The 57,480-nt window shown below is 74.2% G+C and carries 49 protein-coding genes, 1 tRNA gene and 1 pseudogene (2 of these 51 only partly in view); 29 read left to right on the forward strand and 22 right to left on the reverse strand.

The features are described 5' to 3' along the window. On the reverse strand, positions 1–197 hold the 5' portion of the coding sequence (locus ACLFMI_RS13020; protein WP_410948081.1) for a TetR/AcrR family transcriptional regulator. 400 nt of this gene lie to the left of the window's left edge; only the first 197 of its 597 coding nucleotides appear in the window; its start codon is at positions 195–197; its stop codon lies off the left edge, out of view. A 132-nt stretch (positions 198–329) separates the two neighbouring features. On the opposite strand from ACLFMI_RS13020, the gene ACLFMI_RS13025 reads away from it, so the two are divergent. Further along, positions 330–1,307 carry an LLM class flavin-dependent oxidoreductase gene (locus ACLFMI_RS13025; protein ID WP_410948082.1) on the forward strand — a complete coding sequence of 326 codons (978 nt, stop codon included), beginning with the start codon at positions 330–332 and terminating at the stop codon, positions 1,305–1,307. Positions 1,308–1,348: 41 nt separating this feature from the next. On the opposite strand, the gene ACLFMI_RS13030 is transcribed toward ACLFMI_RS13025, so the two are convergent. After that, positions 1,349–1,828: a MarR family winged helix-turn-helix transcriptional regulator gene (locus tag ACLFMI_RS13030; protein WP_410948083.1), complete on the reverse strand. Its 480-nt coding sequence runs from the start codon at positions 1,826–1,828 to the stop codon at positions 1,349–1,351. 54 nt (positions 1,829–1,882) lie between these two features. Here ACLFMI_RS13030 and ACLFMI_RS13035 point away from each other — a divergent pair, with 54 nt between their 5' ends. From ACLFMI_RS13035 to ACLFMI_RS13055, 5 genes are all read left to right on the forward strand, one after another. Next, the gene (locus ACLFMI_RS13035; protein WP_410948084.1) at positions 1,883–2,944 is read left to right on the forward strand and encodes a substrate-binding domain-containing protein; all 1,062 of its coding nucleotides are present in this window, start codon (positions 1,883–1,885) and stop codon (positions 2,942–2,944) included. A 53-nt stretch (positions 2,945–2,997) separates the two neighbouring features. Next, positions 2,998–3,282 carry an FmdB family zinc ribbon protein gene (locus ACLFMI_RS13040; protein WP_410948085.1) on the forward strand — a complete coding sequence of 95 codons (285 nt, stop codon included), beginning with the start codon at positions 2,998–3,000 and terminating at the stop codon, positions 3,280–3,282. A gap of 69 nt (positions 3,283–3,351) precedes the next feature. Continuing rightward, positions 3,352–4,599 (forward strand): formamidase, encoded by a 1,248-nt coding sequence (gene fmdA / locus ACLFMI_RS13045; RefSeq protein ID WP_410948086.1) that lies wholly within the window; start codon positions 3,352–3,354, stop codon positions 4,597–4,599. Continuing rightward, positions 4,596–5,660 (forward strand): alpha/beta fold hydrolase, encoded by a 1,065-nt coding sequence (locus ACLFMI_RS13050; RefSeq protein WP_410948087.1) that lies wholly within the window; start codon positions 4,596–4,598, stop codon positions 5,658–5,660. Before fmdA ends, ACLFMI_RS13050 begins: the two co-directional genes overlap by 4 nt. 5 nt (positions 5,661–5,665) lie before the next feature. Beyond that, on the forward strand, positions 5,666–6,433 hold the full coding sequence (locus ACLFMI_RS13055) for an SIR2 family NAD-dependent protein deacylase (protein WP_410948088.1): 768 nt from the start codon (positions 5,666–5,668) through the stop codon (positions 6,431–6,433). A gap of 57 nt (positions 6,434–6,490) precedes the next feature. On the opposite strand, the gene ACLFMI_RS13060 is transcribed toward ACLFMI_RS13055, so the two are convergent. Together ACLFMI_RS13060 and ACLFMI_RS13065 are read right to left on the reverse strand one after the other, a co-directional pair. Further along, positions 6,491–6,664: a hypothetical protein gene (locus ACLFMI_RS13060; protein WP_410948089.1), complete on the reverse strand. Its 174-nt coding sequence runs from the start codon at positions 6,662–6,664 to the stop codon at positions 6,491–6,493. A 146-nt stretch (positions 6,665–6,810) separates the two neighbouring features. Then, positions 6,811–8,172, reverse strand: a complete 1,362-nt coding sequence (locus ACLFMI_RS13065; RefSeq protein WP_410948090.1) for an MFS transporter — start codon at positions 8,170–8,172, stop codon at positions 6,811–6,813. 116 nt (positions 8,173–8,288) lie between these two features. Here ACLFMI_RS13065 and ACLFMI_RS13070 point away from each other — a divergent pair, with 116 nt between their 5' ends. Next, the gene (locus tag ACLFMI_RS13070) at positions 8,289–9,152 is read left to right on the forward strand and encodes a hypothetical protein (protein ID WP_410948091.1); all 864 of its coding nucleotides are present in this window, start codon (positions 8,289–8,291) and stop codon (positions 9,150–9,152) included. Further along, positions 9,149–10,180: a hypothetical protein gene (locus ACLFMI_RS13075; RefSeq protein WP_410948092.1), complete on the forward strand. Its 1,032-nt coding sequence runs from the start codon at positions 9,149–9,151 to the stop codon at positions 10,178–10,180. Before ACLFMI_RS13070 ends, ACLFMI_RS13075 begins: the two co-directional genes overlap by 4 nt. Before the next feature lie 58 nt (positions 10,181–10,238). Here the strand turns inward: ACLFMI_RS13075 and ACLFMI_RS13080 are convergent, their stop codons facing one another. Then, entirely contained in the window at positions 10,239–11,795 is a 1,557-nt protein-coding gene (locus tag ACLFMI_RS13080) for an acetolactate synthase large subunit (protein WP_410948093.1), read from the reverse strand. Beyond that, entirely contained in the window at positions 11,792–12,889 is a 1,098-nt protein-coding gene (locus ACLFMI_RS13085; protein ID WP_410948094.1) for a tartrate dehydrogenase, read from the reverse strand. Before ACLFMI_RS13085 ends, ACLFMI_RS13080 begins: the two co-directional genes overlap by 4 nt. An 18-nt stretch (positions 12,890–12,907) precedes the next feature. Here ACLFMI_RS13085 and ACLFMI_RS13090 point away from each other — a divergent pair, with 18 nt between their 5' ends. Next, positions 12,908–14,449 carry an MFS transporter gene (locus ACLFMI_RS13090; RefSeq protein ID WP_410948095.1) on the forward strand — a complete coding sequence of 514 codons (1,542 nt, stop codon included), beginning with the start codon at positions 12,908–12,910 and terminating at the stop codon, positions 14,447–14,449. Positions 14,450–14,468: 19 nt separating this feature from the next. On the opposite strand, the gene ACLFMI_RS13095 is transcribed toward ACLFMI_RS13090, so the two are convergent. After that, positions 14,469–15,704: an MFS transporter gene (locus ACLFMI_RS13095; RefSeq protein WP_410948096.1), complete on the reverse strand. Its 1,236-nt coding sequence runs from the start codon at positions 15,702–15,704 to the stop codon at positions 14,469–14,471. 70 nt (positions 15,705–15,774) lie between these two features. Beyond that, positions 15,775–16,782, reverse strand: a complete 1,008-nt coding sequence (locus ACLFMI_RS13100) for a glycosyltransferase family 2 protein (protein ID WP_410948097.1) — start codon at positions 16,780–16,782, stop codon at positions 15,775–15,777. Positions 16,783–16,896: 114 nt separating this feature from the next. Between ACLFMI_RS13100 and ACLFMI_RS13105 the strand changes: the two genes are divergently transcribed. Further along, complete coding sequence (locus ACLFMI_RS13105; protein ID WP_410948098.1) at positions 16,897–17,784, forward strand: ATP-grasp fold amidoligase family protein; 888 nt, start codon at positions 16,897–16,899, stop codon at positions 17,782–17,784. 12 nt (positions 17,785–17,796) lie between these two features. Here ACLFMI_RS13105 and ACLFMI_RS13110 read toward each other — a convergent pair whose 3' ends face one another. Then, a complete protein-coding gene (locus ACLFMI_RS13110) occupies positions 17,797–19,170 on the reverse strand; it encodes a lipopolysaccharide biosynthesis protein (protein WP_410948099.1) in 1,374 nt (457 codons plus the stop codon). A gap of 284 nt (positions 19,171–19,454) precedes the next feature. On the opposite strand from ACLFMI_RS13110, the gene ACLFMI_RS13115 reads away from it, so the two are divergent. Both ACLFMI_RS13115 and ACLFMI_RS13120 read left to right on the forward strand, forming a co-directional pair. Then, positions 19,455–20,669 (forward strand): FAD-dependent monooxygenase, encoded by a 1,215-nt coding sequence (locus ACLFMI_RS13115; RefSeq protein WP_410948100.1) that lies wholly within the window; start codon positions 19,455–19,457, stop codon positions 20,667–20,669. Between the two features lie 133 nt (positions 20,670–20,802). Further along, entirely contained in the window at positions 20,803–22,065 is a 1,263-nt protein-coding gene (locus ACLFMI_RS13120; protein WP_410948101.1) for an FAD-dependent monooxygenase, read from the forward strand. A 53-nt stretch (positions 22,066–22,118) separates the two neighbouring features. Here the strand turns inward: ACLFMI_RS13120 and ACLFMI_RS13125 are convergent, their stop codons facing one another. Next, positions 22,119–23,582: an amino acid permease gene (locus tag ACLFMI_RS13125; RefSeq protein ID WP_410948151.1), complete on the reverse strand. Its 1,464-nt coding sequence runs from the start codon at positions 23,580–23,582 to the stop codon at positions 22,119–22,121. Between the two features lie 204 nt (positions 23,583–23,786). On the opposite strand from ACLFMI_RS13125, the gene ACLFMI_RS13130 reads away from it, so the two are divergent. Further along, complete coding sequence (locus ACLFMI_RS13130) at positions 23,787–24,794, forward strand: hypothetical protein (protein ID WP_410948102.1); 1,008 nt, start codon at positions 23,787–23,789, stop codon at positions 24,792–24,794. 77 nt (positions 24,795–24,871) lie between these two features. Then, the gene (locus ACLFMI_RS13135; RefSeq protein ID WP_410948103.1) at positions 24,872–27,412 is read left to right on the forward strand and encodes an ATP-dependent Clp protease ATP-binding subunit; all 2,541 of its coding nucleotides are present in this window, start codon (positions 24,872–24,874) and stop codon (positions 27,410–27,412) included. 406 nt (positions 27,413–27,818) lie between these two features. Here ACLFMI_RS13135 and ACLFMI_RS13140 read toward each other — a convergent pair whose 3' ends face one another. Further along, a complete protein-coding gene (locus ACLFMI_RS13140; protein ID WP_410948104.1) occupies positions 27,819–28,436 on the reverse strand; it encodes a TetR family transcriptional regulator in 618 nt (205 codons plus the stop codon). 37 nt (positions 28,437–28,473) lie between these two features. On the opposite strand from ACLFMI_RS13140, the gene ACLFMI_RS13145 reads away from it, so the two are divergent. Together ACLFMI_RS13145 and ACLFMI_RS13150 are read left to right on the forward strand one after the other, a co-directional pair. Further along, a complete protein-coding gene (locus ACLFMI_RS13145; protein ID WP_410948105.1) occupies positions 28,474–28,755 on the forward strand; it encodes a hypothetical protein in 282 nt (93 codons plus the stop codon). A 252-nt stretch (positions 28,756–29,007) separates the two neighbouring features. Beyond that, a complete protein-coding gene (locus tag ACLFMI_RS13150; RefSeq protein WP_410948106.1) occupies positions 29,008–29,949 on the forward strand; it encodes a cation diffusion facilitator family transporter in 942 nt (313 codons plus the stop codon). 25 nt (positions 29,950–29,974) lie between these two features. Here the strand turns inward: ACLFMI_RS13150 and ACLFMI_RS13155 are convergent, their stop codons facing one another. Further along, entirely contained in the window at positions 29,975–33,463 is a 3,489-nt protein-coding gene (locus ACLFMI_RS13155) for an ATP-binding cassette domain-containing protein (RefSeq protein WP_410948107.1), read from the reverse strand. 255 nt (positions 33,464–33,718) lie between these two features. Here ACLFMI_RS13155 and ACLFMI_RS13160 point away from each other — a divergent pair, with 255 nt between their 5' ends. Further along, positions 33,719–34,105, forward strand: coding sequence for a DUF7715 family protein (locus ACLFMI_RS13160; protein WP_410948108.1), 387 nt, complete (start codon positions 33,719–33,721; stop codon positions 34,103–34,105). Positions 34,106–34,197: 92 nt separating this feature from the next. Here ACLFMI_RS13160 and ACLFMI_RS13165 read toward each other — a convergent pair. Beyond that, positions 34,198–35,676, reverse strand: a pseudogene (locus ACLFMI_RS13165) (RNA polymerase sigma factor); the annotation flags it as partial. A gap of 207 nt (positions 35,677–35,883) precedes the next feature. Between ACLFMI_RS13165 and ACLFMI_RS13170 the strand changes: the two are divergent. Beyond that, positions 35,884–36,732, forward strand: a complete 849-nt coding sequence (locus tag ACLFMI_RS13170; RefSeq protein WP_410948109.1) for an inositol monophosphatase family protein — start codon at positions 35,884–35,886, stop codon at positions 36,730–36,732. Between the two features lie 177 nt (positions 36,733–36,909). Here ACLFMI_RS13170 and ACLFMI_RS13175 read toward each other — a convergent pair whose 3' ends face one another. From ACLFMI_RS13175 to ACLFMI_RS13185, 3 genes are all read right to left on the reverse strand, one after another. Then, the gene (locus tag ACLFMI_RS13175) at positions 36,910–37,266 is read right to left on the reverse strand and encodes a hypothetical protein (RefSeq protein WP_410948110.1); all 357 of its coding nucleotides are present in this window, start codon (positions 37,264–37,266) and stop codon (positions 36,910–36,912) included. 282 nt (positions 37,267–37,548) lie between these two features. Next, complete coding sequence (gene cei, locus ACLFMI_RS13180) at positions 37,549–38,184, reverse strand: envelope integrity protein Cei (protein ID WP_410948111.1); 636 nt, start codon at positions 38,182–38,184, stop codon at positions 37,549–37,551. Beyond that, complete coding sequence (locus tag ACLFMI_RS13185; RefSeq protein ID WP_410948112.1) at positions 38,184–39,281, reverse strand: phosphotransferase family protein; 1,098 nt, start codon at positions 39,279–39,281, stop codon at positions 38,184–38,186. The genes cei and ACLFMI_RS13185 overlap by 1 nt, the downstream gene beginning before the upstream one ends. Positions 39,282–39,648: 367 nt before the next feature. Between ACLFMI_RS13185 and ACLFMI_RS13190 the strand changes: the two genes are divergently transcribed. Beyond that, positions 39,649–39,951 (forward strand): DUF4193 domain-containing protein, encoded by a 303-nt coding sequence (locus ACLFMI_RS13190; RefSeq protein WP_410948113.1) that lies wholly within the window; start codon positions 39,649–39,651, stop codon positions 39,949–39,951. A gap of 112 nt (positions 39,952–40,063) precedes the next feature. Here the strand turns inward: ACLFMI_RS13190 and ACLFMI_RS13195 are convergent, their stop codons facing one another. Then, positions 40,064–40,570 (reverse strand): DUF3093 domain-containing protein, encoded by a 507-nt coding sequence (locus ACLFMI_RS13195; RefSeq protein ID WP_410948114.1) that lies wholly within the window; start codon positions 40,568–40,570, stop codon positions 40,064–40,066. 25 nt (positions 40,571–40,595) lie between these two features. Between ACLFMI_RS13195 and dut the strand changes: the two genes are divergently transcribed. From dut to ACLFMI_RS13215, 4 genes are all read left to right on the forward strand, one after another. Further along, positions 40,596–41,111: a dUTP diphosphatase gene (dut, locus tag ACLFMI_RS13200; RefSeq protein ID WP_410948115.1), complete on the forward strand. Its 516-nt coding sequence runs from the start codon at positions 40,596–40,598 to the stop codon at positions 41,109–41,111. Then, complete coding sequence (locus ACLFMI_RS13205) at positions 41,111–44,896, forward strand: DUF3710 domain-containing protein (RefSeq protein ID WP_410948116.1); 3,786 nt, start codon at positions 41,111–41,113, stop codon at positions 44,894–44,896. The genes dut and ACLFMI_RS13205 overlap by 1 nt, the downstream gene beginning before the upstream one ends. A gap of 241 nt (positions 44,897–45,137) precedes the next feature. After that, the gene (locus tag ACLFMI_RS13210; protein ID WP_410948117.1) at positions 45,138–45,515 is read left to right on the forward strand and encodes an OB-fold nucleic acid binding domain-containing protein; all 378 of its coding nucleotides are present in this window, start codon (positions 45,138–45,140) and stop codon (positions 45,513–45,515) included. A 114-nt stretch (positions 45,516–45,629) separates the two neighbouring features. After that, the gene (locus ACLFMI_RS13215) at positions 45,630–46,352 is read left to right on the forward strand and encodes a DUF3159 domain-containing protein (protein WP_410948118.1); all 723 of its coding nucleotides are present in this window, start codon (positions 45,630–45,632) and stop codon (positions 46,350–46,352) included. 19 nt (positions 46,353–46,371) lie between these two features. Here ACLFMI_RS13215 and ACLFMI_RS13220 read toward each other — a convergent pair whose 3' ends face one another. Next, positions 46,372–47,031 carry a potassium channel family protein gene (locus ACLFMI_RS13220; RefSeq protein WP_410948119.1) on the reverse strand — a complete coding sequence of 220 codons (660 nt, stop codon included), beginning with the start codon at positions 47,029–47,031 and terminating at the stop codon, positions 46,372–46,374. Then, entirely contained in the window at positions 47,031–47,693 is a 663-nt protein-coding gene (locus ACLFMI_RS13225) for a potassium channel family protein (protein ID WP_410948120.1), read from the reverse strand. Before ACLFMI_RS13225 ends, ACLFMI_RS13220 begins: the two co-directional genes overlap by 1 nt. Positions 47,694–47,829: 136 nt before the next feature. Here ACLFMI_RS13225 and ACLFMI_RS13230 point away from each other — a divergent pair, with 136 nt between their 5' ends. From ACLFMI_RS13230 to ACLFMI_RS13255, 6 genes are all read left to right on the forward strand, one after another. Continuing rightward, positions 47,830–49,914 carry an APC family permease gene (locus ACLFMI_RS13230; protein WP_410948121.1) on the forward strand — a complete coding sequence of 695 codons (2,085 nt, stop codon included), beginning with the start codon at positions 47,830–47,832 and terminating at the stop codon, positions 49,912–49,914. Continuing rightward, positions 49,911–51,134: a class I SAM-dependent RNA methyltransferase gene (locus ACLFMI_RS13235; RefSeq protein ID WP_410948122.1), complete on the forward strand. Its 1,224-nt coding sequence runs from the start codon at positions 49,911–49,913 to the stop codon at positions 51,132–51,134. Before ACLFMI_RS13230 ends, ACLFMI_RS13235 begins: the two co-directional genes overlap by 4 nt. A gap of 231 nt (positions 51,135–51,365) precedes the next feature. After that, positions 51,366–51,440, forward strand: a tRNA-Leu gene (locus ACLFMI_RS13240). 238 nt (positions 51,441–51,678) lie between these two features. Continuing rightward, the gene (locus ACLFMI_RS13245; RefSeq protein WP_410948123.1) at positions 51,679–52,233 is read left to right on the forward strand and encodes a hypothetical protein; all 555 of its coding nucleotides are present in this window, start codon (positions 51,679–51,681) and stop codon (positions 52,231–52,233) included. Between the two features lie 139 nt (positions 52,234–52,372). Beyond that, the gene (locus tag ACLFMI_RS13250) at positions 52,373–53,008 is read left to right on the forward strand and encodes an ANTAR domain-containing response regulator (RefSeq protein WP_410948124.1); all 636 of its coding nucleotides are present in this window, start codon (positions 52,373–52,375) and stop codon (positions 53,006–53,008) included. A 350-nt stretch (positions 53,009–53,358) separates the two neighbouring features. Continuing rightward, positions 53,359–54,678 (forward strand): ABC transporter substrate-binding protein, encoded by a 1,320-nt coding sequence (locus tag ACLFMI_RS13255; protein WP_410948125.1) that lies wholly within the window; start codon positions 53,359–53,361, stop codon positions 54,676–54,678. Positions 54,679–54,760: 82 nt separating this feature from the next. On the opposite strand, the gene ACLFMI_RS13260 is transcribed toward ACLFMI_RS13255, so the two are convergent. The 3 genes in view from ACLFMI_RS13260 to ACLFMI_RS13270 are tightly spaced (each overlapping or abutting the next) and all read right to left on the reverse strand, a layout consistent with a single transcriptional unit that may run on beyond the window. Continuing rightward, entirely contained in the window at positions 54,761–55,579 is an 819-nt protein-coding gene (locus tag ACLFMI_RS13260) for an ABC transporter ATP-binding protein (RefSeq protein ID WP_410948126.1), read from the reverse strand. Then, entirely contained in the window at positions 55,576–56,559 is a 984-nt protein-coding gene (locus ACLFMI_RS13265) for an ABC transporter ATP-binding protein (protein WP_410948127.1), read from the reverse strand. The genes ACLFMI_RS13260 and ACLFMI_RS13265 overlap by 4 nt, the downstream gene beginning before the upstream one ends. Next, positions 56,549–57,480: the 3' portion of a branched-chain amino acid ABC transporter permease gene (locus ACLFMI_RS13270; RefSeq protein ID WP_410948128.1), read on the reverse strand. Its footprint extends 64 nt past the window's final position; only the last 932 of its 996 coding nucleotides appear in the window; the start codon falls outside the window, past its right edge — the gene reads right to left on this strand; its stop codon occupies positions 56,549–56,551. Before ACLFMI_RS13270 ends, ACLFMI_RS13265 begins: the two co-directional genes overlap by 11 nt.

Consider the following 57,480-nt stretch of genomic DNA (forward strand, 5'->3'; position numbering starts at 1 on the left):
TCGAGCAGCGCCTGCTTGGTGGCGAAGTGCCGGTACAGGCTGCCCATGCCGACCCCGGCGCGGCCGGCGATCTCGCGGACGTCGGCGTCGCAGCCGTGGGCGGCGAACGCCTGCGCGGCGGCGGCGAGGATCCGGGCCCGGGTACGTGCGGCGTCCCGGCGTGTCCCCGGCCCGGCCGGTGCGTCGTCGGTGTGCATCCGTGGTCACCTTCCTGCGGAGCGGGTGCTCCGGTCGGATGGTAGCGTCGAGGGAACGGAGCAGGTGCTCCGGATTCGTGGAGGGCGGGTCGCCCGCCGCGAGCGAACCAGTCGACGAGAAAGGACGTGGCGGTGTCGCTGCCCCTGTCGATCCTCGACCTCGCGACGGTGGGCCGGGACGAGTCCGTCGCCGACAGCCTCGCGAACAGCGTGGCCCTGGCCCGGCGCGCGGAGGAGCTGGGCTACCGGCGGGTCTGGTACGCCGAGCACCACAACATCCGCGGCATCGCGTCCTCGGCGACCAGCGTGCTGATCGGCCACGTCGCGGCGCACACCTCGACGATCCGGCTGGGCTCGGGCGGGGTGATGCTGCCCAACCACGCGCCGCTGATGATCGCCGAGCAGTTCGGCACGCTGGAGACGCTGCACCCCGGCCGGATCGACCTGGGCCTGGGGCGCGCCCCGGGTACCGACCAGAACACCCTGCGGGCGCTGCGGCGGGACCCGCGGGCGTCCGAGACCTTCCCGCGGGACGTGCAGGAACTGCAGGGATACCTGGGCGACGAGACCCTGGTCGAGGGGGTCAACGCCATCCCCGGCCGGGGCACGCACGTCCCGCTGCACATCCTGGGCTCCTCGCTGTTCGGCGCGAAGGTCGCCGCCGCGCTCGGGCTGCCGTACGCGTTCGCCTCGCACTTCGCGCCGGACGCGCTGGAGGAGGCGGTCGCGGCCTACCGCGCCGAGTTCCGGCCGTCGGAGCAGTGCAGCGAGCCGTACGTGATCGCGGGCCTGAACGTGATCGCCGCCGACGACGACGCGCAGGCGCAGCGGGAGTTCCAGATCGTCAAGCGGGCCCGGTTGAAGATGCTGATGACCGGGGGACGCACGCTGACCGAGGAGCAGGCCGACCAGGTCCTCGACTCCCCGCAGTCCGCCCCGGTGCACCAGATGGTCAAGTACTCCGCGGTCGGCACCGCCGACACGGTGGGCGCGTACCTCGACGACTTCGCCAAGCTGGCCGACGCCGACGAGCTGATCGTCGCCCACCAGCCGTCCACCCTGGAGGGCAGGCTCCGCTCCGCCGAGCTGCTCGCCGGCGTCCGCGGCTGAGACTCCGCTCGCCGGCGCCGCACCCGCCGGAATCGGCGCTGCTACAGCCGGGCCAGCGCCGCGAGCACCCGCGCGGCATCGGCGCCGAGGGCATCCCGGACCTCCCGCTCCACGGCCGCGACCCGTGGCGCCAACCCGTCGTGCAGCTCCCGGCCCCGGGCGGCGATCAGCACCAGCACCCGACGGCGGTCGATCTCGTCCGGACGCCGGTAGACCAGCCCGCGTTCCACCAGCCGATCGACGATCTTGGTCAGGGTCGGGGCCGGGACCATCACGTGCCCGGCGATCTCCGACATCGGGTGGCCGTCGCCGTCGGCGAGCAGGTCCAGCACCCGCCAGGCGTCCAGACCCGGACCGTGCGGCGGCCGCACCAGCTCGTCGATGCGGCGCTCCACCCGGTGCGCGGCGCGACCGAGCGCGGCCGCTGTGTCCAGGCGTGACTCGGCCGCGGTCTCGAGGCACGGCTCAGCGGCATTCACCCGAGGCCCCTGGGCCTCGGCGTCCGGAGTAGTGACGGGCACGCTGTCATCGTAAACACTGTCGTCTCGAAGCGGTTCGGGGCGGAGGTGACGACGGTGCGCGCCACGCTCGACGTCGCCTTCGTCGTCCCGCGCAGCGGCCCGGCCGGGCTGCTCGGTCCCGCCTGCGAGGCGTGCGGCGACCTGGCCGCGGCCCAGCTGAACTCCGACGGCGGGATGCTCGGGCGGGAGGTCCGGCTGCACCCGGTGGACGGCGGCCGGGCCCCCGCGCGAGTGGCGGCCGATGTGGCCCGGTTGCTGGCGCAGGGCACCGTGGACGCGGTGAGCGGCTGGCACATCTCCGCGGTCCGGCAGGCGATCGCCCCGGTCGTCGCGGGCCGGGTGCCCTATGTCTACGCCCCGCTCTACGAGGGCGGCGAGCGCACGCCCGGCGTGTTCCTGACCGGGGAGACCCCGCAGACCCAGGTGCTGCCCACACTGCGCTGGACGGCTGCCGAGCTCGGCGTCCGGAACTGGTGCGTGGTCGGCAACGACTACGTCTGGCCACGCGGGTCCGCCCGGACGGTGCGCCGGTGGGCGCGCAGCACCCCGGACGTCCGGGTGGTCGACGAGGTGTTCGTCCCGCTCGGGACGGAGTCGTTCGACGCCGTGCTGCGGCGGGTGCGGCGCAGCGGCGCGCAGGGCGTGCTGATGTTCCTGGTCGGCTCGGACGCGGTGCGCTTCAACCGGGCGTTCGCCGCGGCCGGGATGGATCACGGCCGGCTGCGGCTGTCCCCGCTGATGGAGGAGAACATGCTGCTCGCGACCGGTGCCGGGGCGACCCGCGGGCTGTACGCGGCGGCCGGGTTCTTCGAGACCCTCGCGACGGCGTCGGTGCTGGAGTTCTCCGCGCGCTACGCGGCCCGGTTCGGGGTCCGCGCGCCGGTGCCGGGGGCGCTGGCCGAGTCGTGCTACGAGGCGATCACCCTGCTCGGCCGGCTCGCCGCGCGGGCCGGCAGCACCGAGCCGGCCGCCCTGCTCGGGATCGCCGAGCACACCGGCTTCGACGGGCCGCGCGGCGCGGTGTCGCTGCGCGGTGCGCATCTGCGCCAGGACGTCTACCTGGCGCGAGCCGAGGGGCTCGCGTTCGACGTGCTGGCCCGGCTGCCCGGCTCTTGACCGGCGTGCTGTCCGGATGAATAGTTCCATCTGACAGCACTTCGGAGGTGTCCGTGCCCAGCTACGTCCACCGGTGCCCGGCCTGCGGCGAGTTCGAGCAGGTCCGGCCGATGTCCGACTCCGCAGCCGCGGCGTCCTGTCCGGACTGCGGGGCGTCGTCGTCGCGGGTCTTCGGCGCGCCCGGGCTGCGCGCGGTGGATCCCGGCCTGCGGCGCGCGCTGGACGCCTCGGCGGCCACTGCTGACGCGCCGGCCGTCGTGCGGGCGGTGCCGGGCCGGTCCCGGCGCGCCACACCCGTCACCCGGGACCCGCGGCACGCCCGCCTGCCGCGCCCATGAGCCCGCCCGCCCGCCCATGAGCCCGCCCGCCCGTGTCTCTGAGCGATCCCTCCAGACAGGAGTCCCGCCGTGCCCGATGTGGTGTTCACCGTCGACCAGGCGACGTCCATGCGCGACCAGGCCGTCCCCGGCCACAACCGCTGGCACCCGGACATCCCGCCCGCGGTCACCGTCCGTCCGGACTCGACGATCCGTGTGGAATGTCGCGAGTGGACCGACGGACAGATCGGGAACAACGACTCGGCGAACGACGTGCGCGACGTCGACCTGTCCGTCGCACACATGCTCTCCGGGCCGATCGCCGTCGAGGGTGCCGAGCCGGGTGACCTGCTCGTCGTCGACATCCTCGATCTCGGCCCGGTCCCGCAGGAGGTCGGGGACAAGCCCGGCCAGGGCTGGGGCTACACCGGGATCTTCTCGAAGCAGAACGGTGGCGGGTTCCTCACCGACACCTTTCCGGACGCCTACAAGGCGATCTGGGACTTCGCCGGCCAGAAGGCGACGTCGCGGCACGTCCCCGGTGTCTCCTACACCGGGATCACCCACCCCGGCCTGTTCGGGACGGCCCCGTCGCCCGAACTGCTGTCGCGGTGGAACGCCCGCGAGCGCGCGCTGATCGCCACCGACCCGGACCGCGTCCCGGCACTGGCGCTGCCGCCGCTGGAGGAGTCCACACTGGCCGGTACGGCGACCGGCGACGCCGCCGCGGCGATCGCCCGGGACGGCGCGCGCACAGTGCCGGCCCGGGAGAACGGCGGCAATCACGACATCAAGAACTTCACCCGCGGCTCGCGGGTCTTCTACCCGGTGCACGTCCCGGGAGCCCTGTTCTCCGGCGGCGACCTGCACTTCTCCCAGGGGGACGGCGAGATCACCTTCTGCGGCGCCATCGAGATGGGCGGGTTCATCGACTTCCACGTCGACCTGATCAAGGGCGGGATGGCGACCTACGGCGTCACCACCAACCCGATCCTGATGCCGGGCAACGTCGAGCCGCGCTACTCGGAGTTCGTCACGTTCATCGGGATCGGCGTCGACCACACCACCGACACCCAGCTCTACAACGACGCCACCGTCGCCTACCGCAACGCCTGCCTCAACGCCGTCGCCTACCTGGAGAAGTTCGGCTACTCCGGCCCGCAGGCCTACCTGCTGCTCGGGTCGGCGCCGATCGAGGGCCGGGTCTCGGGCGTCGTCGACATCCCGAACGCCTGCTGCTCGCTCTACCTGCCCACCGCGATCTTCGACGACGACATCCGGCCCTCCGCGGCCGGTCCGGTGCGCAGGGATCGGGGCAGCTGCGCGGTGAGCTCGTGACCTACTACGGCCGGGACGTCCCGTACGAGACGTTCGAGATCCCGGACTTCCGGCTCGCGTGTGGACGGACGTTGCGCCCGGCCCGGATCGCCTACCGCACCTACGGCACGCTGAACACCGCCAAGGACAACGCCGTCGTCTACCCGACCTGGTACTCGGGCCGGCACTGGGACAACGAGTGGCTGATCGGGGAGGGCAAGGCGCTCGACCCGGCGCGCTGGTTCGTGATCGTGCCGAACATGCTCGGCAACGGCCTGTCGAGCTCGCCGTCGAACGCGCCACACCCGGACGACGGCCCGTCCTTCCCGGCGATCCGGGTGCTCGACAACGTCAACGCCCAGCACCGCCTGGTCACCGAGCGGTTCGGGATCTCCACGCTGGCCCTGGTGCTGGGCTGGTCGATGGGGGCGGGCCAGACCTACCAGTGGGCGGTCAGCCACCCCGAGATGGTGGCGCGGATGCTGCCGTTCTGCGGATCGCCGCGGACGGCCCCGCACAACCAGGTGTTCCTGGACTCGCTGCGGGCGGCGCTGCAGGCGTCGGTCGGCTTCGACGGCGGCCGCTACCCGGCCGGGAAGTGGCCGGTGCAGGGGCTGCGGGCGTTCGGCCGTATCTACGCGGGGTGGGGGTTCTCCCAGGCGTTCTACCGGGACGAGGTGTGGCGCGAGCTGGGGTACTCCTCGCTGGAGGACTTCGTCGTCGGGTTCTGGGAGGCGTTCTTCCTCGACGGGCGGGACCCGAACAACCTGCTCACGATGCTCGACACCTGGTGGCACGGCGACGTCGGTGCGACGCCCGGGTTCTCCTCCACCGAGGAGGCGCTCGCCTCGATCCGGGCGAAGGCGATCATCATGCCGGCCGAGAAGGACCTCTACTTCCCGCCCGAGGACGAGGCCTGGGCGGTGTCGCACATGACCAACGGGGCCGAGCTGCGGGTCATCCCCGGGGTCTGGGGGCACTTCGCCGGCGGTGGGGAGAACCCGGTCGACACGGCGTTCATCGACGCCGCCGTGCGGGAGCTGCTGGCGGGGCCGGGCGGCGCAGCCGCCCCGCTACGGTGACTCCCATGCAGGAACCCGATGACGTGGACCGGGCGACCGACCTGCTGGCCCGGGCTCGCCGGGTCAGCGTCCTGACCGGGGCCGGGGTGTCCACCGACTCGGGCATCCCGGACTTCCGCGGCCCGCAGGGCGTGTGGACGCGCAACCCGGAGGCCGAGCGGCTGTCCACGTTCCAGGACTACCGCGACGACCCGGAGATCCGCCGCGAGTCCTGGCGGCAGCGGGTCGCGCACCCGGTCTGGTCGGCCCGCCCGGGACCGGCGCACGACGCGCTGGTGTCCCTGGAGCGCTCCGGGCGGCTGCGGGCCCTGCTCACCCAGAACATCGACGAGCTGCACCAGGCCGCGGGATCGGCGCCGGAGCTGGTGGTGGAGCTGCACGGCACCATGCACCACACCGAGTGCCTGTCCTGCGGCGCCCGGGCCCCGATGTCCGAGGCGCTGGAGCGGGTCTCCGGCGGCGAGGTGGACCCGCCGTGCCCGTACTGCGGCGGGATCCTCAAGTCCGCGACGATCTCGTTCGGAGAGGCGCTGGACGCCGACGTGCTGCGCCGGGCCCGGGACGCCGCGATGGACTGCGACGTGCTGCTCGCCGTGGGCACCTCGCTCGGAGTGCATCCGGCGGCCGGCCTGGTCGACGTCGCCGCCTGGGCCGGGGCCGACGTCGTGATCGTCAACGCCGAGCCGACCCCGTACGACGACGTCGCGGCCGTCGTGCTGCGCGGTGGGATCGGCGAGCTCCTGCCGGCGATCGTCGGCGGCACACCCGGCTGAGCCGCCGCCCGCCGCCCCGCAGCAGCCCCCGTAGCAGCCCCGGAGGCCGCCGGGCGGTCAGCGCCGGGAGAGCGGACCCCCGCCGGACCGGATGCGGGTCGTGCTGCGGCGGCTGCGCCAGCGGGTCCCGAACAGGGCGCCTGCCCAGGACACGGTCCGGCCGTGCCGGGATCGGCGGACGCTGCGCCAGATCGGCAGCGGCCCGAGCCTGCGCCGGGTGCGGTGGGTCATGGGTGCCTCCCGTCCGGTCTCGGCCGGTTCGGTGCCGACCGTACGCCGGGTTCGGGGGCGGTGTCCCGAGGTGATCGCGGACCCGGTGTCGATCGGCGCCCTCGACGGCACCGATCGACACCCGGACGACGATCCCCGGCGACAGCTCACCCCGGGACGCGGGTGCGGCCGGCGATCGCGGCCCCGGTGACCGCCAGCACCGCGACCACCGCCAGCAGCACCGGCAGCGCGACGGCGGGGGAGACCAGCAGCACCAGCAGCGCCCCGCCGAGCCCGATGAACGACGCCGTCGCCAGCTGGTCGAGCAGCTGCGCCGACGACGAGTGACGGCCGACGTCGGCGGCGTCCGAGTGCGCCAGGGTGAGGTAGGCGATCGCCGAGAACGCCAGCCCCATGCCCAGCCCGGACAGCCCCCAGAAGCAGATCGCGAGCCACCCCGGGAGCAGCCCCGCCGCGACCGGCAGCAGGCCGAGCTGGCCGGCGGCGATCGTCGCGAACCCGGTGCGCAGCATCGCCGACCGGTCCAGCTCCGGCCGTCTGCCCTGCCACGCCGCGGCGCCGGACCAGCCCAGCGAGGCCACGACCAGGGGCGTCCCGGCCGCGGCGAGCGACCAGCCGTGGGTGCTGGTCAGCACCAGTGGCAGGTACGAGCCGACGGTGAAGAACGCCCCCGCGACCAGCCCGCGGGCCGCGACCACCGACGCGATCCCGAGCCGCGCCGCGAGCACCCCGCCGGGCAGCAGCCGGCGCAGCGCCGGGACCAGCATCACCAGAGCGAGCGCACCGACGGCCGCGCCGCGGGCGTCGAGGGTCTCGAAGGCCCAGCTCAGCCCGGCGACGCCGAGCGCGGCGGCGAGGGCGGCGAGCACCAGCCCGGTACCGCCCCGGCCGTCCCGCACCCCGGCCGGCGGGCCGAGCGCGCGCACCGCGGGCAGCACCAGCGCCAGCGCGAGCCCGACCAGCGGGAGCAGGCCGAGGAAGACCCAGTGCCAGGACAGCCGCTCGGTCACCAGGCCGGCCAGCGGTGGCCCGGCCAGCGAGGGCAGCACCCACGCCGAGGAGATCAGCCCGAACACCGCGGGCCGCAGCCGCGTCGGGTAGACCTCGGCGACCAGCACGTACACCGCGACCCCGCCGATCCCGGCGCCGAGTCCCTGCAGCACCCGGCCGGCCAGCAGCTGCCCCATCGCATCGGCCGAGCCCGCCACCGCCAGGCCGACGCCGAACACCGCGGGCGCGGCGAGCAGCGGCAGGCGCGGGCCCCGGGCGTCGCACCAGCGGCCGCCGAACGCGGTCCCGAACACGGCCGCGGCCAGGAACAACACGAACGGCCAGGCGTAGCGCGTCACCCCGCCGAGGTCCGCGACGACGGCCGGCATCGCCGTCCCGACGCCCATCGACTCGAACGCGGTCAGGCTGATCAGCAGCAGGATGCCGACCGTCGTCGGGGCCCGGCCCTCGGCCCAGACACCCGGCTGCGTCGCGCGCCCCCCGAGTGTCCCCGCCACGCGGCTCACCCTGCGCCCTGAACCGGGGTGCAGGTCAACCGGTTCCCGATGCTCACGACCGGTGATCGACTGGCACGCTCCGTGTTTGACCTTCCCCCAGCCGGGTATTCGACATCATGACCGACATCACAACGATCGTCGTCGTGGCGGTGGTGGTGATCGTCGTGGCGGCGATCGCCGTGGGCGCCGCGACGATGCTCCGGAAGCGCCATTCGGACCGGCTGCGCGAGCAGTTCGGGCCGGAATACGAGCGCACGATGCGCGACACCGACGACCCGCGGGCCGCGGAGAAGCAGCTCGACCAGCGGCGCAAGCGGCACCGGTCGCTGCGGCTGCGCGACCTCGACCAGCGGGAGAAGGACGGCTACCGGCAGCGCTGGCAGGTGGTCCAGCAGGGATTCGTCGACGACCCGGGCACGGCGGTCCGCGAGGCCGACCGGCTGGTCGCCGACGTGATGGCCGACCGGGGCTACCCGACCGAGGACTTCGAGCAGCGCGCCGAGGACCTCTCGGTCGACTACCCGGTGGTCACCCAGCGGTACCGGGAGGCTCGCGGGATCTCCCGCGAGCACGCCGCGGGCAACGCCGGCACCGAGGATCTCCGGCATGCGGTCACCAGCTACCGGACCCTGGTCGAGGCCCTGCTGGAGGACGACGCCGGCCACGCGTCCGGCGACGGCGACGGGGGCTGGGAGCGAGGTCGGCACGCCCCGGAGCCGGGTGCCGGTCCCACGGCAGGCGGCCGGGCCCCGGCGGGGCCCGCCGCGGCGAACGGCTCGGTGGACGGGCGGACCCGCGAGCTGCCGCCGCAGCAGCCCCCGCCGCAGCAGCCCCCGCCGCAGCAGCCCCCGCCGCAGCAGCCCCCGCCGCAACAGCCCCCGCCGCAACAGGCGCCGCCGCAGCAGCCCCCGCCGCAGCAGCCCCCGCCGGGCCGCGGCGCCGGCCCGACGCACGACGCACGACGGGAGACCAGGACATGAGCGAGGGCAACCGGTCCGGCGGGCGTGCCGCACGCCTGGCCGGCGAGATCAAGGACCGGATCGCCGGGCGTACCGACGAGGAGCGCGACGCCGCGTGGAACCCGGCCGAGGCGGCGACCAACGCCGAGCAGGACGCCGGCGTCCCCGCCCCGGGCGACCGCAGCCCGGGCGGACCCGGCGATCCCGCGCCCTACGACGGCGGCCCGGGCGGACCCGGCGGACCCGCGCCGTACGAGCGCGGCCCGGGTGGTCCCGGCGGACCGGGCGGACCCGGTGACCCGGCCGGGTACGCCGGCGGGCATCCGGTGGACGGCCGGCCGCCACCGCCCGACCCGCGGTTCACCGACGCCGGGGCCCCGCGGACCGGCGGACCGCCCGCGGCTGGCCCGCCGCCCGGCGCACCGGCTCCCGGCGCGGCGCCGGCACCCGGCGGTGACCCGCGCGGCTACTCGATGCCCGAGCGGTCGCCCGGCGGCGCCCCGGCCGACGGCGGGCCCGGCGGAGCGCCACCGCCACCGCCGGCACCGCCACCGCCTGCACCACCGCCACCGCCGTCGGCACCGGGCGCCGGTGACCCGCGCGTCGCGCCATCGCCGGGCGCGGCGCCGATGCCCGGCGGCGACGTCCCCGCCGGGGGCGCCCACCGCCGGCCGGCGGTGGGCGATCCGAGCGGGGCCGCCGGCGGTCCCGCCCCGGCGGGCGGACCGGGAGCCGGGGTCGCGCCGGGCGCCGCGCCCGCGGACGACCGGGGTGCGGGCGGCGGCTCGTCGCTGATCGACCCGGAGCGCGGGCGCTCCTACCAGCAGCGCTGGAACCTGCTCAAGGGCGGATTCGTCGACGAGCCGCGCCGCGCGGTGCACGAGGCCGACCAGCTGGTCGGGGAGGTCCTCGACGAGATGGAGGAGGTGTTCCGCCGGCAGCGCGACGACCTGGAGCAGCAGTTCGCCCGCCAGGACGCCTCCACCGAGGACCTCCGCCAGGCGCTGGGCCGCTACCGCGAGTTCTTCGACCGGCTGCTCTCGCTGTGACACCGGGTGGGCCGGCCCGAGGGGGGCCGGCCCGCCCGTGGCGGGCGCCCGCGTGGCCTCACCCCAGCGGCGGCACGACCGCTTCGATCAGGTGCGGTCCCGGCTCCGCTCCGGCCCACCGCAGCGCGTCGAGCAGGTCCTCGGTCGTCGTCACCCGCCGGGCCGGCACGCCTAGGCCGGTGGCCAGGGAGGTGAAGTCCGGCGTCGGGTCGGAGAGGTCCAGCATCCGGCCGGCACGCCCGGAGTGGGCGGCCTCCCCGGCGCCGGTGCGGGCCAGCTCGACCCGCAGGATCGAGTACGCCGAGTTGTTGATCAGCACGGTCGTCACGTCGAGCCGTTCCCGGGCCTGGGTCCAGAGCGCCTGCAACGTGTAGAGCGCGCTACCGTCCGCCTGCACCGCCACCACCGGCCGGTCCGGTGCGGCCACCGCGGCCCCGGTCGCCACCGGCAGGCCGTCCCCGATCGCGCCCCCGGTCAGCGCCAGCTGGGTGTGCGGCGCGGCCGTCTGCAGGGCCGGGGCGAGCGCGGCGGCCGCGGTCACCGACTCGTCGACGACGATCGCCCGCTCCGGCAGCGTCGCGGCCACCGCGGTGCACAGCGACCGCACGTCCAGCGGGCCCGCCGCGGGCTCCGGTGCGGCGTGCGGCGCGACCTCGGCGACGGCCGGACCGGCGACCTCCGCGGCCAGCGCCTCCAGCGCGGCCACGGCGTCGGAACCCGGATCGGCCAGCCCGACGACGTCGCAGCCGTCCGGGACCAGGTCCCCGGGGACGCCGGGGTAGCCGAAGAACGACACCGGTGAGCGGGCCCCGGCGAGGACCAGCGTGCGGGACCCGGACAGCTGCCCGATCGCCTGCTCGGCGAAGTAGCCGAGCTTGTCGATCCGCGGCCGTCCGGCGCCGGTCTCCCAGCATCCGGGAAAGGTCTCGACGAGCAGCCGGGCACCGGTCGCGGCGGCGATCCGCGCCGCGGCGTCCGTCCCGGCTGCGGACAGCGCGGGCCCGCCGAGCAGGATCGTGGCCTCGCCGGCCCGGACCGCCGCGGCGGCGGCCGCCACCCGGGACGGCGCGGGCGGCTCGGGGGCCGGTGCGGTGCGCGGTGGGGCGGGGGCCCCGCCCTCGGTCCAGGACACGTCGGCCGGGAGCACCAGGGTCGCGATCTGCCCGCCGCGCTCGCCGGTCGCGGCGACCGCGCGCATCGCGTCGTCGGCGACGTCCCGGACGTGCCCGGAGGTGTGCACCCATCCCGAGACCGTGCCGGCGACCGCGGTGATGTCGGACTGCAGCGGCGCGTCGTGCCGGACGTGGTCGGTGGCGTGCGCCCCGACCACGCACAGCAGCGGGGTTCCGGCCCGGCGGGCGTTGTGCAGGTTCGCCAGCCCGTTGCCCAGCCCCGGGCCCAGGTGCAGCAGCACCGCGGCGGGCCGCCCGGAGATCCGGGCCCAGCCGTCCGCGGCGCCGGTCGCGACGCCCTCGAACAGGGTCAGCACGCCGCGCATCTCCGGGACGTCGTCGAGGGCCTGCACGAAGTGCATCTCGGAGGTCCCCGGGTTCATGAAGCAGACGTCGACGCCGGCCCCGGTCAGGGAACCGATCAGCGCCTCCGCGCCCCTCACGCGCCGACCCGCTTCAGCACTGCGGCGGTCATCTCGTCGGTCGACGCCGTCCCGCCGAGGTCACCGGTCCGGACCGAGCCGTCCCGCAGGGCGTCCCGGATCGCGGCCAGCACCTCGTCGCCTGCCTCGGGATGGCCGAGGTGGGTGAGCATCAGCCCGGCCGACCAGATCGCGCCCAGCGGGTTCGCGATCCCCCTCCCGGCGATGTCCGGTGCCGAGCCGTGCACCGGCTCGAACATCGAGGGGTGGTCGCCGCTCGGGTCCAGGTTCCCGGACGGCGCGATCCCGATCGACCCGGCGACGGCGGCGGCCAGGTCCGACAACACGTCACCGAACAGGTTCGACGCCAGCACCACGTCGAACGACGACGGGTCCAGCACGATCTTCGCGGCCAGCGCGTCGATGTGCTCGGAGCGCCACTCGACTCCCGGGAACGCGGCCGCGCGCTCGGCCACGACCTCGTCCCAGAACGGCATCGTGTGCACGATCCCGTTCGACTTGGTCGCCGAGACCAGCCGGTCACGGCGCCGGGTGGCCAGGTCGAAGCCGAAGTCGGCGATCCGCGAGACGCCGGTCCGGGTGAACACCGCCTCCTGCACGGCCAGCTCACCGGCGGTGCCGTGACCGAACCGGCCACCGATCTCGGAGTACTCGCCCTCCGAGTTCTCCCGGACGACGACCAGGTCTACCCCACCCTCGGCCGCCGGGACCTCGCCGGGCCGGGCCCTCGACAGCGGCGACCCCACACCCTCGAACACGGTGATCGGACGCAGGTTCACGTACTGGGCGAACGCGCGGCGGATCGGGATCAGCAGGCCCCACAGCGAGACGTGGTCCGGCACGCCCGGCCGGCCGACGGCGCCGAGCAGGATCGCGTCGTGGCGCCGGATCCGGTCCAGGCCGTCGTCGGGCATCATCGCGCCCTCGGTGGCGTACCGCTCGCACGACCAGTCGAACCCGTCGTAGGCGAAGGTGAGGCCGTGCCGGCGGCCGACGGCGTCCAGCACGGCGGTGGCGGGCGGGATGACCTCCGGGCCGATCCCGTCGCCGGGGATGAGCGCGATCCGGTACGAGCCGGTCGACAACGCAGTCATGGCCCCAGTGGACACCGTGTGACCCGTGCCGGAGAACCCGGGTTCGAGTTGCGCGGGTCACGCCGGACCCTGCGCAATGGGGTGGTGCCCCCCGACACCGGAGAACCCGATCCCCGCCGCTGGCGGGTGCTGTCCGTCTGCCTGGTCGCGGGGTTCATGTCCCTGCTCGACGTCAGCATCGTCAACGTCGCGCTGCCGTCGATGCAGGACGGCCTGGGCGCCTCGGCCGCGCAGGTGTCGTGGGTGGTGTCCGGCTACGCGCTCACGTTCGGCCTGGTCCTCGTCGCGGCCGGCCGCCTCGGTGACGACCGCGGCCGCCGCCGGATGTTCCTGCTCGGCCTGGGCCTGTTCGTGCTGACCAGCGCCGCGGCCGGGCTCGCCCCGAACCCCGAGGTGCTGGTCGGGGTACGGCTGCCGCAGGGTGTCGCCGCCGGGATGCTGTCCCCGCAGGTCGTCGGGTTCATCCAGGACCTGTTCCGCGGACCGGAGCGGGGCACCGCGTTCGGGCTGTTCGGCGCCGTCGTCGGGATCTCGACGGCGGTCGGCCCGCTGCTCGGCGGGCTGCTGCTGGCCGGGGCCGGGGACGCCGACGGCTGGCGCTGGGTGTTCTACGTGAACATCCCGATCGGGGTGGGCGCGCTGGTGGCCGCGGTCCGGCTGCTGCCCGCCGACCACGTCGGACGGGGCCGGCGCCGCCCGCTGGACCTGCCCGGGACGGTGCTGCTCGGCGTGGCGGTGGTGACCCTGATGCTGCCGCTGGTGCTCTCCGAGCGGGACCCGGCGTCGGCGCCCTGGTGGCTGCTCGGGGTGCCGCTGCTGGTGCTGCCGGCATTCGTGCTGTGGGAACGGCGGGCGAAACGGGTGCACGGCCACCCGCTGATCGACTTCGCGCTGCTGCGCACCCGCAGCTACGCCGTCGGCGCGACGCTGGGCATGACCTACTTCGCCGGGTTCACCTCGATCTTCTTCGTGCTCACCCTCTACCTGCAGAACGGCCTGGGCTACACCCCGCTGCTGACCGGGTTGACGATGACGTCGTTCGCCCTGGGCTCGGCGGTCACCTCCGCGCTGGGCGGCCGGCTGGTGTCCCGGTTCGGGCAGCCGATGGTGGTGGTCGGGCTGGCCGTCGTGCTGGTCGGGCTGGCCGGAACCGACGTCGTGCTCGCGGCCACCGCGGGCAGCCCCTGGACCGGCTGGGCGGTCGCCGGGCCGCTGCTGGTCGCGGGCGCGGGCGGTGGCCTGGTCATCGCGCCGAACCAGACGATCGCGCTGTCGGAGATTCCGCCCAGCTCCGGCGGGACGGCCGGCGGGGTGCTGCAGACCGGGCAGCGGCTCGGCACCGCGATCGGGCTCTCCGCCGTCGGCGCGGTGTTCTTCGGGGCCCTGACGGCGACCGGGGACTGGGCGACCGCGATCTCCCGCGGTCTGATGATCACCGTCGGCCTGGTCGCGCTGGCCCTGGTCCTCGGGATCGCGGACCTGATCGCGGCCCGCCGCCGCACCCGCCGGGCCCCCGTCCCCGAACCGACCCACGTCACCGGTCCGACCGGCGGCCACTGATGCGGACGGCGAGCGGAGGTCAGGAGGGTCGGTGGGCGGCTCGGCCCCGCCCGGGCAGCACCGCGGCGACCAGCAGCACGAGCAGGCCCGCCGCCGGGACCACCAGCAGGCCGGCCCGGAGCCCGGCCGCGTCCGCGACCAGCCCGACGACCGGGGGAGAGGCCAGGAACCCGACCCGCATCAGCCAGGTGACGACGGTCAGCCCGGTCCCGGGGGCGAGCCCGGGCAGCCGGTCGGCGGCCGTCATCGCGGCCGGGACCAGGGTGGCCACCCCGAACCCGGCGACGCCGAACCCGGCGACGGTGCCCGGCACCGTCGGGAACGCCAGCGCCAGGCCCATCCCGGCGAGCACCAGCGCGCCCCCGATCCGGGCGATCGTGCGCTGGCCGAACCGGTCGACCATCCGGTCGCCGAGCAGCCGCCCGACGAACTGGCAGCCCTGCAGCGCCACGAACCCGAACCCGGCCGTCGCCGCCCCGGAGCCCAGACCCTGCAGGTAGAGCGCGGCCCAGGTGGCACCGGAGTCCTCGACCAGCGTCCCGGAGATGGCGATCGACCCGAACGCCAGCAGGAGCAGCACCGTGCGCAGGCCGAGCCCGGCCCACGGGGCGCGGGCCGCCGGGCGGTCGGGTGCCCCGTCGCCGGCGTCGTCGGCGGCGCGCTCGGTGTCCTCCGGGCCGGGTAGCAGCAGCGGGTACACCGCCACCGCGATCAGCACCGACAGCAGCGACGACAGCCCCAGGTGCAGCGGGATCGGCACCGACGCGCCGGCCGCGGCCGAGCCCATCAGGCCACCGGCCACCGCGCCGACCGACCAGAGGGCGTGGAACGAGTTGAGGATCGAGCGCCCGTACCGGCGCTGCACCCGCAGGCCGTGCGCGTTCTGCGCGACGTCCACGACCGCGTCCGCTGCCCCGGCCAGGAACATCGCGGCGGCGAACAGCCCCCAGCTCGGTGCCACGCCGACCAGCACCACGCCGAGCGCGATCGCGGCCATGCCGAACGAGGCGACCCGCGACGACCGGTACCGCGCGATCAGCGCGCCGGCGGTGAGCCCGGCCAGCAGCGCGCCGAACGGGAACGCGGCCACGGCCAGGCCCAGCTCGGCGTTGCTCAGCCCGAGGTCGTCCTTGATCTGCGGGAACCGGGGCAGGATGTTGGCGTAGACCAGGCCGTTGGTGAGGAAGACCAGCCCGACGCCGGTGCGGGCCCGCCGTTCGGTCCGTCCTGGCCCGACCGTCGTTCGCTCCGCCACGCAGCGAGCATGCCGGACGGCGCCGTCCGGGAGCGAACCGGTTCGCGGTGGGGTCCGCCACCGGAAAGGGTCAGTTGTCGCCGCGCAGGGCGCCGATCCGCCCGGCCGTGCGCAGCGCGCCGGACATCCCCTTGTAGGCGCGGTTGCGCGTGCCCTCACGGACCGCGCGCAACCGTTCGCGGCGCTCCCGGCCGGCCCCGTTCCAGGCCAGCAGCGAGCGGCCCCACGGGTCGCGGGCCAGCGCCTTCGTCCCCGCCTGTCGGGCCAGCATGGCCCAGCGGTCCCCGAAGTCGTCCAGGCCGTCCCGGTAGGCGAACACCGCCGGGCGGAGGTAGGCCATTCCCGGGTGCATCCGGCGCATCGCAGGCGCGTAGTCGGCGATCACCTTGTCCAGGCACTCGAACCGGCGCTGCCGGTTGGCGCTGATCGAGCCGGTGCGCATCAGCCGCATGTCCAGCAGGTACCGGCGGGTGCCCCACATCAGCGGGTAGTTCGAGGCGGTCGCGATCCGCAGCCACATCTCGAAGTCCACGGCCGAGGGCAGCGACGAGTCGAAGCCGCCGACCTGGTCGAAGCAGACCCGGCGGATCATCAGCGAGCTGCCGTTGTGCGGCGGGTTGTTCTCCACCAGTTGCTTGTCGAGGTCCACCCGGCCGGCCGGCTGCCAGCGCAGCGCCACGACCTGACCGCTCTCCAGCATCACCCGGGTGTGGCAGTAGCCGACACCGACCCCGGGCGGGGCGGTGTGCATGGTCTCGAGCATGTGCTTGAGGAACTGCGGGTGCCAGCGGTCGTCGCCGTCGAGGAACGCGACGAACGGGGCCGAGCTCTCGGCCAGCGCCCGGTTGCGGGCGGCGCCGGAGCCGCCGTTCTCGACCTCGATCAGGCGGATCCGGTGGTCACGTGCGGCACGGCCGCGGATGATCTCGGCCGTGTCGTCGGTCGAGCCGTCGTCCACGATGATGTACTCGAAGCGGGTCTCGGTCTGCGCGAGGACCGAGTCGATGGCCTCGCCGATCCACGGGCCCACGTTGTAAGCCGGGGTGATCACCGTGACCAGGACGTCGACGTTCCGCACGGGCTGGACGTTATCAACCCCACCTTTCCGACGCGCGCGTGGCGTCGGACCGGTATGAAGGCGGGCGGACACCCCGGCCCGGTGCGCCGCCGGGGCCGCTCTATCCTCTGCAGAATGTCGTTCGACGCCCGGGTGATGCTGTCCCGACGGCTCCGTTTCCTCCCGCATCGGGCCTTCGCCGTCGCGCATCACGCGTTGTTCCAGGGCCAGCTCACGACATTCCGGAAACCGCGCACCTACGCGCAGTTGTTGGCGCGGAAGAATCTCGACGAGCAACCGGAACTGGTGCACGTCACCGCGGACAAGTACACCGTCCGCGCGCACGTCGCCGACCGGATCGGCGCCGAGCACCTGATCCCGCTGATCCAGGTGGTCGAGCGGGCCGAGGACCTGGACCTGCGGGCGCCGACCGGGCCCTACGTCGTCAAGGGCACCCACGGCTGCGACATGACCATCCTGGTCCCGCACCCGGCCGCCGCCGACCACGCCCGGATCCGGGCCACCGTGGCGCGCTGGCTGCGGACCGACTTCTTCCGGCACGGCTGGCGGGAGCGTCCCTACGAGGGGCTCACGCCGCGCGCTGTCGTCGAGGAGTACCTGGGTGACGGGACAGCGCCGCCGGCCGACTACAAGTTCTTCGTCTTCCACGGCGAGCCGGCGATGGTGGTCGTCGACCAGAACCGGTTCGTCGCGCACACCTCGACGATGCTGCACCCGGACTGGGTGCCGTTCCGGATCTCCGGCCGGTTCGCGCAGGCGGAGGGCCTGCCCGAGAAGCCGGCCTGCTACGAGCGGATGCTGGAGATCGCCCGCACGCTCGGCAAGGACTTCACGTTCGCCAGGATCGACCTCTACGACGTCGACGGGCACGTCTACTTCGGCGAGATCACGCACAACCCCGGCGGCGGGCTGGTCCGGCTCCGCCCCCGCGCTTTCGACCGTGCCCTGGGCAACCTCTGGCGCAACGGCACCCCGATGCCGGAGAGGTTCATCGCCCGCTAGCCGCGCCCCGTGTCAGGGGTGGTCGACGCGGGGGAACTCGTGGGTGCGGTCGTCCGGGCCGCCGATGGGGCGGGTGTCGTCGTCGGCCGGGCGGGTCGGCGGCGCGGGCCGGCGCAGCCACCGGATCACCGACGGCGTGAACACGATCGCCAGCAGCAGCTCGCCGGCCAGCCAGGCCCAGCCGACCGCGTCCACGCCCAGTGCCGGGGCCAGCAGCGGGACCCCGCCGAGCACGATGATCGCGTGCACCAGCTGCTGCACGGCCAGCCCGCCGGTGCGGTTCGCCAGCCGGGACTTCGCCATCCACAGCGTCACGATCACTCGCGGGAGCATCGAGACCATCAGCAGCTGCAGCACCAGCGTGGAGTTCTCGACGTACTGCGGGCCGTAGAACCACAGCAGCAGCGGCGCCGCCAGCCCGACCACCGCGGCCGCCGGCAGCACGATCACGCAGATCCGGCGGAGCACCGCCCGGGCGAAGACGTGGGCCCGCTCGGGATCGCGTGCCCCCTCGACGACCAGCGCCGAGGTGATCGCCACCGAGAGCATGCTCATGGCCAGGAAGACGGTTTGCGCGGGCAGCAGGTAGGCGCTGGCGGCCTGGCTGATCACCATGACGACCAGGACGGGCAGGAACGACGACATGGCCTGGTTGAACACCTGGCCCAGGTAGTCCCCCGCCATGTAGCGGCCCATGGTCACGCGGTCCGGTGCGCCCGCGTCCGGGAGGGCCGCGGACTCCTCGGCGTGCCGGGGGAGGAGCCGCCGCGCGATCAGCAGGGCGAAGGGCACCAGCATCGCGATCACCGGTGCCGACCAGGACGTGAACACGCCGTCCTCGACGGCCAGCAGCGCGACGACGACCAGCAGGCCGAGCTTCACCAGGCCATAGACGCCGTTCTTGAGCACCACCCACATCGCCGAGCGGAGCCCGGTGAACATCTGGTCCTGCAGGCTCCACACCGACCAGGCGGCGGTGGAGACGACGAACCAGGCGCCGAACCCTGGCGACACGTACAGCGGATCGCCCTGGGCGTAGGCGAGGTGGCAGTAGGTCATCACCCCGGCCGCGCCGAGCACCGCGGTGGCCGTCGAGACCCCGTAGGCGAGCCGGATCAGCGAGGACGAGTCCCGGCCGGCCGTCGGGAGGAAGCGAACGATCGCCTGGCCGAAGTTCAGCGAGGTCAGGACGGAGATCATCATCATGAGGTTGACCAGGGCATTGCCCCGGCCGACCTCCTCGGTGCTGAAGACCCGGGCGGCGAAGATCCAGTACACCAGGCCGAACCCGGAGTTGACGACCGTGTTCAGCATCAGCGCGTACGCGTTGCGGTAGAGCGGGTTGGCCATCTCCTGCCGCGCCGAGCGCACCCGTCCGGCCACCATCGCCCCCACGCTCACGGCGCGCACGGCCCGCGGACGCCGGCTCCGGTCACGGTGGCGCTGGAATGGGGCACCCGACCACGCTAACGGCCCCGCCGCGCGGTCGACCGTTCGGGTGCGCACAACCGACCGCCGTGCGGCGCGCGGTACAGGCGGTGCGGTGCCGACGCGCCCGATCGGGTCCCGCAGGTTCTGCGCTACCGTTCCCGCCGGTCGGGTGAACCCGTGAACGGGAGGAGATGCGCGTGCGTATCGCGTGCGTGGGAGGGGGGCCTGCGGGTCTCTACTTGGCGATTCTCGCCAAGCTGCGCTCCGGGGGCCGGGACGAGGTGACCGTCCACGAGCGCAACCCGGCCGGGGAGACGCACGGTTTCGCGGTGACGTTCGGTGAGGACCTGCTCGACGAGGCGTTCCGCAACGACCCCGAGGGCGGCCCGGCGCTGCGTCGCGTGGCACGGCTGTGGAACGCCCAGCAGATCCGGGTCGGCGACCACCGCCCGGTGCACGTGGGCGGCAAGTACGGCTACAGCATCGCCCGGGTCGAGCTGCTCGACGTGCTCGCTCGCCGGGCCGAGCAGCTCGGCGTCGACGTGCGGTACGGCGAGCCCACCGAACGCGCGGACGTGGACGCCGACGTCGTGGTCGCCGCGGACGGGGTCAGCAGCAGGCTGCGCACCGGGCGCGCCGACCATTTCGGCACGACGGTGACCGAGGGGTCGAACCGCTACGTCTGGCTCGGCGCCGACAGCGACTCCGACACCTTCGTCTGGGACTTCCAGCGCACCGACGCCGGCTGGGTGTGGATCCACCTCTACCCGTCCTCGAACGGGCTGAGCACCTGCATCGTCGAGTGCGAGCCGGACACCTGGACCGGTCTCGGGCTGGACGCCCTGCCGGCCCGCGAGGGCATCCGGATGATCCAGTCGCTGTTCAGCAGGACGCTGGGGGAGAACCGGCTGATCGAGCCGCTCGGGGGGATCGCCGAGAACCCGTGGCTGCGTTTCCGGGAGGTCCGCAACCGGACCTGGCGGGACGGTGATCTGGTGCTGGCCGGCGACGCCGCGCACACCACGCACTTCGGCATCGGCTCCGGGACGGTGCTCGCGATGCAGGACTCGATGGGGCTGGCCGACGCGCTGTACGGCGGCCCGGGCGACCCGCGCGAACCCGCCGGACCGAACCGGGCGGACGGCCGCGGTGCGGCACTGGCCGCCTACGACGCCCGCCGGCGCGCGGTCGTCACCCCGGTGCAGGACGCGGCCCGCCGCAACATGCACTTCTTCGAGCAGGCCGGTCGGCAGCTGGACCGGGTCGAGGATCCGGTGGAGTTCGCGTGGTCGCTGACCGACCGGCGGGGCGACATGGGCCGGATCCACTACCAGCTGCACAAGGCCACCCAGATCGGCCCGCTGCGACAGGTCCGCCGCGGCCTGACGACGGCGCGCCGGGTGCGCCGGGCCGCGTTGCGCGAGGGCGGGCGGGCCCAGCGCGACACCGACTGAGTCGCATCACGCGGATCCACACCGGTCACTGCGGGCGCGATCGAGCCCGGTCCCCCGAATCCCGGCCCGCAACCGCGGTCTTCTAGCGTGGGCCCCGAAACGGTGGTCGACGGATTCCAATGGGGGACCCCACGTGAAGATCGTTTGTGTCGGCGGGGGGCCGGCCGGGCTGTACCTGGCGATTCTGGCGCGCCTGCGATCCGGCGGCCGTGACGAGGTGTTGCTGGCCGAGCGCAACGCGCCGGCCACCGCGGCCGGTTTCGCCGTCACTCTCGGTGAGGACATTCTCGACGAGTTCTACCGCACCGACGCGATCGGCGCGGAGCGCATCCGGGAGGCCGCACACGTCTGGGACACCCAGGTCGCCGCGGTCGAGGGCCGCCGCGTGCACCTGGGCGGGCGCTACGGGTACTCGATCGGCCGCGCCCGGCTGCTCGACGTGCTCGCCGAGCGAGCCCGCCAGGTCGGGGTGAAGCTGCACTTCGACACCGCCGTCGCCGTCGACGGCGACACCGCCGCCGACCCGCTCACCGCGGACGCCGACGTCGTCGTCGCCGCGGACGGGGTGAACTCCGCGATCCGCCGGAACCGGGCCGCGGCGTTCGGCACCCGCGTCGCGCAGGGGGCGAACCGCTACGTCTGGTTCGGCACCAGCAAGCAGTTCACCTCGTTCACGTTCGCCTTCGAGCGCACGCACGCCGGGTGGATCTGGTTCCACGCCTACCCGGCCGCGGACTGCCCGAGCACCTGCATCGTCGAGTGCACGCCGGAGACCTGGTCCGGGCTCGGCCTCGACCGGATGGAACCCCGCGACGGCATGCGGCTGCTCGAGCAGGTGTTCGCCCGCTCGCTGGAGGGCCACTCGCTGATCGCGCCCCCCGGGATGGGTTCCTCGCCGTGGCTGACCTTCCGCGAGGTCCGCAACACCTCCTGGCGGGACGGCAACGTCGTGCTGGCCGGCGACGCCGCGCACTCCACGCACTTCGCGATCGGCTCGGGCACCGTGCTGGCCGTGACCGACGCGATCGCGCTGGCCGAGGAGCTCTACCCGGGCGGGTTCGCCGGCACCGACGACGTCGAGGCCGCCCTGGCCGCCTACGACGCGCGCCGACGCACCGCGATGATGCCCGTGCAGCGGATGGCCCGCCGGAGCATGGAGTGGTTCGAGTCGGTCCCGCGCCGGCTGGAGGGGGCCGACCCGGTCGACTTCGCCTGGTCGCTGCTGGACCGTCGTGGTGATCAGGGCCGGTTGCACCGCCGGCTGCACGACGTGACCCAGATCGAGCCGGTCCGCGAGCTGCGGCGCCGGCTCACCTCGGCCCGCCGGGTCCGCCGGGCGGTGCGCCGCGGCGAGATCGCCCCGGCCGAGGTACCCGCCCAGGTGCTGCAGCGCTGAGCCGCCGGTGTGGCCAGGCCGGGGCCGGGGCCACACGGTCGCGGGACGACCGGTCAGGACGGGGAGTCGCTCCGGTCCGCATCGTCGCGGGCCAGGAACGAGTGCCGCCGACCGTAGCCGACGTAGACGATCAGGCCCAGCACCAGCCAGCCGACGAACCGGATCCAGGTGTCCAGGTTCAGGTTGAGCATCAGGTAGAGGCACGCCACGGCGGTGATCGCCGGGACGACCGGCGAGAACGGGACCTTGAACGCCCGCTGCAGGTCCGGCCGGGTCCGGCGCAGCACCGGGACCGCGACCGCGACGATGATCATCGCGGAGAGCGCGCCGATCGAGACCATGTCGGCCAGCGCGGTGATCGGGGTGACGGCGGCGATCATCGCGCAGACCACCCCGCCGATGATCGTCATCCGGTGCGGGGTGCCCCACCGCGGGTGCGCGGTGCCGATCTTCTCCGGGAGCAGGCCGTCCCGGCCCATCGCGTAACCGATCCGCCCGATCGTCACCAGCTCGACCATCATCACCGAGGTCAGGCCGACCACCGCGCCGATCCCGATCAGCCCGCCGATCCAGGGCAGCCCGACCCCGGTGAACGCGGCGGCGAGCGGGGCGCCCTCGTCGATCTCGGTGTAGGGAACCATCGCGGTGAGCACCAGCGAGACGCCGACGTAGAGCAGCGCGCAGACGGCCAGCGCACCCAGCAGCCCGATCGGCAGGTCCCGCCTCGGCCGCCGGACCTCCTCGCCCATGTTCGCCAGCGCCTCGAAACCGGTGTACGCGAAGAACACCACGGCGGCGGCGGTGAGCATCCCGCCGATGCCGAAGACCGTCGGTTCCAGCCCGAACACCCCGGAGATCACCGGCTGGGTGAACACCGAGCCGCCGCCCTCCGGCGGCTGCGCCGGCGGGACGAACGGGGAGAGGTTGGCCGGGTTCACGAAGAACGCGCCGACCACCAGGATCAGCACGCAGACGGCCAGCTTCAGCAGGACCAGCAGGTTCGTCAGCCGGGACGACTCGCGGATGCCGGAGACCGCGACGGCGGTGAGCAGCGCGATGATCACGACGGCGCCGATGTTGATCGTCGCGTCCTCGCCGAACCAGGCCGTCGGCAGGCCGAGCAGCTCGGCCAGGTAGCCCGACCAGCTCCGCGAGACCACCGCGAGCCCGAGCCCGAACTCCAGCAGCAGGTCCCAGCCGATGATCCAGGCGACGAGCTCACCCATGGTGGCGAAGGCGTAGGTGTAGGCAGAGCCCGCGGTCGGGATCGACGAGGCCAGCTCGGCGTAACAGACGGCGGCGAGCGCGGCGACCACCGCGCCGATCAGGAACGACAGCGTGACGGCGGGGCCGGCGTGCTGCTTGGCCTCCACCCCGGCCAGGGTGAAGATCCCGGTCCCGATGATGATCCCGACCCCGAACCCGACCATGTCGCGGGCCCGCAGGGTCCGCTTCAGGTCCGTGCCGCCGTCGCCGTCGTCGCCCCGGCTCCGGGCCAGGATCCGTTCCACCGGCATCGTGCGGTTCCACCCCACGGCCGCCACCCCCTTGCCTCTGCTCGCCGGGCACCGCCGTCGGCCCGACCGTCGCGGAACCGTATGCCGGGGTGCGGTGGCGGCGCCGGACCGGCTCGCCGTCCTGTCCCGTTCGTCACGGTGCGTCTGATTCCGCTGCCCTGCGTGACGGTTCCTGAGAATCCGGCGTGAACGTCGCCCGGCGGGGTGCGCGAGGCCCGGCCGGCGGCCACCATCGTGCGCGAACGACCGGTACTCGAGGCGGCCGGCGGGCCGCTGGCCGGTCCGGGTGGGAGCGGTGTGCGACGGCTCGGACGGATCGCCGCGACGGCGGCCGTGGTGCTCGTGGTGACCCTGGCGGCCGCCCAGGTCGACCCGCCGCGCGTCGCACCCACCCCGGACGCCGTGGCCCCGGCCGGGGCGGCGGGCTCTCCCGGCTCCGCCGCCGCGTCGGCCGATCGCCGGGAGCTCGCGGCAGCGCCGCCCGGCCCCGACCTGCTCGACCGCCCGCCCGGCTCGCTCCCGGTCGCCCGCGCGGACGAGGACGGGCTGTGGCTGTCCTGGGCGCTGCTCGACACGGGCACCGGCACCGGCCCGGACGCCCGCTGGACCGGCTCGGCGAACGCGGCCACCGAGCGCACCGAGGCCGAGTCCACGATGAAGGCCTGGATCGCCGCGGACACCCTGCGGGCCGCTGCCGAGACCGGGGAGCCGATCACGACCGGCGAGCGGGAGGATATCCGGGCCGCCGTCCGCTCCAGCGACGACGCCGCGGCCGAGCGCCTCTACCGCCGGGCCGGCACCGACGACGTGCTCGACCGGCTGGGCTCGGAGTGCGGGGTCGAGGTGGCCACGTCGCGGCCCGGCTGGTGGTCGTTCACCCAGCTCAGCGCGCTGGACGCGGCCGGGATGCTCGGCTGTGTGGTCGAGCGGGCGGAGTCCTGGCCGGGCGGTGCGGACCTGCTGGGCGACCTGCGCGCGATCGACGCCGACGGTCGGTCCGGCGTCGCCGGGCTGATCGGCGCCGCCGACGTCAGCGAGAAGAACGGGTGGACCGAGCACGGCCGGGGCGCCTGGAACGTCAACTGTGTCGTGGCCTGGCAGGACCGGGCACTCGCGGTGCTCACCTCGTACCCGGCCGGCCGCGGGCTGGACCACGGCTGGGGTGTCTGCCGGGACGTCGCCGCCGAGGTGCTCGCCGAGCCGGGCGTCTGAGCCGATCTCCGACCGCCGGTTTCGCGCACGCCCCCGCGGGGAACGTCGTCGGGCGACCCCGACGAAAGGTTTGTGTGATGACCGGCTTCTTCGGGCCCGGCGATCCACGTGGTCCGGGCGACCCGCGTGGCCCCGTGCACCGGATCGACCTGACCCGCCTGATGAGCGCCGGTGCCCGGGAGATCATGGGCCGGGCCGCGCAGGAGGCAGCCGAGCGTGGCGACCCCGACCTCGACGCCACGCACGTGCTGCTGGCCTGCGCGCGCACCGAGAGCACCCGCCGGTGGATCACCCGGGCCGGTGCGGACCCGGACGTCATCGTCCGGACGCTGGAGGAGCGGTTGCCGCGGCGGGACACCGACGAGGCCCGGCCGCCGTCGCTGACGCCGTCGGCCAAGCGCGCGCTGCTCGATGCGCACCAGATCTCCCGGTCCCTGGGGTCGACCTACATCGGGCCCGAGCACGTGCTGTTGGCGCTGGCCGCGAACGAGGAGTCCGCGGCCGGACGGCTGCTGGCGCGCTCGCGGTTCACCCCCGGCTCGATGACCGGTGGCGGCCCGCAGCCCGGCCCGGCCGGCGCACCCGGCGTCGCGCCCGGCGTCGCGCCCGGCGCGGAGCAGGAGCAGACCAACACCCCGACCCTGGACCAGTACGGCCAGGACCTCACCGCGGCGTCCCGGAACGGTCGGCTCGACCCGGTGATCGGCCGCGGTGACGAGATCGAGCAGACGATCGAGGTGCTGTCCCGGCGGACGAAGAACAACCCGGTGCTGATCGGCGAGGCCGGGGTCGGCAAGACCGCGGTGGTGGAGGGGATCGCGCAACGCATCGCCGAAGGCGAGGTCCCCGACACCCTGCGCGGCCGCCGGGTCGTCCAGCTCGACCTGGCCGGCGTCGTGGCGGGCACCAAGTACCGCGGCGACTTCGAGGAGCGGATGCGGACCCTGATCGAGGAGATCCGCGAGCACTCCAACGACCTGATCGTGTTCATCGACGAGCTCCACACCATGGTCGGCGCCGGCTCCGGTGGCGGTGGCGAGGGCGGCGGCTCGATGGACGCGGGCAACATGCTCAAGCCCGCACTGTCCCGTGGCGAGCTGCACGTGATCGGCGCGACCACGCTCGACGAGTACCGCCGGCACATCGAGTCCGACGCCGCGCTGGCCCGCCGCTTCCAGGCGGTCATGGTGCCCGAGCCCTCGATCGAGGACACGGTGGCGATCCTGCGCGGGCTCGCCGACCGCTACGAGGCGCACCACCAGGTCCGCTACACCCCGGAGGCGCTGCGCGCGGCCGTCGAGATGTCCGACCGCTACGTCACCGAGCGATTCCTCCCGGACAAGGCGATCGACCTGCTCGACCAGGCCGGCGCCCGGGTGCGGCTGCGCACCCGTACCCCGACGGTGGACCGCCGGGAGATCGAGCAGCGGATCGAGCAGCTGACCCGGGACAAGGACCAGGCCGTCGCGCACGAGGACTACGAGAAGGCGTCCGGGCTGCGCGACGAGATCGCCGCGGCCCGCGACTCGCTGGCGGCCGACCCCGGCGAGCGGGACGGCAAGGCTCCCGAGGTCGGGGTGCAGGAGATCGCCGAGGTCGTCTCCCGGTCCACGGGGATCCCGGCCGAGCAGCTCACCGAGGCAGAGCGGGACCGGCTGCTCCGGCTGGAGGACGAGCTCCACGAGCGGGTGGTCGGGCAGGACGCGGCGGTCAGCGCGGTCGCCGAGGCGATCCGCCGCTCCCGCTCCGGGCTCGGTGACGAGGACCGGCCGGTCGGTAGCTTCCTGTTCCTCGGTCCCACCGGCGTCGGCAAGACCGAGCTGGCCCGGGCGCTGGCCGTGTCGCTGTTCGGCGAGGAGGACCGGATGGTCCGCCTCGACATGAGCGAGTACGGCGAGAAGCACACCGTCGCCCGGATGGTCGGGGCCCCGCCCGGCTACGTCGGCTACGGCGAGTCCGGCGAGCTCACCGAGGCGGTGCGCCGCCGTCCGTACTCGGTGCTGCTGCTCGACGAGATCGAGAAGGCGCACCCGGACGTGTTCAACGCGCTGCTGCAGGTGCTCGACGACGGCCGGCTCACCGACGGCCAGGGCCGCACCGTCGACTTCCGGCACACGGTGATCATCATGACCTCGAACGTCGGGTCCGAGCTGATCACCGGGCACGGGATGACGCTGGGCTTCGGGTCGGCGGCCGAGCACAACGCCACCGCGGAGGAGCGCGAGGACGCGGTGCTGCGGGAGCGCCTGATGCCACGGCTGCGCGAGGTCTTCCGGCCGGAGTTCCTCAACCGGATCGATGAGACGATCGTCTTCCGCCGGCTGGACACCGAGCAGCTCGCGGACATCACCGGGCTGCTGCTCGAGGACACCCGCTCCCGGCTGGGCCGCCGCGACATCGGGCTGGAGATCAGTGCGGACGCCGTCCGGCTGCTCGCCGAGCACGGCTACCAGCCCGACTTCGGCGCCCGCCCGCTGCGCCGGACGATCCGCCGGGAGCTGGACAACCCGCTGTCCCAGATGCTGCTGGACGGCCGGATCGGTCCGGGCCGCACGGTGCGCGTCGATGCGGAGGACGGGGAGCTGGCGATCGATGTCGGGGAGACCGCCGCGCCGTAGCCGGCCGCTCCGGGGCACCGCGCCGTGGTGCAGATGTCCCGAAGGGCACCCTCGCCTCCGCCGGGGCTCCGGGGGTGCCCCTGGGGCCGGGGTGCCCGGGAGTGTGAGCGGGGGGTCGTCGAACACCGGCGCGCGTTTCTCGAAGTTCGCCGCGACCGCCTCGACCTGGTTGGGACTGCCGATCTGCGCGCCGATCTCGGTCTGCTCCGCGGCGAACCCGGACGCCAGGTCCGCGCGACCGGCCAGGTCGAGGAGCCGCTTGGCGGTACGCACCGCGTGCGGGTTGCGCCCGGCGATCCGGCCGGCCAGCTCGAGCGCGGCGACGCGCGGACCCGGGTCGGTACGCGTGCACAGCCCGAGCGCCGCGGCCTCGGCACCGTCCACCACCCGGCCGGGCGGGCCCGCCTCACACCCGGTGGTCGACGATCCGCAGCGCGATCGCGGTGTAGCGCTCGGCGAGCTCGGGCAGCGTGATGCCGCCCCCCGGCTCGTACCACTGCGCGATCGCGTTGCAGGCCGCGACGATCGCGCGCCGGGCGTCGTCCGGGTGCGCGCAGTGGAAGGCTCCCCGGGCGACCCCGTCGGCGATGAGGTCGACCCACAGCCGGGTGGCCGCGCGGCGCAGCCCGTCCAGGCGCTCGCGGTTCTCGGGCTCGAGGTTGCGCCACTCCAGGGTCGCGATGTTGCTCTCGACGCGCCGGCTCACCCGGTACTCGACGGTGGTCCGGACCAGGGCGGCCAGCCGTTCGGCGGGCTCGTCGGTCGCCTCGCGCAGCGCCCGGTCGCAGCGCTGGAAGTAGTCGTGGGTGATCTCCTCCACCAGCGCGGCGAGCAGGTGCTGCTTGCTCGGGTGCCAGTAGTAGAGGGCCGAGAGCGACAGGCCCGCGCGCTTGGCGATGTCCCGGATGGAGGTGCCGTGGTAGCCGCGCTCGGCGAAGATCGTCCGGGCGGCGCCGGTGATGGCGTCCCGGCCGCCGCCGCGCGGGACGGCCGAGCCGCTCCCCTCGACCGGTGCGCTGCTCATCCGGCCAGCATGACCCATCCCGCCGAGCCGCGTGCCGATGCCCGTCCCGGTGTTGCAGCTGCGGTGGGCCATCGAGGTGGCCGGCGGGCTCGGCGGCGCGGACGTGGTGGCCTGGGAGCCCGACGACGCGCCCGCCGCTGAGCTCGCGCTCGGGATCAACTCGGCGCCGTCGTCGAGCATCGCGGGCGGCACGAACGAGGTGCAGCACAACATCATCGGCGAGCGGATCCTGGGCCTGTCGAAGGAACCGCAGGTGGACCGGGACGTCCCGTTCCGGGAGCTCAGGGTCGGTACGCAGCGCGAGGAGGGTCGTCGGTGAAGCTCGTCCTGGACACCGAGCAGCAGGAGCTGCGGGCGGCGGTACGGAGGTTTCTCGCCGACCGGGCGCCGTCGGAACGGGTCCGTGCCGTGAGCGGCATCGGGCCCGACGGCGGGGCGTCCGGCCGCGTTTCCACACCGGCGACGAGATCGTGGTGGCCGGCGCCTACTCGATCTTCTGACCGGCGCGCCGCGATCATCCGGAGAGCCTTCCGTTTAGACATGCGAATACATGCATGTATAGGCTGGCGGCATGGGGCACGGACACGGCCACAGCGGTCACAGTGATCACAGCGGTCACGGTGGTCACGGGCACGCGACGACGGATCGGCGACGGCTGTCGATCGCGCTGGGCGTCACGCTGCTCACCGCCGTGCTCGGTGCGGTCGGGGCGCTGCTGACCGGGTCGCTGGCCCTGCTGGCCGACCTCGGCCACCTGCTCACCGACGCCGGCGCGCTGGTCGCGGCGCTGGTCGCGGCGCAGCTGGCCACCCGGCCTGCCACGATGCGCCGGACCTACGGGATGGGCCGCGCCGAGGTCCTGGTCGCCGCGCTGAACGCGCTGACCCTGGTCGCGGTGGTGCTGTTCGTGGCGGTCGAGGGCGTGGCACGGCTGTTCGAGCCGGACCAGATCCCCGGCCTGCCGCTGCTGGTCATCGGCGTGCTCGGGCTGGTCGGCAACGTGGTCTCGCTGGCCGTGCTCGCCGGCGGGGACCGTTCGAACATGAACCTGCGCGGCGCGATGCTGCACGTCCTGGGCGACGCCCTGGGCTCGGTCGGCGTGATCGGCGCCGCCGTCGTGCTGATGACGACCGGCTGGCCCTACGCCGACACCATCGCCTCGCTGTTCATCGTCGCGCTGATCCTGCCCCGGGCGGTCGGCCTGCTCCGCGAGGCCGCGCACGTGCTGCTGGAGGGCGCACCCCCCGGGATCGATCCCGAGGGGGTCCGGGACGAGCTGCTCAGGGTGCCCGGTGTCGTCGCGGTGCACGACCTGCACGTGTGGTCGATCAATGACCGCACCCCCGCGATGTCGGCGCACCTGGTGGTGGACGAGGAGGTCGAGCTGCACTGCGGCGAGGCCTCGGTGCTCGACCGCGCCGCGCACGCGTTGCGGGAGCGGTTCGGGCTGAGCCACACGACGTTGCAGATCGAGCACCACGCGCACGTCGGCCACGAGAACCACTGCGGCTGAGCCGCTCCGGGTGGCACCGCGGCCCTCAGCCGGCCAGGTGCGACCACCGGTCGGACAGCTCCGCCCAGCGGCCCTCGTCGGCCACCCGGCCCTGGTCGAGCACCACGACCCGGTCGGCGCGGGCCAGCGCGGCCCGCTTCGTGCTGGCCCCGACGACCGTCGTACCGCGCCGGCGCAACGCCGACCACAGCTCGACCTCGGTGCGGATGTCCAGCGCCGAGGACACGTCGTCGGCGACGATCAGCTCGGCGCCGGTGGCCAGTGCCCGGGCCATCGCCAGGCGCTGCACCTGGCCGCCGGAGAGCCGGATCCCGCGGTGCCCGACGACGGCGTCCGGACCGCCGGCCGTCTGGACGTCCCGGGCGAGCCGGGAGTCGGCGACCGCGTCCGCGACCGGGCGCGGGTGGCCGAGCGTGATGTTGTCGTCGAACGTGCCGGACAGCACCCGGGGCAGCTGCGCCACGTAGGCCACCTGCCCCGGCCGCAGGAACGTCTCCGGGTCGTCGACCGCACGCCCGTTCCACCGGATGACGCCCTCGTGCCCGACCAGGCCGGCCAGTCCGGCGAGCAGGCTGGACTTGCCGGCTCCGACCGGTCCGGTGACCAGCACCAGCGACCCGGCGTGCACGTCGAGATCCACACCCTCGACGCCGACGGTGCCGTCGTCGTGCACCGCGGTGACCTTCTCCAGGCTGAACCGGCGCAGCGGCTCGCGCGGCGCCGGTTCCGGGTCCGGCGCGGCCCCGGTGACGAGGTCGACGCCGTCCGGCAGCCCGGTCGGGTCGACCGGTCCGGCGAAGGTGGCCACCGCGCCCAGCCAGCGCCGCGCGATCGGTGCCTCGGTGACGACCGCCGCGCACACCTGTCCGAGGTGCCCGGCCCCGGCGAGCGTGGTCGACACCAGCAACGCCGTCGCCAGGTCCCAGCTGCCGGCCAGATGCAACGACCAGGTCAGCACCACCGCGGCCTGCAGCAGCAGGCCCGGCACCCCGTCGAACAGGGTGCGGATGCGCTGCTCGCGGATCGTCGCCAGCACCCGGACGCCGTCGACGCCGGACAGGTGCCCGCGCACCGCCCCGGTGGCCGCGGCGAGCTTCACCGTGCGCACCGCCTCCAGCGCCGAGCCGAGCGCGGTGCCGAAGCGGGCACGGGCGTCGGCGGCGCTCCGGCCGGCCCGTCCTGCGAACGGGGCGCCGAGCGCGGCGACCGCGGCGCACAGCAGCAGGAACCCGCCGATCACCAGCGCGGCCCGGGCGTCGCCGGAGACCAGCCCGGCGCTCACCGCGACCACGGCGGCGATCGCGACGTCGACCCATCGGTCGGCGTAGAGCACCATCCGGTCCGAGTCGAGCGCGCGGGCGACGACCTCGCCGGCCGGCACCCGGGCCGGCCGGTGCTGCATCGTCTGACCGCGCAGCACGGCCAGCCGCATCCGTAGCGTCGCGGCTGCCCACCACCGCGGGTACGTGCGGAACGCCACCGCGACCCAGACCGGGTAGAGCAGCAGCACACCGGTCAGCACCAGCGCGGGCAGCCACGGCCGCCGGCCGGCCTGCAGCTCCTGGGCGACCAGCCCCCACAACAGCCCGGTCACCGTGCCGGTCGCCCCGGCCAGCATGGCCAGCGCGAACATCGCCGCGCCGGCCAGCCCCCAGCGGGGGTGCGCGACCAGCAGCGCGAACACCGCCCGCCACAGCGGGGGAGCGGGCGCCGGGGCGGCGGGGAGCACGTCGCGGCGGGTCGACCGGAGCAGGCCTCCCGCGTCCGCACCGTCGGTGCTGCTCGCAGCGCCGGTGCCCGTTCCGCTGGCGCTGCTCTCGGTGTCGATGCTCGTTCCGCTGGCGCTGCTCTCGGTAAGCAGCTCGGCGTACCGGCCCGGCTCCCGGGCCAGCCGGGCCCGATCGCCCTGCTGGAGCACGCGGCCGTCCTCCAGGACGGCGATGGTGTCGGCCCGGCCGACCGTGGACAACCGGTGCGCCACGATGATCCCGGTCCGGCCCGCGAGCAACGCCTGCGCGGCCCGGGTCACCCGCTCCTCGGTGGCCGGGTCCATCCGCGCGGTCGCCTCGTCCAGCACGACGACGGCGACGTCGCGAACCAGCAGCCGGGCGAACGCGACCAGCTGCTCCTCGCCGGCGGACAGCGTGAGCCCGCCGCTGCCGAGCCGGGTGTCCACCCCCTCGGGCAGGTTCGCCACCCACTCGTCGAGGCCGAGCGCGGTGACTGCGGCCTCGACCGCGCGGCGGGGGACCGCGTCGTCGAGCAGGGCGATGTTGCCGGCCAGCGTGGTGGCCAGGATCTCGGTCCGCTGGGTGACGACGCCGACGCCGCGGCGCAGCTCGCCGAGCGCGATGTCGCGGACGTCCCGGCCGCCGACCAGCACCTGCCCGCGATCCGGCTCGATGGCCCGGGACAGCACCTTCGCCACCGTCGACTTGCCCGACCCGGTGCGCCCGATCAGCGCGCACGTCGTGCCGGCCGGCACGGTCAGGTCGATCCCGGCCAGCCGGAACCCGCCGTCGTAACCGGCGGTCAGGCCGCGCAGCTCGACCGCGACCGGGCCCGGCGGGACCTCCGCGCCGCCGTCCGGCTCGCGCTCGGCGGACAGCAGCGAGGCGACCCGGGTCAGTGCGCCGAGCCCGGCCTGGATCTCCGGCATCCGGTCGACGATCGCGTCGATCTGACCGACGAACGCCGTCGCCAGGATCCACAGCGTCACCAGCGCGGCGATCCCGCCCGGGTCATCGGCGACCAGCCATACCCCGCCGAGCGCGATCGCGCCCAGCAGCAGGTGCGCGACCAACCCGGTCCGCAGCCCGACCCGGGTCGAGGCGAGGCAGGTGGCCCCGACCCGCCGCAGCACCTCCGCGGCACGGGTGGCGTAACCGCGGACGACGTGCGGCTGACCGAGCGCGGTGCGGACGTCGTCCTGCCCGGCGACCGCCTCCTCCAGCTGCGCGGAATGGTCCGACCAGGCCGTCTCCTCGGCCACCTTGCAGCGCGCGATCAGCGGGGTCAGCGGCCGCGCCACGGCCACGACCAGCGCCCCGACCAGCGGGAACACGACCCACGCGGGCCAGAACACCACGCCCGCCACGATCCAGGCCAGCGCCGAGCGCAGCACCGCCCGGCCGGTCTCCCAGCCGATCCGGCGGATCAGGGTGCCGAGCTGGCGGGAGTCGTCGTCGACCCGATCGAGCAGCTCGCCGACCGCCTGGTCCTCCAGCCGGGGCAGCGGCTGGAGGAGCACGGCGTCGAGCAGGTCGGCCCGCAGCCGGCCCTCGGCACGCCCGACCACCCCGGAGAAGACGACCCGCCCGACGGTGTCCAGCGCCGCCGCACCGAGCAGGAACACGGCGAGCAGCCCGACCAGCCCGGCGCTCGGCCCGGCCGCGACCCAGCCCACGACCCGCGCGGCGAGCGTCTCGGCCGTCGCGGCGAGCACCGCCGCGACGACGGCCACGCCGGCCGCCGGTCCGGCGAGCCGTCGCCAGGACAGCGGCTGTGCCCGCACGTCGTCCACCCCCGAGGAACCGGACCGCGACAGCCGGGATCTCCGGGCCGGTCCGGTTCGACGCTAGCTGCGGGGCCTGACGGATTCCGCCGGTTTTCCGATGTCCACCGCATGATCGGACCTCGGCGACGTGGGGTGGCACTGGCCCGATCGCCCGGGGGAGACCGACGCGACGCCCTCGTCGGGCGGGTGGCGGACCCGGCGACAACTGTCGGTGCCGGGTGCGACTCTCCCGGTCGACGAGGGGAGAACGACATGAAGGTTCTGGTGGCGACGGCCCGGACGCAGGGCACGCGCTCGAACGACTACCACCACTGCACCGAGGGCGAACTGGTCTGGATCGGGCTGGTGTGCTCGGCCGACCGGGCGGACCCGGACGGCGGCTGCGGCTGCGGGCGTGGATTCGGCGGACTGAACTCGCACCGGGTGACGACGACGGCCCAGGTCGTCGAGCTGGCGATGTCCGGCGCCGACCATGTCGAGGCGTTCCGGTCGAGCCTCGAGCAGCAGGGCTGGGGCGCCGAGCTCGGTGAGGAGATCGCGGGTGACATGGCGGAGCTGGTCGCGGACCTTCCGGTCGGCACCGTGGTCGAGCGCCGCCTCGACGACGTCGTCATCCGTGCGCTCCCGGCGTCCCGCTGACCGATCCCGGCGAGGCACGGGGCCGTCCCCGCACACGACGACGGCCCCCACCGGAAGTGGTGGGGGCCGTCGAGCGGAACTCGGGTCGCGCGTCAGTCCAGGTAGTCGCGCAGGACCTGGGACCGCGACGGGTGGCGCAGCTTCGACATCGTCTTCGACTCGATCTGGCGGATCCGCTCGCGGGTCACGCCGTAGACCTGGCCGATCTCGTCGAGAGTGCGCGGCTGACCGTCGGTGAGGCCGAACCGCAGCCGCACGACGCCCGCCTCGCGCTCGGACAGCGTCGCGAGCACCGACTGCAGCTGGTCCTGCAGCAGGGTGAAGCTCACCGCGTCGACCGCGACGACGGCCTCGGAGTCCTCGATGAAGTCACCGAGCTGCGAGTCGCCCTCGTCACCGATGGTCTGGTCCAGCGAGATGGGCTCCCGGGCGTACTGCTGGATCTCCAGCACCTTCTCCGGGGTGATGTCCATCTCCTTGGCAAGCTCCTCGGGAGTGGGCTCGCGCCCGAGATCCTGGAGCAGCTCACGCTGTATGCGGCCGAGCTTGTTGATGACCTCGACCATGTGCACCGGTATCCGGATGGTGCGGGCCTGGTCGGCCATCGCGCGGGTGATCGCCTGCCGGATCCACCACGTCGCGTAGGTGGAGAACTTGTAGCCCTTGGTGTAGTCGAACTTCTCGACCGCGCGGATCAGGCCCAGGTTGCCTTCCTGGATCAGGTCCAGGAACGCCATTCCGCGGCCGGTGTAGCGCTTGGCCAGCGACACCACCAGGCGGAGGTTCGCCTCGAGCAGGTGGTTCTTGGCGCGCTCGCCGTCCCGCACGATCCAGCGCAGGTCGCGCCGGAACTGCGGTGAGAGCTTCTCGTTCGACTCGAAGACCTTGCGGATGCGCTCGGCGCCGTAGAGGCCGGCCTCGATCCGCTTGGCGAGCTCGACCTCCTCCTCGGCGTTGAGCAGCGCGACCTTGCCGATCTGCTTCAGGTACGCGCGGACCGAGTCGGCGGAGGCGGTGAGCTCGGCGTCCTTGCGCGCCTGGCGCAGCGCCTCGGACTCCTCCTCGTCCCAGACGAAGTCGGCCGACTTCTGCTGCGAGGACCGGGTCGTCGGCGCGATCCGGTTCTTGCCGGTGTTGGTCTCCTCGTCGTCGTCCTCATCGTCCGCCTCGTCGGCGTCGACCTCCTGGGCCGCCGCGACCAGGTCGGCCTCGATGTCGACGGTGCCCTCGTCGGCGAGGTCGGCCTCCTCGATATCGACCTCACCCTCGGCGGTCTCGACCTCGTCGGCGCCCTCGGTCTTCTTCGGGGCGGCCTTCTTGGTCGCGGTCCGCTTCGGGCCGGTCTTCGGAGCTGCGGCCGTCGCCGTCTTGCGGGTACGTGTGGCCGGCTGCGTTGCGCCGGCCGTCGCCGTGGCGGTCTTCGCGGTGCCGGACGCGGTCGCACCGGACGTGCGGCGGCTGCGGGATGCGGAACCCGACGTCGGTTCGACGTTCGAGTCGCTGCGTGCTGCGGAGTCTGCGGCTGCCACCTGGGCCCTCTCGCTACGTGCGCTGGAGTCGTTACGACGGTCGGAGAGCGGCGCGTCCGTCGGGGGAGACGGGGTCGCGGTCCGGCCGGACGTGCTGTCCTGGCACCGCCTCGGTCGCCGGCGTCGATGGTGGTCGCCGCGCGTCCCGGAGGCTGGGTACGCGTTCTATTGTAACGGCGTCCCGCCGCGGGGGCGCACCTCACGCCGCCCCGCGCGTCCCGGACCCCGGATGCATGGTCGGATGGGCCTGTGAGCACGCACGTCGATCCCGGCTCCACCGGCACCGACCCGGACGTTCTGCGGGCCGTCGCCGAGCAGGTCGCGGCCGAGGCCGCCGAGCATCTGCGGGGGCTTTCGGCGCCGCGGTCGGTGGAGGGTGCGGTCAGTACGAAGAGCTCGCCGACCGACGTCGTCACCGCCTCCGACGCGGCGGTGGAGCGGTTCGTGCGGGACCGGCTGGCCGAGCTGCGCCCCGGCGAGCCGGTCTACGGCGAAGAGGGATCCGGCGACGTCTCGACCGCGCGCTGGGTCGTCGACCCGATCGACGGCACCGTCAACTACCTGTACGGCCTGCCCTGGTACGCGATCTCGATCGCGGCGGTCGAGGACGGTCGGACGGTCGCCGGTGCGGTCGCCGAGCCCGCGGCCGGCCGGCTGTGGAGCGCCGGGCTCGCCCGGGGCGCGACCTGCGACGGCGCGCCGCTGGCGGTGGCACGCAGCACCGACCCGTCGCTGTCGCTGGTGGGCACCGGTTTCGCCTACCGCTCGGACCGCCGGGCCCGGCAGGCCCGGATGGTCGCGGCGATGCTGCCGCAGGTGCGCGACGTCCGCCGCGCCGGTGCCGCCGCGCTGGACCTGTGTGCGGTCGGTGCGGGCTGGCTGGACGGTTACCTCGAGCACGGCTGCAACTGGTGGGACTGGGCAGCCGGGGCGCTGGTCGCCCGGGAGGCGGGCGCCGTGGTGCACATCGCAGGCGGCCCGGCCGACCTCGGCCCGGACGGCGGCGGCCTCGGCGCCGACGTGACGTTCGCCGCAGCCCCCGGGGTGGCCCAGGAGCTGGCGGCGCTGGCCCGGCGCAGCGGCGCTGCGGAGGTCTGACTCGGCAGTCGCCCGCGGAGGCCGTCCGACACCAGGTTGCCGGTGGTGGTCGCGTGTTCGACGGCACTCGGTGCGGAGTACGCGACAGCCGCGATCGCGGCCAGGCGGGCCGGAACGCGTCCCTGCCCCTGTCTGCTCGGCCCGCATCGGAGGGGCCGTCCATCGGAACGGTCGTCATCAGAACGGGGGCTCCGCGGTGTCGGCGGCGTGTGCGGCGGCGTGTGCGGCCGGGGCGGGGGCCAGTTCCCAGAACCCGGGCCCGGTCCTTCCCGGCGGGGCCGTGGTGGCACGCACCGGCCCGATCGCCGCCAGCCGCACCCTCGGCGGTGCCCGGGCTGGTGGTTGCCGACCGTGTCGCGTCCGGATCTGTGGTGTCCGAACTGCGCTGTCCGGCCCCGTGCTGTCCGGGTCCGGGTTGGACGGCTCTGGGCCGCCGGATGCGGTGCCGGCGGACGCGGTGGCGGTTCCTTCGCTGACCAGGCCGGTCTCGCGCAGGACCAGGTCGATCAGGGCGTCGACGCGGCGGTGGTCCATCGCTCGGGGGTCGGCGGTCGGGCAGGCGCGGGCGTGTTGGTCGAGGACGGCGTAGATGCCGGTGGCTGCGGCGGCGGGAGGAACGCGCGCAGGGTGGCCATGTCGTCGGCGTCGGAGGTGACGGCGACGCCGCGGGTGCGGGCCCTGCGGTCCCGGCGTGGCAGGCAGGTCGGGGTCGGCGAGTCCGACGAGGAATCGTTGGATCGCGGCCCGGAGCTGTCCGGTGGTCTTGCCCGGCGCGGTGGGCAGCACCTTGGCCTGTCGGCGCCCGACGACCCGCCGTCAGCAGACTCCCTGGCGGGCCTGGGCGAGCAGTCCCGGGTCGGCCTTGGAGCCGCCCACGTTGCCGGCGGAGGAGAGCTGGTCGAGCACGTCCCGGGCCGCCCGGCCCGGCGCGACGTCGGTGAAGGCGCTCCCGATGACCACGTCTACCACCGAGCCAGGCCGGTCGTCGCGGATCAGCTCCACGCACGGCAGGGCCAGGGCCAGGGTCGAGGCCGCAGCCTCGCCGGAGGGGCCGAACCGGGCCTGGCCGATGCAGTCCAGGTTGCCCTCCGGGTAGGCCGGGTCGTTGCCGGGCGAGGAGGCCTCGCCGAACTGCAGGTCCTTGAGCTGCGCGGCCACCAGGTTCGCCTGGCCGCGCTGGCCGCCGGCGTTGAGCACCTGGAACCGGGCGTCGTCGGGCGCGACCGGGGCGATCTCGGCGAGCGTCGCCCGGTCGATCTCGGAGCCGGCCAGGGTGCCGGTCGCGGGCGTCGAGCAGTTCGTCGACCGGGCGCCGTCGGTGGTCGTCGACAGCACCATGGTCCAGGTGACCGCGACCAGCACCGCCAGTACCGCGGCGGTGATCACGATCGGCCGGGTGCGGCGCCGCTCGTAGCGCCGCACCGGACCGGCCTGTGGCCACCGTGTCGCCATCAGAACGACCCCCCGTCCAGCAGGTGGTGGCCCAGCGCGACGAGCGGCCCGACGGCGCCGTCGAGACCCTCGGCCATCTCCTCGGGCACCGACCCGGCACGCACCCGGGACAGGATCCCGGCCAGCACCACGGCCAGCTTGAACGCGCCGAAACCGACGTACCAGGGCAGCTCGCCGACGTCGAGACCGGTGCGCGCGGCGTACGCGTCGACGAGCTCGGTGCGGGTCGGGAAGCCGGGCAGTTTCGTCGGGGCCGGCAGCCGCTGGGCGTCCCGCCAGATCGGGTCGTCGCCGTCCTGCTGCCAGTAGACGAGCAGCAGCCCCAGGTCGGCGAGCGGGTCGCCGAGGGTGGACATCTCCCAGTCCAGCACGGCCAGGATCCGGCCCGGGTCGTCGGCGGCGAAGACGCAGTTGTCCATCCGGTAGTCGCCGTGCACCACGGTGTGCCGCTGGGTAACCGGCACCGCGGCCCCGAGCCGCTCGGCGAGCCGGGTGAGCTCGCTCTCGGTGTCGCCGTCCACCGCCGTGTCGTCGTCGGAGTCCCGTGCGGCGGCCCACTGCTTGCCCCAGCGCCGGATCTGGCGTTCCAGGAAGCCCTCCGGCCGCCCGAAGTCGCCGAGCCCGACCGACGCCGGGTCGACCGCGTGCAGCGCGGCCAGGACCTCGATCAGGGCCGTGCCGGCCCGGGCCCGCTCGGCCTCGGTCCCGGCCCAGCCCGCGGGCAGCTCGTCCAGCGGGACGACGCCGTCGACCAGTTCCATCACGAAGCACGGGGCATCGGTGGGGGCGTCGGGGCCCGCGCCGTCGGAGGTGGCCAGCACCGCTGGCACCGGGACGTCCGTGTCGGCCAGTGCCGAGATCACCCGCTGCTCGCGCCCCATGTCGTGCGCGGTCGCCGCGACCGACCCGACCGGCGGCCGGCGCAGCACGACGGCTCCGGCCGGGCTGGCCACCCGGTAGGTCAGGTTGGACCGCCCGGCGCCGATCGGGGCCAGCTCCGCCTCCCGCCAGCGCTCGTCGTGCAGGGTCGTGGCGAGCCACCCGCCGACCGCCGCGGGATCGGCTCCTGGGGTGGGCTTGCGGGCACTCGTCGTCACGCCCGCGGAGCGTAGTCGGCGCGCATCGACGGCGAAGGACGCGACACCCGTTCGTCCCCTCGCCGGTGCGCGGAGGTGCGGCCGATCGAGTGCTCCCGGTCACGACGCCGATACCGGCCGCGACACGCGCCGGACGCTGGGCTACCCTTCGCGCCCGCCGGTGGCGGACGGATCGTCCCGGACGGGAGTCGTGTCGATCATCGACGGACGTGGTCCGGGGGTGAGACCGGCGTCACGTTCCGACCCGGGCACAAACCTGGTCGCCGCGACGTTCTCCTGCGGCACGCGACGACTTGACCGATGCGAAGGATCTGCCGCTGACCGGGGCCCGTGAGCGGCACGGATGTGAATGGCAAGGGTGAGACCGATGGCGACCGACTACGACGCCCCACGGCGCAACGAGGCCGACGAGATGGCCGAGGACTCGTTGGACGAGCTCAAGCAGCGCCGCAACGAGGCGCAGTCCGCGGTCGTCGACGTCGACGAGACCGACACCGCGGAGAGCTTCGAGCTGCCCGGCGCGGACCTGTCCGGCGAGGAACTGACCGTGAACGTGCTGCCCAAGCAGGCGGACGAGTTCACCTGCGCCAGCTGCTTCCTGGTGCACCACCGGAGCCGGCTGGCCAGCTCGTCGGGCGGGCAGTTCATCTGCCGCGACTGCGGCGCCTGACAGCGACACACAGGCACCGACACACAGGCAGCACAGCGGCGCAGCCCACGGCGCTACGTGAACGGGTCCCGGCCGATCGGCCGGGACCCGTCGTCGTCCGTGGGGGTCCGGGTCAGGGGGTCTGCGAGGTCCGGTCCTGCGCGGCGGTGATCGCGTCCCGCAGCTCCTCCGGGCGGCGGCTGCTGAGCACCCAGTAGGGCTCGTCCGACGCCGGATCGGTGATCTCGACCCGTACCAGCGGCCCGACCCAGGCCCGGTGCAGCACGTACGCCGCCGGATCGAGGTCCGGCCCCATCGCCCGCTGCTTGTCGGCGCGGGCCACGGTGTCGGTGACCCCGACCACCGAGAGCGGCACCGAGCGCTCGTTCGAGACCAGCCGACCGTCGCGCACGGTGGTGCGGCTGCGGCCCATCCACCACAGCGCGAGCACGCACAGCGGGATCATCGTCAGGTAGCCGATCCAGGCCCGCAGGCCCGGATAACCCATGTGGATCTCGGCTCCCAGCAGCACGCCGAGCCCGACGGCCGGTAGGTACCACCACACCGGAACCGACAACCGCTCGTCGAACGCAGTGGGGCCGGACGTCGCAGAGTCCTTCTCCGGAGGGCGGTGGTTCACAGCTCCCAGGGTAGCGTCGCCCGCCGTGCCCGGTTCCGTGCCTGCTCCCCCGGACGAGCCGCTGGTCGCACCGTCTGTCGACGTGCTGCTGACCCGGCTCGACCCCGGCGTCCCGACGCCCGCGTATGCGCGGCCCGGAGACGCCGGGGCCGATCTGGCGACCGCCGAGGACGTCGTGCTGGCCGCCGGCGAACGAGCCCTGGTCGGTACCGGGGTGGCGGTCGCGCTCCCGCCCGGTCACGCCGGGTTCGTGCACCCGCGTTCCGGTCTCGCCGCCCGCTGCGGGCTGTCGATCGTCAACGCGCCAGGGACGGTCGACGCCGGTTACCGCGGCGAGATCAAGGTGTGCCTGGTCAACCTGGATCCGGCCGAACCGATCACGCTGCGCCGGGGTGACCGGATCGCGCAGCTGGTGGTGCAGCGGATCGAGACGGCCCGGTTCGTCGAGGTCGCTGCGTTGCCGGACTCGGCCCGCGGGGGTGCGGGGCACGGCTCGACCGGTGGCAACGCCGTCCTCGGCTCCGGGGAAGGCGGTCGCTGATGGCCGGGCGCGTACGCGGGCGGATGTTCGACATCCGGCCCGAGCACGACGACGAGGGCCCGGCCACCGGGTCCGGCAGCTATCCCGGATACCCGGGGTACGGCGAGGATTACGACGACGATCACGACCGGGGGCCGGACCGTTCCGGGCGGCCGGCAGCCGGTCGCAACGGAGCCGGTCCCAACGGCTCCGGTCATAACGGCTCCGGCCGCAACGGACCCGGACGGAACGGGTCGGTCCGCGGCGCCGCCGCCGGCGCGGCCGAGCCCGCCACCACCGCGGTGCGGGCGGTCCGCGGCGGGACCGGCGCTCCGGGCACCTCCGGCCGGTACCCGACCGGCGGCCGGGTCGCCCCGGACGGCCGCTGGGACGACGAGGAGCCTCCCCTGCTGAGCCATCGCAGCAGCGAGCCCGCCTACGCCCGCGACCACACCCCGCAGGGCTTCGACGGCGGGGATCCGGACGACCCCGCCTGGGGTCGCGGCGGGTACAGGGACACCCACGACGGCCACGGCCACGTGGACCACAGCGACGACCTCGACGACGAGTACGTGGACGACATCGACGACTACGACGGCGACGAGTACGTGGACGACTACGACGGCGACGCCCACAACGACTACGACAACGACTACGACAACGACTACGACAACGAGTACGACGACGAGTACGACGAGGACGAGTACGGCGTCGGCGACGCGCCGCTGTCGGTCCCACCACCGGGGTCCGGCGGGCGGCCGCTCGGCCCGGCCGACGTGGAGGAACTCGACCCGTCGATGACCGACGCGCTGGCCCGCGTCGACCTCGGGTCGGTCCAGGTGCCGGTGCCCTACGGCGCCGAGATGAAGCTGGAACCCTCCGGGGGCGAGCGGCCGCAGGCCGTGCACCTGCTGCTGCCCGAGGGCCGGATCGCGGTCAGCGCGCTCGCCGCGCCGCGGTCGTCCGGACTGTGGGCCGACCTGGCCGCGGAGATCGAGGCGTCGCTGCGCAAGGGCGGGGCCCGGGTGCGTAGCGCCCGCGGCGACTGGGGCCGCGAGCTGCACGCCCGGACCGAGAACGCGGCGTCGGTGTTCGTCGGTGCCGACGGCCCGCGATGGATGGTCTACGGCGTCGCGACCGCGTCGCTGGAGACCGTCGACGCCCTCGACGTGGAGCTCCGCCGGGTGCTGCGCGGGATCATCGTGGTCCGCGGGAAGTCGCCGTACCCACCGCGCACCGTGCTGCCGCTGGAGCTGCCCGAGCGGCTGCGCGAGGCGCAGCCGGAGGCGGCGCCGCAGAAGGCGAGCATCACCGTGTCGGTGCCGGCACCGGTCGACGACGAGACGACCACCGCCGCCCCGGCTCCCGGTAACAGCGGCGCGACCCCGCGCGCCACCGGTGCGTCCTCGCGCAGCACCGGCGCCACACCGCGCGACACCGGTGCGACGCCGCGCGAGCCGGTCGGGCCGTCCCGCCGGAGCGGCGCCCGGCCGTCCCCGGCCGCGCCCCCGCCCGGCGTTCCGGCCGACCCGCCGCCCGCGCCGATGCCCCGCCCTGCCGAGCCGTCCACCCGGGCGTTGCCGCCGGTGGGGCGTCCGGCGGCCCGCGCCGTCCCGGCCGAGGGCGCCGCCGAGCGGACGACCGTCGCCGGGCCGCCGCTGCGTGCCCGGCCGGAGCAACCCGCCGAGCGCACCACCGTCACGCCCGTGCCCGCTGCCGACGACGACGGTGCCCGCCGCACCCCCGACCGCGCTCCCGGGCCCGGGTGGGGACGACCCGGGCGCCCGGATCGGCCCGTGCGGGCACACCGCCCCGGTCTGGACGGCGCCGGCCGGGCCGACCGCGGCGCCCTCGCCCGGCGCCATCCGGCCCCCGCCGCGGCGCCGCCGGACGAGCGTGCGGCCGCCGAGCACGGTGTCGGCGAGCGCGAGTCCAGGGACCGCGGGTTGGACGAGCGCGGGTTCGGTGAGCGCGGGTTCGATGAGCGGTTCGACGACCGCCGGCCCGCCGCTCCGCCGGAGGAGTACCCGCTCGGCGCCCCTGCCGACGGGCACGCCCCGTCCGACGATCGGGCCCGAGCCGACCAGCACGGCCGATCCGGTCCGGCCGGTGGCCGCCGGCGGCCCGGCGTCCGCCCGGCCCCGGCCCGCGGTCCGGCTGGTAGGACGGGGGATGACCCCGGCGAGTCGGACACGCCCGCCTACGGCGCGGGCCCGTCCGGCCACGAGCCGATGCCACCCCCGGCCCGCCGGGACCCCGCTGTGACCGCGCTCTCCGCAGCCGAGCTGCTGGCGGGCACCGCCGCCGATCCCGCGGGCCAGGACCGTTCCACCGGGAACAGCGGCCGGGGCGCCCGGTCCGGCACCGGTGCGGACAGCGCCGCCTTCGGCCGCGGTGCGAGCGGAACCGGACCGGCCACGACCGGTCGCGCCGGTCGCCGTCGCTCCGCCGAGCCGGACGCCGGCGACCGCCCGTCCCGCGACGACGACCTCCGGACCGGGCGGGCGCCGGCCGGGGGGCTCGACCTCGGTCCGCGGACCTGGCGCGACGATCCCGACGACGTCGTCGGCCGCGGCCCGGCCGCGGGCCGTGCGGACAGCGCCCCGGACCGCACAGGGTCGGACAGTGTCGGGGCGGACCGCGTCGGATCGGATCGCACCGCGTCGGATCGGGTCGGCTCGGCTCGCCTCGGTTCGGACAGCCTCGGATCGGACAGCGCCGCATCGGATCGGGCCGGATCGGACCGGCCGCACGGTCCGATGGCGATCGAGGACATCCCGCTCGCCGACGTCCCGCTGATGGAGGCGACCCTGGACCGGACGCGCGAGCCGGAGCCGGAACCTCCGGCCGCCGACCCGCTGCCGCGCCGACGCCGGGCGCCGGACGCCGATCCGGTGCCGCGACGTCGCCGGAGCCCGGACACCGACCGCGCCGCCGCTGCCGACGAGCCCGCTGCCGACGAGCCCGCCCCGGCCGCCGACGACCACGGCTGGCTCTCCGCGGAGATCGCGGCCACCCGCCGCAGCGGCCGGCACGGTGCCGGCACCGGGACCGGCTGGTCGGTGGCCGACATCCTGGCCTCCGCCGCGACCGGGGACATCGACGGCGTGTCCCGCCGGGACGAGGAGGACGGTTCCGCGGCCGACCCCGCCGCGGACGAGGACCTGTTCCGGTCACCGGCCGAGGCGGGGGAGCGGTACCGCAGCACGCCGGGCCGCCGCGCGTCGCACGGCGCGGGTGCCCCGGACCGCGCCGCCGACGACCACCGCAACGGTCACCGTGGGCCGGACGACCTCGCGGACGTCCGGCCCGGCGCGGACGACGACCTCGTCCGGCACCGCACGGATGCTGCCGACCACGGCGCCGACTTCGCCGGTCGGAATGCCGACCCCGCGAGCCACAGCGCCGGCTACGGCAGCCGGAGTGCCGACCCCGCCGGCCATGGCGCCGACTTCGCCGACCACGGCACGGACGCTGCCGCGGCCGGGTACGGCGACGCGAGCCCGACCACTGGGGATTGGATCAACGGCCACCGGACCAACGGCCACCGGACCGACGGGAACCGGACGAACGGTTACCCGGTCACCGGACTGGCCGACTACCGGCGCTCCCGGCGCGCCACGGGCCGGAACGCGGCCGGAGCCGCGCAGGATCCGCTCGACGGGTCGGCGTACGAGCCGGACACCGAGGCGGATCCGTGGACCGGTCGCGCGGCCGGCGGGTCCGGGTTCACCGGGCGGTGGGCGTCCGGTGGGCGCGGCGAGGGCACCGATCCCCGCGAGCTCGGACGGCACCGGCGGGACTGATCCCCGGCCGTGCCGGTGACCCGTGCCCCCGGATCGTCCGGTCCGTGCCGCGGCCGGCCGCGGGCCCGGCCACCGGGCGCCGGCGGGGGACCGTCCGGCGCGGCGGCCGGGCCGTGGTCGGCATCCGGTCACGACCACGGGGCCGCCGCGCGGGGTTACCCTGACGACGCGCCCCGGGGTGCGCGATGCCCGGACCGACCGGGTCCGCGCGGGCCGGGGAGACAGCGGGCCGAGGAGAGACATGGGCAGCACGGAGGGCGGCACGTTCCGCCGGATGCTCCGCACACTCACCAGCGACGTCGACGAGCTCGACGCACGCGATCTCGCGGAGGAGGTCGAGGAGACCGGCGCCCGCCCGGCGCGCGACTGCGCGTGCGGTGAGGAGGTCACCATGCTCGGCCGGATACGGAGCGTCGAGGTGGGCCCGCAGAACGCCGAGGCGACGCTGAAGGCCGAGCTGTTCGACGGCACCGACGGCGTCACGCTGGTGTGGATGGGCCGGCGCCGGATCCCCGGGATCGAGGCCGGCCGGACCATGCGCGTACGCGGGCGGGTGTCGATCCGGGACGGGCAGAAGGTGCTCTACAACCCGTACTACGAGATCTGCCAGGCGCAGTGACGAACCACCGACCGACGAACCGACAGTGACCGACCGGGCGCCCCGACACGTCGGGGCGCCGTGACGAACCGGGCCCGGCGAACCCTGCCGGGCCCCGTGAGCGATCGGACCGGAGTGAGCGACTCCCACCACGACGACCCCCCGACCACCCGGCTGCCGCGGGTCGACGCACCCGCGGCGCCGGAGCAGGAGACCGGCCGGATCGGCGAACCGGTCCCGCCCGCGTCGGAGGGCAGGCAGCCCACCGGCCCGACCCTGCTGGAGCAGATGGGCGGCGTACCCGGGATCGTCGCCTCCACCATCCCGGTGGTGGTGTTCGTCCTGGTCAACGTGCTCGCCGAACTGCGGATCGCGCTCTACGCGGCGCTCGCGGCCGGCGTCGCGGTGCTGATCTGGCGGCTGGTGCGTCGCGACCCGATCCAGCCGGCGATCTCCGGTCTGATCGGCGTCGGGATCTGTGCCCTGGTGGCCAACCAGACCGGTGAAGCCCGCGGCTTCTACCTGCCCGGGTTGCTCTACAGCGCGTTCCTCGGCCTGGTCGCGCTCGTGTCGATGATCGTCCGGTGGCCGCTGGCCGGGGTGATCTGGCACAGCATCAACGGGCACGGCACCGAGTGGCGGCAGGACTCGCGCCTGGTCCGCGCCTACGGCTGGGCGACCGGCGTCTGGGCGGCCACGTTCCTGGCGAAGGTGATCGTCCAGGGTGGGCTCTACCTCGCGAACTCCGAGACCTGGCTGGGCGTCGCCCGGCTGGCGATGGGGTACCCGCTGACGGCGGTCGCGATCGTGGCCACCGTGCTGATCGTCCGCCGCGCCGAGCGCTCGGCGACCACCTGAGACGGTCACCGGGTCCGGCTCAGGAACGCGCCAGCGCGTCCCGGATCTCCTCCTCGACCGCAGCCGTCGCCACGAACAGCAACTCGTCGCCCGGCTCCAGGGCGTCGTCGGGCTGCGGGACGATCACCCGGCCGCCGCGCAGGATCGTCACCAGCGCCGAGTCCGGCGGCAGGATCAGCGACCGCACCGGGCGCCCGGCCAACGGCGTCGCCTCAGGCAGCGTGACCTCGACCAGGTTCGCCTGGCCCTGGCGCAGTGTCATCAGCCGCACCAGGTCACCGACGGCCACGGCCTCCTCGACCAGCGCCGCCAGCAGCCGCGGGGTGGACACCGCGACGTCGACCCCCCAGTTCTCGCCGAACAGCCACTCGTTGCGCGGGTCGTTCACCCGCGCCACCACCCGGCGCACCCCGAACTCGGTCTTCGCCAGCAGCGACACCACCAGGTTGACCTTGTCGTCGCCGGTCGCGGCGATCACCACGTCGCAGCCCTCGATGCCGGCGTCCTCCAGCGAGGCGAGCTCGCAGGCGTCGGCGTGCGCCCAGTCGGCCTCCGGGACGGCGTTCGGGTCGATCTGGGTGAGGTCCCGCTCGATCAGCAGCACCCGGTGCCCGGACTCGACCAGCTCCAGCGCGATCGACCGCCCGACGGCGCCCGCGCCCGCGATCGCGACCCGCATCAGTCCTCCTCCGGCGGCGCCGCGGCGGCCGCCGTCACGTCGCTGACCGTGCCCGAGACCGCCGCCACGTACACGGTGTCCTCGGCCTGCACGGTGGTCCCGGCCTCCGGCAGCACGCCGGTGCCGAACCGCACGATGAACGCCACCCGGGACCGGGTGGCCTCCTCCAGGCTGCGCACCGAGCGCCCAGCCCACTCCTCGTGCAGCGGCAGCGGCAGCACCGCCACCGTGCCGGTCGGCTCCCGCCAGGCCGTCGCCACCCCGTCCGGCAGCAGCATCCGCAGCAGCCGGTCGGTGGTCCACGGCACGGTCGCGACCGTCGGGATGCCGAGCCGCTCGTAGACCGCGGCCCGCTTGGCGTCGTAGATCCGCGCGACCACGCGTCCGACGCCGTAGCTCTCCCGCGCCACCCGGGCGGCGATGATGTTCGAGTTGTCCCCGGAGGAGACCGCGGCGAACGCGTCGGCCGAGGCCACCCCAGCCTCGTCGAGGACGCTCCGGTGGAAACCGAAGCCGACCACCTGACGTCCGCGGAAGTCCGGTCCGAGCCTGCGGAACGCCTGCGGGTCCCGGTCGATCACCGCGACCTCGTGGCCCAGCCGTTCCAGGCCGGAGGCCAGGGACGCGCCCACCCGGCCGCATCCCATGATCACGACGTGCATGGCGAGAGGGTCCTTCCGGCCGTTCGGGGCCAGCGGATGTGCGATTCGTGCGGTTCGCGCGGCTGCCGTGGCCGGCGCGCGATCGCGCGCGCACGCTATCGCGTCGCCCCGGTGCCCGGGGCTTAGGCTGCGCACCGTGTCCACGCTCGCCGTCGCTCTCAAGCGGCTCGTGGTCGGACGACCGCAGCGCAGCGACCGCCTGACCAGCACGCTCCTGCCCAAACGCATCGCCCTGCCGGTCTTCGCCTCGGACGCCATGTCGTCCGTGGCGTACGCACCGGAGGAGATCTTCCTGACCCTGTCGGTGGCCGGGGTCGCCTCCTACACGATGTCGCCGTGGATCGGGCTCGCGGTCGTCATCGTGATGCTGACCGTGGTGGCGAGCTACCGGCAGAACGTGCGCGCCTACCCGTCCGGCGGCGGCGACTACGAGGTCGCCACGGTGAACCTCGGCCGCAGCGCCGGGCTCACCGTGGCCAGCGCGCTGCTCGTCGACTACACGCTCACCGTCGCGGTCTCGGTCTCCGCGGCGGCCGCGAACATCGGGGCGCTGGTGCCGTTCGTGGCCGAGCACAAGACGCTGTTCGCGGTGACCGCGATCGTCGTGCTGACCGCGATCAACCTGCGCGGCATCCGCGAGTCCGGTACGACGTTCGCGATCCCGGTGTACGCCTTCATCCTCGGTGTCGCCGCGTTGATCATCTGGGGGCTGACCCGGATCCTGCTCCTCGGCGACGACATCCGGGCCGCCAGCGCGGATCTCGACCTGGTGGCCGAGGGCGACCAGCTCACCGGGTTCGCGCTGATGCTGCTGGTGCTGCGGTCGTTCACCCAGGGCGCGGCCGCGCTGACCGGCGTCGAGTCGATCTCGAACGGCGTACCGGCCTTCCGGAAACCCAAGTCCCGCAACGCGGCCACCACGCTGCTGCTGCTCGGCGGGATCTCGGTGACGATGTTCATGGGCCTGATCGCGCTGGCCCAGCTCACATCCGTGCAGATCGCCGAGGACCCGGCGCGGCAGTTCCCGGACGCCTCGCCCGGCTACCAGCAGCAGACCCTGCTGGCCCAGCTGGCCGGCGCGGTGTTCGCCGACTTCCGACCGGGCTTCTTCTTCGTGATCGTGACGACCGCGCTGATCCTGGTGCTGGCGGCGAACACCGCGTTCAACGGCTTCCCGGTGCTCGGGTCGATCCTGTCCCAGGACCGCTACCTGCCCCGCCAGCTGCACACCCGCGGCGACCGGCTCGCGTTCTCCAACGGCATCGTGCTGCTGGCGTTGTTCGCGATCGGCCTGGTGGTCGGGTTCGAGGCCGAGGTCACCCGGCTGATCCCGCTGTACACGGTCGGCGTGTTCGTGTCCTTCACGCTGTCCCAGGCCGGGATGGTCCGGCACTGGACGCGCGAGCTCGAGCTCGGACCGGAGCCGGCCGAGCGGCGCCGGATCCGGCGCAGCCAGGCGATCAACGGCTTCGGCGGCTGCATGACCGGGCTGGTCCTGGTCACCGTGCTGGTCACCAAGTTCACCCTCGGAGCCTGGATCGCGATCGTCGCGATGGCCGGGTTCTTCGTGCTCATGCGGTTGATCCAGATGCACTACGACCGGGTCTCCGCGGCGCTGGTCGCCGACGAGGCCGACGACGTCCTGCCCTCCCGCAACCACGCCGTGGTCCTGGTCTCGACGGTGCACAAGCCCACCCTGCGGGCACTGGCCTACGCCCGCGCCACCCGGCCGGACATCCTCGAGGCGGTCACCGTCAACGTCGACGACACCGACACCAAGAAGCTGGTCGAGCAGTGGGGCAAGCGGAACCTGCCGGTGCCGCTCAAGGTGGTCGAGTCGCCGTACCGGGAGATCACCCGACCGGTGCTGGACTACGTCAAGCGGATCCGGTCCGACTCCCCGCGCAACGTGGTGACCGTCTACATCCCGGAGTACGTCGTCGGCCACTGGTGGGAACAGGTGTTGCACAACCAGAGCGCGCTGCGGCTCAAGAGCCGGCTGCTGTTCCAGCCCGGCGTGATGGTGACCAGCGTGCCGTGGCAGCTCCCGTCGTCGTCGCGGACCCGGGCGTTGTCCCCGCTGAACGCCCCCGGCGCGTCCCGCCGCGGCTATCCCGCCGGGAAGCCGGCGCAGCTGCCCGGCGAGCGGGTCGACCGCGACGGCAGCAGCGCCGGGACCGCCGGCGGGCGCGGCACCGGACGATCCGGGGGAGACCGATGAGCGCGGTTCCGGAGACCGGGGACTGGACCGACCGGATGCTGGAGCTCACGGTCGGGGCGGTCGCGCACGGCGGGCACTGCGTGGCCCGGGCGCACGACGACCGGTTGCCGGCGCCCGAGCAGGGGAGCGGCCGGGTCGTGTTCGTCCGGCACGCGCTGCCCGGCGAGCGGGTCCGGGCCGTGGTCACCGAGGACCCCGGCGGCGCGTTCTGCCGGGCCGACACCGTCGCCGTCCTGGAGGCGTCGCCGGACCGGGTGCAGCCGCCCTGCCCGTGGGCCGGTCCCGGCGGCTGTGGTGGCTGCGACTTCCAGCACGCCTCCCCGGCGGCCCAGCGCGGGCTGAAGACCGCAGTGCTGCGCGAGCAGCTGGACCGGCTGGCCGGAGCGGCCGCGCCGCGCTCGGCGGTCGGCTTCGACGCCGTCGAGGTCGAGGAGCTGCCCGGTGGACCGCTGGGCTGGCGCACCCGGGTCCGGCTCGCCGTGGACGACGTCGGCGTGCCCGGCCTGCGCGCGCACCGCAGCCACGACGTCTGCGAGATCGCCGACTGCCCGCTGGTGCCCGGCGGCGCGCTGGAGCCGGTGCTGGCACGCCGGTTCCGGCCCGGGTCCGAGGTGGACGTGACCGTCGGCGACGACGGTGCCGCCCGGGTCGACGCCGGCGGGACCGCGCGCGCGGCCGGGCGCGCCTGGGAGCTCTCCCCGGGCACGTTCTGGCAGGTCCACCCGGAGCTGGCCGGCACCCTCGCCGGCGTCGTGCGGGACTGGGCGCAGGCCCCGCTCGGCGGCGTCGCCTGGGACCTCTACGGAGGGGTCGGCGTGCTGGGTTCGGTGCTGGCCGGCCAGGTCGGCCCGGACGGGACGGTGCTGGTGGTGGAGTCCTCGCCGTCCGCGGTGACGGACGGCCGGACCGCACTGGCCGACCTGTCCCAGGTGCGGTTCGTGCAGGCCCGGGCGGAGCGCGAGATCGCCCGGCTGGAACCGGCCCCGGACGTCGTCGTGACCGATCCGCCGCGGGCCGGGCTCGGCGGTGCGGCCGTGCGGGCGCTGGCGGCCCGCCGCCCGCGCCGGGTGGTGCACGTGGCCTGCGACCCGGCCGCGCTTGCCCGGGACCTGGCGCTGTTCGCGGACAACGGGTACCGGGTCGCCGCGCTGCGGGCGTTCGACGCGTTCCCGATGACCCATCACCTGGAGGCGGTGGCGGTGCTGGAACGGGACGGTTGAGCCGGTGCCGTTTACGGACCCGCACCTGTCCGGCCTGCGCCGAACCCCGACGCCGTGCGTCGGGCACTCCGCTGATGATCGCCCGTCGTCGCGGTGGCGACCCGCTCCCTGGCGAGGAAGGGTCGGGTCACGACTGCGCGCTCCGACCCGGGTGGGCGCGGGTCGGATTCCCCTCGACTCAGCCGGACCGCTAAGGTGAGGGGACACAAGGAAATACGCTGAATGCACTAAGCCCCCGTAGCCCAAACGGCATGAGGCAGCGGATTCAAAATCCGTACAGTGTGGGTTCGAGTCCCACCGGGGGCACCGTCGACCCGATTCTGTCGGTGGTCGCTCGCACACTTGTGCCATGCACCCGCGGGGTACCGTCGACCACGCTTTGTCCCTGCTGGCCGCCGGTCGCACGTGTCGTGACGTCGCCCGTGAGCTGGGTCTGCCCGAAGGCACGGTGGGCCACTGGCGTCGGGGGTCCCGTCGGGCCGCCGATCCCCAGCCTCGGTGTTTCCGGTGCCGCGGAGAACCAGCGCCGCCCTGCTACCCGTACATGCTGGGGATGTACCTCGGGGACGGCCACATCGTGGTCGGCCGGCGCGGGGTCCAGTCGTTGTCGGTCGTCGGCGACGACGGATGGCCCGGCATCCTCGACGAGGTCAAGGCGGCGATGGGAGGGCTGCTCGGTGGTGCGGTGTGCCGGGTCCGGCGGATCGGCTGTACCGAGGTGAAGAGCTACTCCAAGCACTGGACCTGCCTGTTCCCCCAGCACGGACCCGGCATGAAGCACACCCGCGCCATCCGGCTGGAGCCCTGGCAGCAGCGGATCGTCGAGGCCCACCCGGCGCCGTTCCTGCAGGGGCCGTTCCACGCGGACGGCTGCCGCGCGACGAACCGGGTCCGCGCCCGGCGTTCGGACGGGACCGTGACCGAGTACGCCTATCCCCGGTGGTTCCTCGCCAACACCTCGGAGGACATCCTGCGGCTGGCCGAGGATGCGCTGGACCTGTTGCGGATCGCGCACCGGCGGAACCGTCCGACATCGCTCTCGGTGGCGCGGCGGGAGGCCGTCGCGGCCCTGGACGCCGCGATCGGACCGAAGAACTGAGCCGTGCGCGTCGGCCGTCATAACGCCCACGTTGTGACGTGTTTCCGCACACGAAAGGCCGAAGTGAGGCGACCGGAGGGTGACATCGGCGGTAGCGTGGAGCCTTCCGGTCCCAGATTCGTCATGGAGGAGATCCCCGGTGGCCGACAACGTTCCCGCAGAGAGCCCGGCCGAGGCCGGCCCGCAGCCCGGGTGGCGGGTGCTGGTCGTCGAGGACGAGGCCCTGATCCGGATGGACCTGGCCGAGATGCTCTCCGAGGAGGGCTACCAGATCGCCGGTGAGGCCGGCGACGGCGAGGCCGCGATCAGCCAGGCCCGCGAGCTCCGGCCGGACCTCGTGATCATGGACGTCAAGATGCCCAAGAAGGACGGCATCGAGGCGGCCGGGACCATCGTCGAGGAGAAGATCGCTCCGGTCGTCATGCTGACCGCGTTCAGCCAGCGTGACCTGATCGAGCGCGCCCGCGACGCCGGCGCGATGGCCTACCTGGTCAAGCCGTTCGCGCGGCACGAGCTGGTGCCGGCGATCGAGCTGGCCGTCTCCCGGTTCGCCGAGAAGAAGGCACTCGAGGACGAGGTCGCCTCGCTCACCGACCGGTTCGAGACCCGCAAGGTCGTCGACCGGGCCAAGGGCCTGCTGATGACCCACCAGAAGATGAGCGAGCCGGACGCGTTCCGCTGGATCCAGCGCACCGCGATGGACCGCCGGACGACGATGAAGGCGGTCGCCGAGGCCGTCGTGGAGGGTCTGGCCCCGGCCAAATCCTCGTCCTGACCGGGTCGCCCGCTCCGCGCCGTACCCGAGCCCCGTCACGCACCCGCGCGTGGCGGGGCTCGCTGCGTCCGGGGCGAACGGGCTCGCAGAACTGTCCGGAACGTTACGGACCCGACGGTTCCGAAACCGTTCCGATTCCGTTCCGTGGCGCATCCCGGGGAAAGCGGAACCGGTAGCCGTGGTCGTGTGATCGACATCGGCGATCATCCGGCGCGACAACCGCGCCCTGGATCATCACATTCTCGTCACGAGTGTCGACCGTCCCGTTTTTTCTGAGGCGGCCGTACTAGTTTTCCGCCATCCTCCCCGCGCGCGGATGACCGTGGGGGCCGGTCATAAGGAGAACTCGTATGGCTCGATCCACGTGGCGACTCGCCGCCCTCGCCGGGGTGGCGTCGCTGGTACTGGCCGGATGTGGTGGTGGGGACGCCGGTGGCTCCGGCGGGGGCGGGGAGGCGGCCCCGGACGGCGCCGCTCCGGAGTGCACCCCCGCCCAGGCGCAGCCGAGCGGCAGCCCCAGCACCGCGCCGCTGAAGATCGGCTCGCTGCTGCCCGAGACCGGCAGCCTGGCCTTCCTCGGCCCGCCGGAGTTCGCCGGTGTCGACGTCGCGGTCAACGAGATCAACTCCGGCGGCGGCGTCCTGGGCAACCCGATCCAGCACCTGCGCGGTGACTCCGGTGACGACACCACCGACATCGCGAACCAGACCGTCGACCGGCACCTCGCCGGCGGCACCCAGGTGATCGTCGGCGCGGCCGCGTCCGGCGTCTCCAAGCTGGTGATCGACAAGATCACCCGGGCCGGCGTCGTCCAGTTCTCGCCGGCGAACACCTCGGACGAGTTCACCTGCTGGCAGGACGCCGGCCTGTACTTCCGCACCGCACCGCCGGACGTCCTGCAGGGCCAGGCGCTGGCCCAGGTGATGACCGCCGACGGCGCGCAGCGGGTGACGCTGATGGCCCGCAACGACCCGTACGGTGCCGGGCTGGCCGACTCCACCGAGCGCAACCTGATCTCGGCGGGGATCCCGCAGGACCAGATCCAGAAGATCATCTTCGACCCGAACGCGGCGTCCTACAACCCGGAGATCGACCAGGTCGTGCAGTTCAACCCGGACGCGGTCGCGGTGATCGGCTTCGACGAGTCCAAGCGGATCCTCACCCGGATGAACGAGGTCCAGATCGGCCCGGCCCAGAAGGCGATCTACGGCACCGACGGCAACATGGGCAACTCGCTCGGCGAGGGGCTCCCGCCGGGCCTGCTGAACGGGATGAAGGGCACCTCGCCGCTGACCCCGCTGGCCGGTGACTTCCAGCAGCGGCTCAAGCAGCAGGATCCGAGCCTGACCGACGTCCAGTACGCCGGTGAGTCCTACGACGCGGTGATGCTCTCCGCGCTCGCGGCCGAGGCGGCGAAGTCGACCAACGGTGCCGACATCGCCACGCAGATCAACGGGATCACCAAGGACGGCGAGAAGTGCGACTCCTGGGCGACCTGCAAGGGGGTGATCGACCGCGGCGGTGACCCGGACTACGACGGCGTGACCGGCACCCTGGACTTCACCGACGCCGGTGAGCCCGGATCCGGCAGCTACGGGGTGCAGACCTTCACCCCGGAGAACACGCTGAGCCCGGACATCCAGTACGTCCGGGTCGGCGCCCAGGGCTGACGCCCGCACGACACCACCACCACCACGACGAGAGGGGCGGGCCACACGGCCCGCCCCTCTCGTCGTGCCCGGCCGGGGTCGGTCAGCGCTTCTTCTCGCTGCTGCCGGCCAGGGTGCCCAGGTACAGCTCGATGACCTTCGGGTCGTTCAGCAGCTCCCTGCCGCCGGCGGTGTAGGCGGCCCGGCCCTGGTCGAGGACGTAGCCACGATCGCAGATCTGCAGGCAGCGGCGGGCGTTCTGCTCGACCATGATGATCGACACCCCGCTGGCGTTGATCCGCTTGCAGCGCACGAACACCTCGTCCTGCAGCATCGGGGACAGGCCCGCGGAGGGCTCGTCGAGCAGCAGCACCGACGGTTCCATCATCAGCGCCCGGCCCATCGCCACCATCTGGCGCTCGCCGCCGGACAGCGACCCGGTCTTGGTCCTCCGGCGCTGCCCGAGCATCGGGAACAGGTCGGCGACCTCGTCGAACCGCTTCGCGAACGTCCGGGGTCGCAGGAACACGCCCATCTGCATGTTCTCCTCGATGGTCAGCGAGGGGAACACGTTGTCCCGCTGCGGCACGTAGCCGACACCCCTGGTCACCAGGACGTGCGCCTTGGCACCGGTGATCTCGGCGTCGCGCAGCCGGACCCCGCCGGTGCGCACCGGGATGAGCCCGAACATCGCCTTGAGCAGCGTCGACTTGCCTGCCCCGTTCGGGCCGATGATGCCGACGATCTCGCCGTCCCGGAGGAAGAAGTCGCTGCCGGTCAGGATGTCGACGCCCGGGACGTACCCGGCGACGAGGGAGTCGCAGCGCAGGAGCGCCCCCTCGGCCAGCTCGGCGTGCACCTCGGGGGCCGCTGCCTCCTCCGGCGTCCGGGCCCGGTCGGTACCGGATGCGTTGTCGCTCACGAGCGCTTCCCCTCCTCGGACGGCTCGGCCCGCTCCTCGCCGACGATCTCGGCGGCCTCCATCTCCTCGACCAGCTCGGCGGTCTCGCCGACCGGGTTGCCCTCGGCGTCGAACTCCAGCACCTGGTCGTGGTGGGCCCCCAGGTAGGCGTCGACCACGGCCTCGTTCGACGACAGCGCCTCCGGCGGGCCCTCGGCGATCACCCGGCCCTGGGCCATGACGACGACCCAGTCGCTGACGTCGCGGATGACGTCCATGTCGTGCTCGACGAACACCACCGTCATGCCCTCGTCCCGCAGCGACCGGACGTGGCCCAGCAGTGTCTGGGTGAGCGCCGGGTTCACCCCGGCCATCGGCTCGTCGAGCATGACGACCGTCGGGTCCATCATCAGCGCCCGCGCCATCTCGAGCAGCTTGCGCTGACCGCCGGACAGCGACCCCGCGAGGTCCTCGGCCTTGGCGTCGAGCTGGAACCGTCGCAGCAGCTCGTGGGCCCGCCCGGTGATCGCCTTCTCCTGGGCGCCCCAGCCGGTGAACAGCGCGCCGAGGAAGCTCTCGCCGCGCTGGCCGGTGGCGCCGAGCCGCATGTTCTCCAGCACGCTCATCCCGGCCAGCGCCTTGGTGAGCTGGAAGGTGCGGACGACGCCCCGGCGGGCGACCCGGTGCGGGGGCAGCTTCTGCAGCGCCGTCCCCTCGAACGTCCAGGACCCGGTGTCGGCCCGGTCGAAGCCGGTGAGCAGGTTGAACAGGGTGGTCTTGCCGGCACCGTTCGGCCCGATCAGGCCGGTGATGGCGCCGCGCTGGATCTCCAGGTGCCCGACGTCGACGGCGGTCAGACCGCCGAACGTGCGGGTGACGTCGTCGATGGTGAGCACCGGGTCGGGCTTGGCCGCCCCCGGCTCCGGCGAGGTGCCCGACAGCGTCTCCCGGGCGGTGGTCCGTTCCGGGGTGGCAGCGGGGGACGGGGACTCATCGGCCATCGCCGACCACCTCCCTCCTGCGTCCGAAGATGCCCTGGGGACGGAACACCATCATGAGCCCCAGGAACAGCCCGACGAGCACGAAGCGGATCGCGCCGACGTCCTGGGACTCGACGAAGGGCAGCAGCGGGTCGTCGCCAGCGGTCGCCTGGCGCAGGAACGCGTCGGCCACCGAGAGCAGGAACCAGAAGGCCATCGCGCCGATGACCGGGCCGAGCACCCGGCCCGCCCCGCCAAGGATGAGCGCGGCGTAGGCGAAGAAGGTCTGCGGCGGGGAGTAGAAGTCCGGTGTGAGCGACTGGGTCGCCAGCGCGAACACGATCCCGCCGAGGGCGCCGAACACGCCGCCGAGCGAGAGCGCCTGCATCTTGTAGGCGAAGACGTTCTTGCCGAGTGCGCGGGCGGCATCCTCGTCCTCCCGGATCGCCTTGAGCACCCGGCCCCACGGGCTGCGTACGAGCAGCCAGGTCAGGAGGGTGCACAGCGCGACGACGGTCCAGCCCATGAGGATCGCCCACAGGTCGGGTGCCCGGATCTCGAGACCCAGCAGGCTGTAGCTCTCCTGGGTGAACGGGTTGGCCGCGGCGAAGGCGTCGCCGAACCCGGTCAGCCCCTGGGTGCCACCGGTGAACTCGGTCTGCGAGGTGGACCGGGTGATCAGCCGCAGGATCTCCGCCGCGGCGATCGTCACGATCGCCAGGTAGTCGGCCCGCAGCCGCAGCGTCGGGATGCCGAGGATCAGCGCGAGCGCGACGCCGCACGCCATGCCGATGATGACGCCGAGCCAGAGCGGGGCGCCGTAGTTGGCCACCGAGATGCCCATGCCGTACGCGCCGACCAGGGCGAACCCGATCTGTCCGAAGTTGAGCAGTCCGGTGTAGCCGAAGTGGATGTTCAGGCCCAGCGCCAGCAGCGCGAAGA

Source organism: Pseudonocardia nantongensis, from assembly GCF_046546495.1.
In the GTDB taxonomy this organism is placed as follows: domain Bacteria; phylum Actinomycetota; class Actinomycetes; order Mycobacteriales; family Pseudonocardiaceae; genus Pseudonocardia; species Pseudonocardia nantongensis.

What these genes read in the sequence shown, in the direction of transcription:
- ACLFMI_RS13055 (WP_410948088.1), top strand. Translation starts at nt 5,666, where the DNA reads ATGCAGGAACCCGATGACGTGGACCGGGCGACCGACCTGCTGGCCCGG.
- ACLFMI_RS13060 (WP_410948089.1), bottom strand. Translation starts at nt 6,664, where the DNA reads ATGACCCACCGCACCCGGCGCAGGCTCGGGCCGCTGCCGATCTGGCGC.
- ACLFMI_RS13070 (WP_410948091.1), top strand. Translation starts at nt 8,289, where the DNA reads ATGACCGACATCACAACGATCGTCGTCGTGGCGGTGGTGGTGATCGTC.
- ACLFMI_RS13075 (WP_410948092.1), top strand. Translation starts at nt 9,149, where the DNA reads ATGAGCGAGGGCAACCGGTCCGGCGGGCGTGCCGCACGCCTGGCCGGC.
- ACLFMI_RS13085 (WP_410948094.1), bottom strand. Translation starts at nt 12,889, where the DNA reads ATGACTGCGTTGTCGACCGGCTCGTACCGGATCGCGCTCATCCCCGGC.
- ACLFMI_RS13105 (WP_410948098.1), top strand. Translation starts at nt 16,897, where the DNA reads ATGTCGTTCGACGCCCGGGTGATGCTGTCCCGACGGCTCCGTTTCCTC.
- ACLFMI_RS13110 (WP_410948099.1), bottom strand. Translation starts at nt 19,170, where the DNA reads ATGGTGGCCGGACGGGTGCGCTCGGCGCGGCAGGAGATGGCCAACCCG.
- ACLFMI_RS13125 (WP_410948151.1), bottom strand. Translation starts at nt 23,582, where the DNA reads ATGCCGGTGGAACGGATCCTGGCCCGGAGCCGGGGCGACGACGGCGAC.
- ACLFMI_RS13135 (WP_410948103.1), top strand. Translation starts at nt 24,872, where the DNA reads ATGACCGGCTTCTTCGGGCCCGGCGATCCACGTGGTCCGGGCGACCCG.
- ACLFMI_RS13140 (WP_410948104.1), bottom strand. Translation starts at nt 28,436, where the DNA reads ATGAGCAGCGCACCGGTCGAGGGGAGCGGCTCGGCCGTCCCGCGCGGC.
- ACLFMI_RS13145 (WP_410948105.1), top strand. Translation starts at nt 28,474, where the DNA reads ATGCCCGTCCCGGTGTTGCAGCTGCGGTGGGCCATCGAGGTGGCCGGC.
- ACLFMI_RS13150 (WP_410948106.1), top strand. Translation starts at nt 29,008, where the DNA reads ATGGGGCACGGACACGGCCACAGCGGTCACAGTGATCACAGCGGTCAC.
- ACLFMI_RS13160 (WP_410948108.1), top strand. Translation starts at nt 33,719, where the DNA reads ATGAAGGTTCTGGTGGCGACGGCCCGGACGCAGGGCACGCGCTCGAAC.
- ACLFMI_RS13175 (WP_410948110.1), bottom strand. Translation starts at nt 37,266, where the DNA reads ATGGACCACCGCCGCGTCGACGCCCTGATCGACCTGGTCCTGCGCGAG.
- cei (WP_410948111.1), bottom strand. Translation starts at nt 38,184, where the DNA reads ATGGCGACACGGTGGCCACAGGCCGGTCCGGTGCGGCGCTACGAGCGG.
- ACLFMI_RS13190 (WP_410948113.1), top strand. Translation starts at nt 39,649, where the DNA reads ATGGCGACCGACTACGACGCCCCACGGCGCAACGAGGCCGACGAGATG.
- ACLFMI_RS13205 (WP_410948116.1), top strand. Translation starts at nt 41,111, where the DNA reads ATGGCCGGGCGCGTACGCGGGCGGATGTTCGACATCCGGCCCGAGCAC.
- ACLFMI_RS13210 (WP_410948117.1), top strand. Translation starts at nt 45,138, where the DNA reads ATGGGCAGCACGGAGGGCGGCACGTTCCGCCGGATGCTCCGCACACTC.
- ACLFMI_RS13220 (WP_410948119.1), bottom strand. Translation starts at nt 47,031, where the DNA reads ATGCGGGTCGCGATCGCGGGCGCGGGCGCCGTCGGGCGGTCGATCGCG.
- ACLFMI_RS13225 (WP_410948120.1), bottom strand. Translation starts at nt 47,693, where the DNA reads ATGCACGTCGTGATCATGGGATGCGGCCGGGTGGGCGCGTCCCTGGCC.
- ACLFMI_RS13235 (WP_410948122.1), top strand. Translation starts at nt 49,911, where the DNA reads ATGAGCGCGGTTCCGGAGACCGGGGACTGGACCGACCGGATGCTGGAG.
- ACLFMI_RS13245 (WP_410948123.1), top strand. Translation starts at nt 51,679, where the DNA reads ATGCTGGGGATGTACCTCGGGGACGGCCACATCGTGGTCGGCCGGCGC.
- ACLFMI_RS13255 (WP_410948125.1), top strand. Translation starts at nt 53,359, where the DNA reads ATGGCTCGATCCACGTGGCGACTCGCCGCCCTCGCCGGGGTGGCGTCG.
- ACLFMI_RS13265 (WP_410948127.1), bottom strand. Translation starts at nt 56,559, where the DNA reads ATGGCCGATGAGTCCCCGTCCCCCGCTGCCACCCCGGAACGGACCACC.